Source organism: Kitasatospora sp. NPDC057595, from assembly GCF_042800875.1.
Classification (GTDB): domain Bacteria; phylum Actinomycetota; class Actinomycetes; order Streptomycetales; family Streptomycetaceae; genus Kitasatospora.
Genome location: NZ_JBHVGL010000012.1, coordinates 17,202 through 74,666 on the forward strand (window position 1 = coordinate 17,202; position 57,465 = coordinate 74,666).

Below are 57,465 nucleotides of genomic sequence, written 5' to 3' on the forward strand. Positions count from 1 at the left end.
GGACCCCGGAAGACGTTGATGCCGCTCGCCGGGAACTCGATCCCGCCGTCGGCCTCGCCCCGACCCCGCACCTGCCGCGACTTCACCGTGTCCGCGTCCACCGTGCCCAGGTCCCGGTTCGGGCCGTGGAACACCTCGATGCCGGTGTCCGGGAAGTCGATCCAGCCGGCGCTGTCGGTCCGCCCCTGCACCCACTTGGTCTTCACGCTGCTCACGTCGGCCTGGTTCGCGGTGACGTTGCCCGCCTCCTGCTGCGGACCCCGGAAGACGTTGATGCCGCTCGCCGGGAACTCGATCCCGCCGTCGGCCTCGCCCCGACCCCGCACCTGCCGCGACTTCACCGTGTCCGCATCGACCGTGCCCGGATCCCGACCGGGACCGTGGAACACCTCAACGCCCGTCTGCGGGAAGTCGATCCATCCGTCGGCCTCACCCCGGCCCCGCACCAGCACCGTCTTCACGCTCTGGACGTCGGTACTGTCGGCCACGACCCTGCCCGGGACGTGGTTCCCGCCCTGGACCTTCTGGACCTCCACGCCGTCCTCGGTGAAGCGGACGCGTCCCTTCTCCGTCACACCCTCGATCCACGGCGTGCGCGTGCCACTCCCGAACTCGGGGACCAGGGCGTGCACGGTGGTGGTGAGGAAGTAGCCCGCCTGCGGCCGCCCGGCGTCGGCCGCCGCGGCCACCAGGGTGTAGGTGGTGCCCCGCTTCGGGGCGTCGAGGAACGGGGAGTAGCTGTCCTGCGTCACCGGGCCCTGCCGGGACGCCGGAGCGTGGTGGACCTCGTTCCCCACGGCGTCGAGCACCCAGTAGTCGAGGTTGTTGGGTCCGTCCCACTGCAGAACGAGGGGGGCCGCGGCGTCCGTGTCCAGCAGCGAGGTCTCCGCGCGGAAGTTGCGCGGCGCCTTCGACGTCTGCTTGGTCACTCCCAGGGTCGTGGTGTAGTGGCCCGACCGTTCGGCCACCACGGCGTCCCCGCCGTAGGACCGCTCGTGGATGCTCAGCCTGACCAGGCCCTCCGCGCGGGAGACGGGGATGTTCTCCAGCTTCAGGATCAGGGCCTCGCCGCCGCGCAGGGCCACCCAGTCGTCGTAGGGGTCCTTCGCCCGGAACCGCGAGTCGCTCTCCCGCACGACGGACGGCGCCACCCGCCAGACCCGCCCGCCCGTCTGGCTGATGCTCGCGTTGATCGCGGCGGGATTCTCCGTCAGGTGCTCGGGGTCCTTGCCGGTGGGGATCTCGATCTCGATGTACTGCCAGTTCACCGAAGCCTGGTGACTGTTGGACGCGATCACGTACACCGTCCCGACCGACGGGACCCCGTCGGTGGAGACTTGGAGCGATGTCGGATCCGTGACGATCTCGTAGTGCAGCAGAGCGGGCACGAGAGGACTCCCAACCTCGGCGTTTCACACGATGCGGGCAGGACGCGCGGCGGAGGACCGGTACGGGGGGTACGGGGAAGCGATGCCGACTGGCCTTCCGACGGTACGCGTGGTCCGGCGGCCCACGAACCGCGACGCCGGGAGCTGACCCGAACCGGACCCATGCTGGCCTGAACCACCTTGAGGCGTCTTACAGATGACGGAACATCAGCCCCGAGGCGAACGCGCGGCCCACGGCCGGGCCCGAGGCCGCCCGCAGCGGACCGGCAGCGCCCTGGCCCACGCGGTCCGCACCCTCCGGCTCAAGATCGTGTCCAGCATTCGCGTCCGGCATACTGGTCGCGGCCAGGGCATTCACGCCCGCGCGGAGGCACGCCCCCGCCCGAACGGAGGGCGGCTCCGGAGCGACGGCGGCGCGGCAGACTCTGGAGAGGGGACAGCTGTGGACGACTGGCGCGCGTCCGGCGCACTCGGCACCGCGGAGCCGCTGATCGGCCGGGACGACGACCTGCGCCTGGTCCGCAACCGGCTGCGGATCGGGGCCGGCGGCGGTGCGCTGCTGCTGGCCGGGGAGGCCGGAGTCGGCAAGAGCGCCGTCCTGGACACGCTGGCCTCCTCCGCGCGGGCGAACGGCGTCCGGGTGCTCAGGGCGGCGGGTGTGGAGTTCGAGGCCGACTGCGGCTACTCCGGCCTGAACCAGATCCTCTTCCCGTTCCTGGGGGCCCTGGACCACCTCGACACCACGCTGCGCGACGCCCTGCGGGTGGCGCTCGGCTTCGACGGCGGCCGGGCGCCGGAGCAGCTGCTCGTCTCCAACGCCGTGCTGCGGCTGCTGCAGACGGTGGCCGGCGGGAAGCCGCTGCTGGTGGTCGTCGACGACCTCCCGTGGGTCGACCACGCCAGTACGGCGGTGCTCGGCTTCGTCGCCCGGCGGGTGGCCGGACTGGGCGTCAGCTTCGTGGCGGCGGCCCGCACCGGCGAGCCGCGCCCCAAGGGGGCCGACGCCCTCCCCGGCTACGACCTCCCGCCGCTCGACGACGAGTCGGCGGCGCGGCTGCTCGGCAACAGGTTCCCCGGCCTCGCCCGCGGCGCGCGCCGGCGGCTGCTGGCCGAGGCGGGCGGCAATCCGCTGGCGCTCCTGGAGCTGCCGGCCGCCCTGCGGCCCGCCGCCGCCGACTCCCCCGCCGTCCTGCCGCTCAGCAGCCGGCTGGAGACGCTGTTCGGCTCACGGGTCACCGGTCTGCCCGCCGCCGCCCGGCGGCTGCTCCTGCTGGCGGCCCTCGAAGGGACCGGTGACCTGGGCGTGCTGCAGGCGGCGGCCCGCCGCGCCGGGAGCGGGTCCGGCCTGGAGGACCTCGCGCCGGTCGAGCGCGAGCGGCTGGTGGAGATCGAGGAGGGCGGGCAGCGGCTGAGGTTCCGGCACCCGCTGATCCGCTCCGCCGTGGTGGCCCAGGCGCTGAGCAGCGAGCGGCGCGCCGCGCACACGGCGCTCGCCCACGCGCTCGCCGACCGGCCCGAGCGGCGCGCCTGGCACCTGGGCGAGGCCACGGTGGAGCCGGACGAGGAGGTCGCGGCGTTGCTGGAGCACGCCGCGGGCCTGACCCTGCGCCGCGGGGACGCCGCCGGAGCGATGCGCACACTGATCCGCTCGGCGTCCCTCTCCCCCGCGGGCCCGAACCGCAGCCGCCGCCTCGCCGAGGCCGCCTACCTGGGCGCCGAGTCCACCGGGGCCCTGTCCAGTGCCCGCAAGCTCCTGGACGACGCCCGCCGGGCCGCCCCCGAGGCGTCGCTGCACTCCGCCACCGCTTCCGCGATGCTCATGCTGAACGGCGACGGCGACGTGGCGGCCGCCCACCGGCTGCTGACCGGCGCCATCGAGTCCGCGGCCGGGGCGCACGGCTACCGGGCCGACGACAAGGCGCTGGTCGACGCGCTGCACGTGCTGGCGGTGGTCTGCTTCTTCGGTGCCCGGCACGACCTGTGGCAGTTCTACTACCGGGCCGTCGGACGCCTCACCCCGCAGCCGCCGGCCGTGCTGGCCGTACTGGGACTGACCTTCTCCGATCCGGCCCGCACCGGGGCGGCGGCGCACGGGCAGCTCGACGCGCTCATGGCGTCGCTGTCCGGCGAGCCCGACCCGGTGCGGATCACCCGGGTCGGCACCGGCGCCCTCTACCTCGACCGTCTCGGCGAGGTCCGCGACGCGGCCTGGCAGGTGGTGCGGGCGGGGCGCGACGGCGGCCCGGCGCGACGGTACATCTCCTCCCTCATCCACCTCTGCCTGGACGACTACCTCACGGGGCGCTGGGACGAGGCCGTCGAGCTCGCCGACGAGGGGCTGGGGGCCTGCGAGGACCACGAGTACAGTGCCTTCGCCTGGTACTTCCTCTACATCCGTGCCATCGTCCTCGGCGCCCGCGGGCACGCGGAGGAGAGCCTGGCGACGGCCGGGCGGATCATCGGCTGGGCCGCGTCGCACGGCGCGGCCCTGCGCCGCGCACTACGCCCACCACGCCGCGGCCGTCGCGGCCCTGGGCCGCGGGGACTACGCGATCGCCCACGAGCACGCCGGCGCCGTCAGCCCCGCAGGCACCCTCGCCTCGCACGCCCCGCACGCCCTGTGGGTGGCCGCCCACCTGGTCGAGGCGGCCGTCCGCGGCAACCGGCGCGAGGAGGCCGCCGCGCACGTGCGGGCGATGCGCGAGGCCGGCCTCGCCGCCGTCTCCTCCCGGTACGCCATGCTGACGGAGGCGTCCGCCGCGCTGTGCGCCGAGGACGACGAGGAGGCGCTGCGGCTGTTCGCGCTGGCGCTCGGCACCCCGGGCGGCCAGCGGTGGCGCTTCGACCACGCCCGCGTCCAACTCGCCTACGGCGAGCGGCTGCGCCGGGCCCGGGCGACCGCCGCGTCGCGGGCCCCGCTGCGCGCCGCGCTGGCGGCCTTCGAGGAACTGGGCGCCCGGCCCTGGGCCGAGCGGGCGGTGAAGGAGCTGCGGGCGACCGGCTGGGGCAGGCGCCGCCCGGACGCCGCGCACGGCAGCGTACTGAGCGCCCAGGAACGGGAGATCGCCGATCTCGCCGCCACCGGCCTGACCAACAAGCAGATCGCCGAACGCCTCTTCGTCTCCCACCGCACGGTCGGCGCCCACCTCTACCAGATCTACCCGAAGCTCGGCATCACCTCCCGCGCCATGCTGCGCGACGCCCTCAACGCGCTGCCCGAGGACCCCGCCGTTCCCTGACCGGCGGACGTCGCGCACGGTCGCCGGCGAGGGCGCCGAGGACGCCAGGTAAAAGTGGCAGTACTGCCAAATGGCAGAACTGCAAACACTGGGCGACGGAATGCCGAAGGCCCGCGCAAGGCCTTGAGAACGCCCGGGGAGCCGTGGTTCGGTTCCGGTCATGACGTGTCCGAGCGACCGTCATCGCAGGTGGGCGGCATCGCGTGCACGCTCCACGACTCCTCCGAAAGGCCCCCGATGAGCTCGTCCCGGCCCAACATCCTGTGGACCGTCAGCGAAGACTGCCCGCCCCGCTTCGGCTGCTACGGCGACCCGCTCGCCACCACCCCCCACCTCGACGCCCTCGCCGAGCGGGGCACGCTGTTCACCAACGCCAACAGCCCCGCCCCGGTGTGCGCGCCCTCGCGCTTCGCCCTGCTGACCGGCGTCGCCCCGGAGAGCCACGGCCCCGCCCACCACCAGCGCGCCCGGGCGACCGTCCCCGACTGGATGACCACGTACCCGGAACTCCTGCGCGACCTCGGCTACTACTGCACCAACAACGTCAAGACCGACTACAACAGCGACACCGACCCGCAGGCCGTCTGGGCCGAGTCCTCCCGCACCGCGCACTGGCGCAACCGGCCCGACGGCGCCCCGTTCCTCGCGGTGTTCAACTACGACCCGACGCACGAGAGCGCCGTCTTCGGCCGCGACGAGTTCACCGTCGACCCCGCCGCCGTCCGGCTGCCCGCCTACCTGCCCGACACCCCCGAGATCCGCGGCGACTTCGCGCACTACTACCGCCACATCGCCGGGATGGACGCGTTCGTCGGGCAGCTCCTCGCCGAACTGGAGGAGGACGGCGAACTCGACAACACCATCGTCATCCACACCTCCGACCACGGCGGCGTCAACCCCCGCTCGAAGCGCTGGTGTTACGACGAGGGCCTGCACGTCCCGCTGATCGTCGCCGCCCCCGCCCGCCACGCGCACCGCTTCCCGGCCCCCGGCTCCCGGGTCGACGCCGCCGTGTCCACGCTCGGCATCCCGCCCACCCTGGTCGAACTCGCCGGCGGCACGGTGCCCGCCCACATGCGGGGCGAGAGCCTCGCCCGCACCTCCTTCGACACCGCCGGCGCGCTCGCCTTCTCCATGCGCAACCGGATGGACGAGCGCCCGGACATGATCCGCAGCGTCCGCGACGCCCGCTACCGGTACATCCGCAACTACGCGCCCCACCGCCCCTACGGAACGCACCAGGCCTTCGCCTGGCTCGCCGCCGGCTACCAGTCCTGGGAGACCGAGCACCTCGCCGGACGCCTCAACGACGTCCAGGACGCCTTCTGGCACGAGAAGCCGGGCGTGGAACTGTACGACTGCGCCACCGACCCGGACCAGATCCACAACCTCGCCGGCGACCCGGCGCACGCCGAGGTCGAGCAGCGGCTCGACGAGGCGCTGCGCGCCCACCTGCTCGACGTCCACGACAACGGCTTCCTGGGCGAGGACTCCCCCGCCGAGGGCTACCAGGCCTCCCGCGAACCCGGCGCCTACCCCCTCGCCCGCATCCTCGACCTCGCCGACGCCGTGGGCCGGCGCGACCCCGCCCTGATCCCCCGGTTCACCACCGCGCTCTCCGACCCGGACGCCACCGTGCGCCGCTGGGGCGCCATCGGCCTGCTGGCCCTGACCGCCGGCATCCCGACCGCCGAGGCCACCGAGGCCCTGCGCGCGACGGCCGCCGACGACACCGATCCGTACGTGCGCATCGCGTGCGCGGAAGCACTCGGCAAGCACACCGGCGACCCGGCGGGCGCCGCCCTCCTGGCCTCCCTCGTCGCGCCCGGCCACCCGGAGAGCGTCAGGGTCGAAGCCCTCAACTCCCTCACCGCGCTCGGCCCGACGGCGGCGGCCCCGCACCGCGACGTGGTGGCCGCGGCGGCCGAGGAGCCCCTGGAGTACGTCGGCAACGCCGCCCGCTACCTGCGGCTGCGCATCGACGGCACCTACACGCCCCGAACCGTGGTGCTCGACATCGAAGGCCTGCTCGCCCGCGCCGCCGCGGCCGGACGCACCCGCCCCTGACGACCGGACGGGACGGCGGCGCACCGGGTGGTGACCCCGCCCGGCGCGCCGCCGCGGCCGTGGCCGCGAACGATGGAACCGACAATTCCCCTTCCACCGGGCCGCTGATTCCCACTATAAATGGAGGAGGGGAATCCAGATCTCGGGCCACTGTCGGGCAATTCCGCCGACCCGGGAGATTTCCGGCTCTTCGGCCTATGGGCGACAAGGGCGCCCGAGAGGCCAAATTCCCACAGCTGGTACGACAAGGGCCAAGATTTGACCGGAATATGAGTCGCATGCGATTCATCGTTATTCGATCGAAACCCTTAAAGATTCCTGAGAACTCCAAAGGCATGAAAGGTTCTCTGCCGAGCCAGAAGGCTTGCACCGTCTTGGCACTCTCTCGACGAGGATCTGATGTCACGACGTTCCACGGTCTCGCCCACTGCGGCGGGCGGGACCCTCTCCATGTCCATGCGCTGGAAACGCGCCATGTCGGCGGCGGTGACGCTGGGTCTGCTGGTCCAGACCGGTGTGGCCGTCGAGGCGTTGGCCGCCTCCTCCGCCTTCGCGGCACCGGCCCCGGAAACACCGCAGGCCAATGCGGTGGCCGGCACGACCGCCGAAGCGCCCGACGAGGCCTCGGCCCTGCTGTCGGCCCGCCTTCAGGGTCGCCGTGTCGAAGTGGTGAGCGCGCGAACCGAGTCGACCACCCTTTGGGCGAACCCGGAGGGCACGCTCACCTCCGATCGCTCCACCGGACCGGTCCGGATGAAGTCCGGCGGCTCCTGGGTCGCGGTGGACACCACCCTGGCCCCGACGCCGACGGGCAAGGTGGCGCCGAAGGCCCACCCCGGCGCCCTCGTGCTCGAAGGCGGCGATCCCGCCGTCACGGTGGGCGACAGCCTGCCGGGTACCGACGGCGCGCCGGCCCCCGGGGATTCCCCCGCCTCGACCACCACCACGCTCCAGGAGCGCGAACTCGCCAGCTACGGCTCCGGCGACCAGAAGGTGGGCTTCGGCTGGCTGGGCAGGCTGCCCAAGCCGAAGCTGGAGGGCAACAAGGCGACGTACGTCGACGCCCGGCCGGGCGTCGACCTCGTGGTCAAGGCGACGCGGACCGGCTTCGAGCAGTTCCTGATCGTCAAGAACCGCTCCGCCGTCGCCCAGGCCAGCACGATGACGATCCCGATCGACACCACCGGCCTCAACGTCGCGGCGCAGCAGGACGGTTCGATCCAGCTGCTGGACAAGACGAGCGGCAGGCTCGTCGTGAAGATCCCCTCGCCGGTGATGTGGGACGCAGCGGTGGACCCGGCCTCGCAGGAGCACCTGAACCGCGCGCCGGTGACGATGCAGCTGCGCGGCCAGGGCGCGGACACCGAGCTGGTGTTCACCCCGGACGCGGCGTTCCTGGCCAACACCAGCACCCAGTACCCGGTCACCATCGACCCGGTGGTGGGCACCGTCACCACCACGTACGACACCTACGTCCAGAACAACGAGAACTGGGACGCCTCCGGCTCCGAGGACCTCAAGCTGGGCAGCTACAACGGCAGTGTCAAGGCGCGCTCGTACCTCACGATCCCGGGCGGCCAGTTCAACGGCAAGCAGATCATCGACGCCAAGCTGCACCTGTTCAACTACCACTCCTCCTACTGCACCCCGAAGCAGTGGGAGGTCTGGAACGCGGGCGGCGCGGCCTGGTGGACCCGGTGGGGCAACGAGCCCCAGTGGGGCCAGATGTGGACCCGGACGTACGAGACCTACGACGTCGACGGCGGTGACAGCCACCAGTGCACCGCGCCGGACGGCTCCGCCTGGACGAACACCGACGTCACGGACATGATCCGGTACTTCGCGCAGCACAACTCCGCCGACTACGGCCTGCTGCTGAAGGCGACGGACGAGAACAGCAACCTCTCCTGGAAGCGGTTCGGCTCCGCCGAGAGCGACGTCCCGCCGTACATCTCGATCACCTACAACGCGGTGCCGTCGGCGCCGTCCGGCATCGAGGTGCTGCCCTCGCAGCCGGGTGAGCCGCGGTACACCAACTCCGCGACGCCGCGCTTCCAGGTCCGCGCGGACGACCCCGACGACGGCACGGTCGGCGTGAACGTCGACCTGTGGCGCAACGGCAGCTTCGTCAACAGCATCTACCGGCAGGTCCCGGCCAACACCTACCTCCAGGTGGGCCCGGCCGACCTCGGTGTGGCGAAGCTGGACGAGGGCGTCCCGTACTCGGTGTGGACCAAGGTCTCCGACGCCAACTCGTCCTCCGGCTGGTCCGGCACGAGCTTCGTCGTCGACACCACCGCCCCCGGCACGCCGACCGTCACCTCCGCCGACTACCCGTCCGACGGGACGTGGCACGGCGCGGCCAACCAGGCCGGTTCGTTCACCTTCACCCCGCCCGCGGGGACGAACGACCTGGCCGCGTACGTCTACACCCTGGACGGCACCACGCCGGTGACGGTCAACGCCACGGCGGGTCTGACCACCTCGATCACCCCGGCCACCGACGGCCGGCGGGTGCTCAAGGTGCAGGCCAAGGACCGTGCGGGCAACCTCTCGCAGGCGGCCGAGTACGTGTTCCAGGTGGGCCAGGCCGGCATCAGCTCGCCGGTGAACGGCACCCAGGCGGCCAAGCGCGTCAAGCTTTCCGTCGACGCCCAGGCCCAGTACAAGCGGGTGGTCTACGAGTACCGCCGCGGCCCCGGCGCCACCGAGTACACGGTGCCCCGCGTCAACCTGACCAAGGCGGACAACACCCCGGTCACCGAGGACAAGCCGCTGCTGGCGGACCTCGGCCCGCACGCCAACTGGAACGTCCTGGACACCCTCGGCAACGTCGGCGGTGTCGTGCAGGTGCGCGCCAAGCTGTTCCCGCAGGACGGCTCCGGCAACGGCTACACCACCGTCTGGAACACCCTGACCGTGGACCGCAACGCCGACGGCGCCGCGAGCGCCGACGCGGGCCCGGGATCCGTGAACCTGCTCACCGGTGACTACAGCACCAGCGCCACCGACACCAGCGCGTTCGGCATGTCCGTCACCCGTACCTCCTCTTCGCGGGGCACGGACCGCGGCTGGCAGCCGCAGGGTGAGCGCCTGACCACCAACCAGCGCCAGATCGGCACCGACACGGCCGGCTTCACCGCCGGCCCGGCGGACATCAGCCGCTCGACCGCCCGCGGTCACGACAGCTCCACCGACTCGCTGCTGGTCAAGCCCAACGGCAACCAGAGCTCCTACGTCGAGATCGGCACGGGATACAACCTCGGCCAGGGCATGAAGCCGGGCCGGACCTACCGCCTCACCGGCTGGATCTACGTGCCGGGCACCACCGGCCTGAACCCCGACCGCGCCGACATAGGCCTGCGTCTCGTCGGCGTCCACCGCACGCCGGCCGGCTACACGGACGTGCCGTCGCCGAAGGCCTCGTTCACCGACGGCTGGCAGCAGCTGACCGTCGACATGACCGTCCCCAAGGACGCCACCGAGGCCTGGTTCCGGCTGATCAACGGCTTCGCCGCACCGGACAAGGAGGTCTTCTTCGACGACCTGTCGCTGAAGGAGATCGTCGCGCCGTTCGGTCCGCAGTGGGCCGGCGGCCCCGACGCGGGCGCCGGCTCCGACTTCCGCTCGCTGTCGTTCCCGCAGTCCGACCTGGTCGAGATCAAGGGCAACGACGACGGCACGCTTACCTTCGCCAAGGGCACCGACGGCACCTTCTTCCCGGAGCCGGGCGCGGAGTCGCTGACGCTCAAGGCCGTCGCGGCCACCTCCGGCGCGCTGCTGCTGAACAGCAGCGGCCAGTGCCTGGAGGTCCCGAACGGCGCGGCGGGCAACGGCGCCCACCTCCAGGCCACCACCTGCACCGGTGGCGCCAACCAGCAGTGGACCCGCGGCGACGACCAGACGTTGCGGCTGCTCGGCTACTGCCTGGACAACCCCTGGGGCCAGGTCGACAACGGCACCCAGCTGGTGCTGTGGGGCTGCAACGGCGGGGACAACCAGAAATGGGACGTCCGCACCGACGGCCAGATCATCAGCCTCCACTCCGGCAAGTGCCTGGACACCGACCACGGCGCCTCGGTCTGGGTGTGCTGGGCCGGCCCCAACCAGGTCTGGGACGTGCAGACCAACGCCACCACCTACGAGCTGACCGAGCTGGACGGGACCAAGACCGTCTTCGCCCGCCAGGCCGGCTCGAACAGCTACCAGGTGGTGAGTGAGATCGGTCCGGGCGCCCCCTCGGCGACCCGCTACCTGTACGACACCACCGACGGCCGCTCGCTCGTCAAGCGCGTCATCCCGCCGGTCGAGGCCGGGGTGGACGACGCCAACAAGTGCTCGGTGGAGCCGCTGCCGCGCGGCTGCGAGGTCATGGAGTACGAATACGCCAAGTCGACCACCGCGAACGCGACTTCTCCCGGTGACTACCTGGACCGCGTCAAGGCGGTCAAGGTGTGGTCGTGGAACCCGGCGACGTCGAAGGAGGAGGCCGTCGAGGTCGCGCACTACGCGTACGACGACAAGGGCCGCCTGGCCGAGACCTGGGACCCGCGCCTGACCCAGCCGCTGAAGACCACGTACGGCTACGACGACGCGGGCCGGGTCACCCGGGCCACGCCGGCGGGTCAGCTGCCGTGGAACTTCGACTTCGGCAAGGCCGCCGCCGACCAGGATCCGGGGCGCCTGCTCAAGGTCCGCCGCCAGGCCCTGACCCAGGGCTCGAAGAACCAGGTCAACGGCGAGACCGCCGTCAATGTCGTCTACGACGTACCGCTGACCAGCGGCACGGCCGGCGGTCCGTACGACCTGTCCGGCGCGGAGGTGGCGAAGTGGGCCCAGCTGGACGCCCCGACCGACGCCACCGCCGTCTTCGGGCCGGAGGACGACCCGGGCACCAACACGGCGACCGCCGTGAAGCCGGGCAAGGACGGCTACAAGCCGGCCACCGTGCACTACCTCAACGCCAACGGCCAGGAGGTCAACACCGCCACCCCGTCCGTCACTCCGGGCGGTGACATCGACACCAAGGAGTACGACCGCTACGGTCATGTGGTGCGATCCCTGGAGGCCACCAACCGCGCGATCGCGCTCGGCACCCACCCGGACACCGGCCGGTACGCGGCCGAGCTGAACCTCCCGACGGACTCCGCCGCCCGGGCCCGGCTGCTGGACACGCGCACCGTCTACACCGCCGACGGCCAGGACGTCGCGGAGACGCTCGGCCCGGTCTACCGCGCCTCGCTGACCGAGCAGGTCAACGGCCAGAGCACCCCGGTCACCTCGACCTGGGAGGCCGAGAAGCTGCCACAGCTCGGCGCCACCGCCCCGGTGCGGGTGGTCAACGACAACGGCGCGCTGACCTGGTCCGGCGGAGCGCAGCTCAGCCTGGCCGGCACGCAGGCGGGCGCCTACGACGTCATGCGCGTCAGCGTGCCGGAGGAGGGCGAGTACGTGCTCTCCGGCCAGCTGACCCGCTTCAACGACCACGGCGTCATCCAGTTCGCGATCGACGGCCAGAACGTCGGCCAGCCGATCGACACCTTCGACGCCAACCCGGCCGGCTCGACGGCCCCCTACACGGCCGGCCAGTCCGTCCGGCTGACCCGTGGTGACCACGAGCTCAAGGTCACCGTCACCGGCACCAACGCGGGCACCCAGGGCGACCGCTACCACGCGGGCCTGGACACCATCACGCTGACCAAGAGCACCGTCAACCCGACGCTCGCCGCCGGGGCGCCGGTGGTGGTCCGCGACCACAACACCAACACCTACGACGAGCAGAAGCCCGACGGCCAGGCTTACCACCTGGTCACCACGGCCACCGACGGCGCCCGCATCGACGGCTACGCCGCGGACGCGGAGGTGCGGGTCACCCAGAACGGCTACGGTACGCCGCTCGGCGGGACGTCCGGCTGGACGTTGAAGAAGCCGACCACGGTGACCACCGACGCGCTGGGCGCCAAGCTCACCACCACGACCCGCTACGACGCGCAGGGCCGCACCGAGGAGGTCCGGGTCCCGGGCTCCGACACGGCGGACGCCTCCACCGTCAAGTCGGTCTACTACACGGCGGGCGCCAACGCCGCCAACGCGGCCTGCGCCAACCGCCCGGAGTGGGCCGGCCAGCCGTGCGTCACCGCACCGGGTGCCGCGATCACCGGCGGCGACGCGGCGCGGATGCCGACCACCCTGCCGGTCAAGCAGGTCACCCGCTACTCGCGCACCGGCCGTCCCGAGGAGGTCGTGGAGACCAACGCGGGCAAGACCCGCAAGACCAGCACCACCTACGACGCCGTCGACCGCACCGTCTCCACCGAGGTCACCGGCGACGAGGGCCAGGCCGTGCCGAAGGCCGTCACCGCCTACGACCCGGCGACGGGCGAGGCCGTGTCGACCACGGCGGGCGGCAAGTCGATCACCACCGTCAAGGACGTCCTCGGCCGCACGATCTCCTACACCGACGCGGACGGCGCGACCACCACGACCGAGTACGACAAGTTCGGCAAGCCGGTCAAGGTCACCGACCCTACCGGCGTCACCACCTACACCTACGACCGCGCCAAGGAGCCGCGCGGTCTGCTCACCTCGGTGAACGACAGCAAGGCCGGTGAGTTCACGGCCAAGTACAGCCCGGACGGCCAGCTCGTCGAGCAGACCTACCCCGGCGGCATCGTCCGCAAGGACACCCTGAACGCCTCCGGCAAGGCCGTCGCCCGCACCTACGCCCGCACCTCCGACGGCAAGGTCGTCTGGGCGCAGAACGAGGAGCTCTCCACCCAGGGGCAGGTGACCAAGGACAGCAGCACCAACGGCATCAAGTCCTACGCCTACGACCGCCTCGGCCGGCTGATCAAGGCGGAGCAGTCCACGGTCGCCGCCGGCTGCACCACCCGCACCTACACCTACGACGTCCACTACAACCGCACCGCGAAGAGCACCACCGGCCCGGCCGCCGACGGCACCTGCACCACCACCGGTGCCACCACGGTGAACTCCACCTACGACAGCGCGGACCGGATCACCACCGCGGGCTACACCTACGACGCGTTCGGCCGCACGCTCACCACGCCGAGCGGCACGGCCCTCGGCTACCGCGTCAACGACCTGGTCGCCAGCCAGGAGACCGCGACCACCAAGCAGACCTGGACCCTCGACCCCGCCGGCCGCCTCAACGGCAGCACCACCGCCACCAAGCAGGCCGACGGCACCTGGTCCACCACCGCCACCCGCCTGAACCACTACAGCGGAACCAGCGACAACCCGCAGTGGACCGTCGAAGACGCTGCCGGCGCCTGGACCCGCAACGTCCCCGGCACCGACGGCGACCTCGCCGCCACCGCCACCAACACGGGAGCGATCAAACTCCAACTCACCAACCTCTTCGGCTCGGTGGTGCTCGTCACGGACACCGCCCTCACCACCCCCGTCCTCCTCGACGCCGACGAGTACGGCACCCCGGCCACCGCCCAGGCAGCCACCCGCTACGGCTGGCTCGGCGCCAAGCAACGCTCCGCCGAAGCCCAGGACGGCATCGTCCTCATGGGCGTCCGCCTCTACAACCCCGCCACCGGCCGCTTCCTCTCCGTGGACCCCGTCCCCGGTGGCAGCGCCAACGCCTACGCGTACCCGTGCGACCCGATCGGGCAGTACGACCTCGACGGGCGGGCGTGGCGATGGAAGCCGATCATCAGGACGAAGGTGACGGTGAACCCGGTCAAGGCGGTGAAGCTGGTCGGGCGGAAGATCACGGAGGGTGCCAAGATCATGGGCAGCACCTTCGTCCGGACGGTCGCGGTGGCGCAGACGGCAGCTGTTGACGCCACGATGATCAACGTGGCGCCCGTCCTCGGGTACCAGTGCAGCGGCGGCTTGGCTTTCCGCGTCTGCCGGGGTGGAGTCGGACTGCACAGCCGAGGTGGTACGACGATCGGATCGAGCTACTTCACCAGCAACAACCCCGACATGGTTTCGCAGCAGCGGCTTGCCCACGAGCGGCAGCACGCCCAGCAATGGCGCACCTTCGGCCAGCTGTTCCCCTTCCTGTACTTTGGCTCAGGGGTGAACCCGTGTGGGAACATCTGGGAGCGCCAGGCCAATCTTCAGCTTGGGGGATACCGATGCCCTTGAGGCGTACCATCTCGGCCGGCCTCGGCACGATCGGCGCATTGGCATTGAGCGGCTGCTTCATGTCGGACCCGGAGCCGCCCTACCTCGGCTTCCGGGTATCCACGGGACAGGTCGAGATGTTCGTTCCGCTCTGCCAGGGTGAATCGATCACCGAGATAAGCGGCGCTGATGTGACCGGCAAGCGTCGGGAGCTGTTCACTGCCGCACGCCCGACGGTGCCCGAAGCGGGCGTTGGGAGGGTCGTGGTCCTGGGAGCGTCGGACTCCGGGCACTCGGCCTGGGTGCCGACAGGATTCGCCGAGCGGAAGGTCCATGAGGAGGTGCCGGCCCTTCCGAAGCTCCTGGAAGTCAGCTACCGATCCGCTCTCGCCGATTCGGCGGGAGTGGTCGACACGGAGAAGGCCGCAGACGTCCAGACGCCCGGTCAGTACTGGACCCGCAAGGGAGCCCGTACGGCCGAGCAGATCAGCCGCCAGCTCAAGTGCAACGCCACGCGGTAGTACTGAGCAGCGAACCGGTCGGGCTGGAGATCCGGTCCGCCCGACAGCGCCGTCGTCCGGAGGTCTCATGGTTGATCGCGAACTCTGCGGGTCGAACAGGCACCTCGTCGTCAAGGCCGAACCGTTGGACGGTCCGATCCATGCCGTTTCAGGGTGGAGTGCGCTGAAGTGCAGCCTTGCAGGCATAGGATTCATGGCCGCTTTCTCGGCCTTCCTGTTCGTGGTCGCCGGCGTGACTCCCGGAGTCTTCGTCATCACCCTTTCGCTGGCCCTGTTGGTCGTATGCTCAGCCTGCTTCTTGGTAGCGGGGCACAACTTCTCATGCGCGGTCAAGAAATCACTGGTGACGGTGTTCGACTGGTGGCAGTCCATCTGACGGCCTTGAGGCGAGCAAGCCACTGATCCGGCTGCGTGCGGAACTGAACTGAACGAGAACACTGCCCGGTAGCCGCCCACCGGTCGGCTGCCGGGCAACACCGCTTTCGGCAGAGGGGACGGCGGCATGGCGACGGCGTACAGTCCGGGAGAGGGCCGACCGGTCCCGTTCCCTTGCCAAGGGTCCTTCGTCGGGCTGGACTCGGAGCACCCACCTTCGCGGCGGCGCGAGATCCGGAGGTAGCACGGTGATCCACTCCCGCTCGGCAAGAGCACTCGCAGCGGCCCTGTGCTTCACCGTCCTGGTGGTGCTCAGCCTCTACTGGGTCGGCATGCTGCCCACCGACTCCCTCGTGGGAACCACGGCCCGGGCCGGAGTCGGAGGAATGCTCGCCACGGCGACGATGGCTCTCTTCCGCTATCTCGTGTCCCTCATCCGTACGGGACAGGACGGCGGCGGGGACCCTGAGCCTCCCAACACACCTGGCCTGCAGCCCGGCCTCGGCAGGCATCCGATCGGCCCGCCAGATCCTCCCGGCGAGCAGAACCGGCGACGTTCTGCGGCGAATCGGTTCTGGGCTTGGGACCGGGCCATGGGTGGGCAGCGGCGTCCGACGCGGATCCAGAAATGGGTGGCCCGACACCCGGTCGGCACCGGCCTCTGCACCGCTGTGTTCTTCACCCTGTTCTTCTTGTTGCTGTCACTCCAGGAGCCGAACGCCCTGGTCGCTGTGATCTTCGGGCTGCTCATGGGGCTTGTCTTCGGTCTCACGGCGATCTCGGAACGGCTCCGGCAGCGTCGCCTCAAGCGTCTGGGAATGTGGGACTGATCCTGAGGGGGCCCGGGACCGAAGGAATGATCTTGTCCCCGGCCCAGGCTGGTGACCGGCCGGCGGTCTGCGCCCGCATGGTGCAGGCCGTCGCCCTTCTGTCGGCAGTCGCGGAGGAGCTTCCGGGCCGTCGGCGCTTCTCCGGTGGGGCCGGCGGCGTGGTGTCACCGTGCTGAGGGCGGGACCGTAGCATCGGGGGATGGTTCGAGCGCGTCATGGATCGACGCCGACGGGCAGTTGATCAGTTGGGGGGCAGGAGCACGAGTTCCGGTCCCCCGGCCGCGCGTGATCGGGGAGACACCGTGGTGGACAAGGCGCTGTGCGGTGCGACCGAACACGTGGTCGTCGAGGCCGATTTGAGGAACGGGCGGACCGGCCCTGTTTCCTTGGCCAGAGTCCTCCGCGAGGCCGGACTCGCAATCGTGTGCGTCGCGGGGCTTGCGGCGGTGCTGTTTGTGTTCGTCGGCACCGCACCGGGAATCGGAGTACTCGCCTTCGCTCTGGTGGGGGTGTTGCTCACCTGGATCGTCCTCGTGATCACGGGGCACAGGCCGGGGTGTGCTGCCAAGAAAGCGTTGGTTCTCTTCTTCGGATGGATGGACTTCGCCTTCTGAGGGCTGTCGCGTTCGGCGGACGTCGCGGCCGGCTGGGCGAGCTCTCCGACACGTCTGGATCGATCGACGCAAGTCATCGGCACCGGCGACCACCTGTCCGTGGTGGGCGGCGTCGGCCACGACGGTCGCCCGGGCACGATCGACTCCCATCCCATCTGGCTGATCCGGCTCCACGACGGTTTGATGGTCGAGATGTGGACCTACCACCGGAGCGGGGGCGAACGGATCTCATGAGGTTCGAACGGCACGTCGGGGTTGGGGAATGGCGGTCGCCGGCCAGGGAGCGCAAGCGCTGTGCGAGTGCGCAGACGGCTCTGGGTGAGGCCGTGCTCCTCCGGGGGCGGGCGACACAGGGCGGCGTCGAGGCGCAGTGGAACGGGTGGGAGGAGTGGGTGATCACCCTCGCGGGAGCCGAGATCGTCGTCCTGCGGGACATCGCCGTGCCGGGCCCCGCGGCATGCCGGAGGGTCTCGAAGGCGGTCCACGGCACACTCCGGGGCGCCGAGCTGAAGGTCTCCGGTCGACGCCCGCTCAGGCCCAGCGGCCGGTACGTCGTCTTCGAGACCCCGGGCGGATCCATCAGCTTCAGGCCCCAAGGGCTCGGCGTGAGAGTGCTGGGCGGGCAGGAGAACCTCCTCGCACACCGGGTCTCGGGTCGGTGGCAGGAGATGGTGCCGTCCGGGGACGTCATCGCCGCCGTCTGCGTTTTCGAATGGGGAGGGCTGGACCACTTCATGGATTCGCCGCTCATGGCCCTGTTGTAGCGATGCGTGTCCGAGAGCATGGGATCGAAACACCCATTGGGCGAGCAGAGGGAGAAGGGGTCGGTCATGGACGATCCGGAGCACAGCGGCGAGCAGGACGAGGGTCCCGTCGGGCGACCGCGCTGGGATCCTCTCAGCGATCGACGGTTCCGGGTGGAAGCGCTCGTGATCATTGTCGCGGTCGGAGTCCTCAGCGTGTGGCTCCTCCCCGACGGCCAGAGCCTGACGTCCCTTCCGCTCCTCGGGCTCATCCTCGGATGGCGTGGCAACGTCCGGAGGAGGAGGAACCGAGAGCCCTGACCGTTCCCGCTCGCCTGCACGCGGCTGCCGAACGTCGGTTTCCGCACCGATCGCACCCACCATCGGACCAGGAGCCGGGCGAGGTCACGACCCACGGGTGCTGATCGGGACTCGGCTGCGGCCGATGCGGGGCCCGATCGGTGTCGCCCCAGGTCTTCCGGGTCATGACGTTGATGACGCACCGAGAGCTGTGAAGCCGATGTACCTCGACGGCATCGATCAGGTACCGTGCGGGCCATGTCGAGTCCTGAGTCAGACACGGTGGGGGCTTTCGGTCACGCCGTCAGCCCCCTGAACCACTGAGTTCGTAGTCCTGCCGTCTCGCCGCGTTCTGCGGCCGGACGAGTGCGCCCCTGGGTGCTGACCGCGGTGACGAGATGACCTTCTCGTGCTTCTCCTCACCTCGGAGCCATTCGATGCCCCTCCCGCTGTATCTGCTCGCCGTGGCGATCTTCGCCATGGGCACCTCGGAATTCATGCTCGCCGGCCTCCTGCCGGACATCGCCTCGGACCTCGACGTGACAGTCGGGACAGCAGGCATGCTCACCTCGGCATTCGCGATCGGAATGACCGTCGGGGCCCCGCTCATGGCCGGGCTCGCCCGCAACCGGCCCGGACGGTCCAGTCTTCTGGGGTTCGTCCTCGTGTTCCTGGCAGCCCACGTCGTGGGCGCTACCTCCTGGAGCTTCCCGGTCCTGGTCGCGACCCGGGTGACCGCAGCACTCGCGTACGCGGGGTTCCTCGCCATAGCTCTGACGACTGCCACCACGCTGGTCTCACCCGACAGGAAGGGACGCGCGCTCGCCGTACTGTTGTCGGGCACCACCGTGGCCACGATCGCCGGTGTCCCAGGGGGGTCGGTGCTCGGCTCACTGTTCGGCTGGCGGGCCGCTTTCTGGGCCATCGCCGCTCTCTGTCTGCCCGCGACCATCGGCATCGTCCGAGGGATCCCGGCGCGACGTGTGCAGAAGGCCGCTGCTGACGGGCCGGCCTTGCGATCGGAACTCGCGCAGCTCAAGAGGCCACGGTTGCTCCTGATCATGCTGCTCGGCGCCATGGTGAACGCGGCAACCTTCGCCGGCTTCACCTTCCTCGCCCCCGTCGTGACCGACACCGCCGGGCTGGGCGAGCTATGGATCTCCGTCGTCCTGGTGCTCTTCGGTGCCGGGTCCTTCGCCGGGGTCACCGTCGCCGGCCGATGGTCCGACCAGCGCCCCGGTCCCGTCGTTGCGGTCGGCGGTCCGCTGCTGCTCATCGGCTGGCCGGCCCTGGCCGTGCTGGCCGACAGGCCGGTTGCTCTGCTCGCCCTCGTGTTCGTCCTGGGCGCGCTGTCGTTCGCGCTGGGCAGCACGCTGATCACCCGGGTGCTCTACGAGGCGGCAGCAGCGCCCACCATGGCCGGCTCCTACGCGACCGCCGCGCTCAACGCGGGCGCTGTTGTTGGACCCCTCATCGCCGCGAGAACCCTCAGCACGGCGGCCGGGGACCTCGGCCCGCTCTGGGCGAGCGGACTCCTTGTCCTGGTCACGCTACTTGTCGCGTTCCCCCTGCGCGGTGTGATCGCGGCGGATCGAAGCACCGAGGTGCCCCGGTGACGCACGCGATCGCCCCGTTGAGCATCGAGGGACGACGAAGGCTCGTCGAACGCTGCCGCACCCTCGTCCCGTACGACGGGAAGGGGAACCCGGTGCGGGCCGAGCGCGCGGTGCGTGACGCGGACAGGTCGCGCCGGGCCGACCGGAACTGACGCCCCTTCGGCCCTATTGGCCGGCGTCGCAGTCCTGGCAGCGGCTCACCGCGGAGCGCTTGAGGTTTCCCGCGGTGGCGTGCAGCGGGCCGGAGTCGGAGAGTCGGCGCCAGGCGCCCGGGGCTGGGTCCAACACCCATCCGTAGACGGGGGGTTGCACGTCGGCCGGGACGATGTGGGGGCAGCCGGGCAGGTGGGCCTTCCGGCTGGCGTGGATGATGATCGCCGACGGCGGCCAGCCGTCCCACTCGGCACCGGGAGCACCCACGGCAGCGGCCCGCGCGGGCGGGGCGCAGTCCGCGCAGTTGCTCAACTCGTGGCGGCAGTAGTCCATCGGTCCTCACTCCGTACGGCTCGCGCCCGAGTCTACGCAGCCACCGGCCGGACCGGTTCGAGCCGCCCAGTGGCCGGATCCGGCACTCCTCGCGGGATCCGGGAGCGGTTGAGACCAGTAGTGGGGCTTACCCCTGCTGAGTGCGTTGTTCGGCTACCTGGTGGATACCCGTCGCGCGCCGCCCGCCCCCATATCCGATTCTTCCCTTATGAGACATTATCTTTCATTCGCGGGACGAGCGCTGGTCGCCGGGCTGACCACAGTGGCCGTGTTCCCGGCCACCGCTCTGGCGAGCCCGGACCCCGCTGCGCGGCAGGTTTCGCAGAGCTCCACCTTCACCTTCACCGGGGCGCCTGAACAGGTCACGGTCCCGGAGGGCGTGTGCGAGGTGAGTGTCGACGCGTTCGGGGCCGCCGGAGGGGACGGCCAGTACGGCGTCCCGGGTGGCCGGGGGGCGGAGGTGTCGGCCGTGTTCGACGTGACACCGGGAGAAGTCCTCACGGTGAACGTGGGCGGCGCCGGGCACCCCGGAGACTACAGCGATCCGGAGCACACCCAGGGCGGCTACAACGGGGGCGGCCGGGGCGGCGCCTACATCGCGGACGGTCAGATCGTCGGCATCGCCGCCGGCGGAGGCGGGGGCCGGACCACGGTCGGCACCGGTACGACACCTCTGGTCGTGGCAGGCGGAGGCGGCGGAGGCGGCGCGTCGTTCTTCTCCACCGCCATCGGCGGCGGGGACGCCGGCCAAGCGGGCGAGCCGGGCCAGGGGCTCCCAGGAGACGACGAAGGCAAGCCGGGCAGGCCCGGCGGCGAGGGTGGGCAGGGCGGCATCAACGCACCCCACATCGACCCCAACGGTCAGAATGGCAGCCCGGCCGTCGGACCGGTCGGAGGCGCCGGCGGGAACAGCATCCTCGACCCCCATGGTGGCGCGGGCGGCGGCGGAGGCGCGGGAGCCACCGGGGGCGGCGGCGGGGCCGCGTCCCCCACCTCCTCCAACAGCGGCGCAGGCGGCGGAGGAGGATCCAGCAGCGGCCCCGCGAACGCCGTGTTCGTCACCGGAGCCCGTCAGGGCAACGGCGAGGCCACCCTCACCTGGGTGCCCTGCGCCGTCGTGACCGGCGACGTGACGGTCCTCAAGCAGGACGCCGACACCCAGACCCCCCTCGCGGGTGCCACCTTCCAGCTCTGGGAGGAGACCAACGGCACTCCCGGACTCCAGACCACCGGCACCAATCCCGACACCAGCATCGGCGAGCCCTGCGTGACCGGCACGGACGGTACCTGCGCCCGCAACGTTCCCGTCGGCACCTACTACTGGGAAGAGACCCAAGCCCCGGCCGGCTACCTGCTCCCCGACGACCGTGTCTTCGGCCCACTCGTCCTGACCGTCGACAACGCCGCCGGCGGCGTCAGCATCACCGCCGACGACACCGCGAAGCCGCACTGCCACGGTCACCACGGCGACCACGGCGACCACGGCGACCACGGCGACCACGGCGACCACGATGACTACGATGACTACGACACACCCGAGCCCCCCGGCCACGGCGACAACGACAACTGACCGCGACCCACACCACACATCCACTCGCGGAGCGCCAGGCCACAGCAAGACACCACCGGTCCTCGCGCTCCGCGCATTCGCGCGCGGTCGCAACCCATGGCCAACGGGCGTCGGCCCTACTCACTCGTCCTGTCCCAGCCCTGTCGGGCCGCGTAGCGGAAGCTCGCGCGTCGCATCAAGTGGACGACGCAGGCCTGCGTGATGGCCTGCGACCAGGCCGTCCCGATCGCGTCGGGCAGCCGGCCAGGGGCGGGACATGGTGACACCATCCCAAGTATCAGGCGCGACATATCACATGACTTCACAGCCCCTACTGCCGCTCCCCAAAGATAGAGAACCTCGCTGGTCGCCGCTGACCGCCACGGTCACGGCGCCGGTCACCTGTTGAGTGCGCGTCGGGTAGGCCGGGGACGTCCGGCCGGGCCGGCCGTCGGAGACTGACCGGCCCTCCTCCCGTCCGGCTCGCGCCCGGGCCCACGGGCGCGAGCCGGTCCGGCGGAGCCGGACGGCGTTCGGGCACCCGCCGCACCGCGGGTCGGTCGGCGCGGCGCGCTCAAGGACGCACGCCGGGCGGGTTCACGGAACCTCCTGCGGGCTCGCCGTGGCCGCCGAGCGTTCGATGGCGGCGAGCAGCCGGTGGTACCGCAGGCCGTCCGCGAAGTCGGGGTCCGGTCGGCGCCCCTCGGCGATGGCGGCGGCGACGTCCCGGTAGAGGGCCGCGATGTGGGCGGGCGTGCCCGCCGGGACGCTCGCCGGTACGGTCCGGTAGGAGTCGGGCACCGCCAGGAGTTCGCCGTCGACCCGGATCTCCCACTCGCCCCAGTGGATGTACGCCGCCCCGTCCGCGGGGGTGGCGGTGAGGGTGCCGGTGCTGCCCGCGAGCTTGAGCAGGAACCCGTCCGCGGCACGCGCGTGGCCGCCGTGGATGGTCGCCGACGCGGTGGCGCCGCCCTCCAGCAGTCCGTGCAGCAGCACCTGGTCGGGCGTCCCGTTGGCCTCGGTGCGCTCCGCGCCGTCGACCCGGACGCGTTCGTGCAGGCGCGGGAGTCGGGCCGAGACCTCGGTGAACCGGCCCGCGACCCGCTCCAGGGTCGCCAGGAAGTGGCCCGCCATGATCGTGAGGATGGAGTTCCCGGCGGCGGCGTCGAGGCTCCAGGCCAGGTCGGCCGGGATACTGGTGCCGCCGAACGGGTCGCCCGCGGCGATGAGCGCCGCCGATTCGAGCGTGCCGATCCGGCCCGCGGCGACCAGGTCGGCGACGAACCTGACACTCGGGGAATGGTGGCCCTGGAGGACGACCGCGTGGCTCACGCCCGCGGCCTCGGCGGCGGCGGTGAGTTCGCCCGCCTCCTGTTCGCTGACGGCCAGCGGCCACTCGGACACGACGTGCTTGCCCGCCTCCAGCGCGGCGCGGATCACCGCCGCGTGCCGGGTCACCCGCACCGAGACGACGACCAGGTCGACGTCCGGGTGGGCGGCGAGCGTGGCGGCGTCGGCGAAGGCGTGCGGGACGCCGTGTGCCTTGGCCACGCGGTCCGCGCTGGCCTGGTTGGTCGTCGCGACCGCGGTCACCTCGTACTCGGGGAGTCCCGTGAGCGCGGGCAGATGCGAGCCGTCCGCCCATCCGCTCGCCCCGACCACTCCGACTCGGATCATGTTGTACCCCCTAGTTGTGTACCTATCGGTAAGAAACTAGGACGGGGTCGGGCGCGGGCGCAAGGGGTAATGTACCGATAGGTAAAAAACTTTCCGGGGAGCACGGAGGACACCATGCCCGGCGGACGCCCACGCTCGTTCGACGCCGACACCGCCCTCGACCGGGCCCTTGAGGTCTTCTGGCGGCAGGGCTACGAGGGCACCTCGCTGACCGACCTCACCACCGCCATGGGCATCAACAAGCCCAGCCTCTACGCGGCCTTCGGCAACAAGGAGGAACTCTTCGGCAAGGTCCTCGCCCGCTACCTCGAAGGCCCCGGCGGCTACACCGCCGCCGCACTGGAGGCGCCCACCGCCCGCGAGGTCGTCCGGCTGCTGGTCCACGGCGCCGTCGACCTCACCACCGGCCAGGAGACGGCGCACGGCTGCCTGTGCGTCAAGAGCGTCCAGGCCGGGGGGCCCGACGGCGCACCGGTGCGGCGCGACGCGGTCGCGGCGCGCAAGGCCGGGGAGGCGGCGCTGCGCCGCCGGCTGGAACAGGCGGACGACCTGCCGCCCGGCCACGAGCCGGCCGACCTCGCCGTACTCGTCCACACCGTCTCCGACGGCATCGCCGTCCAGGCCGCCGCCGGGCGCACCCGCGAGGAGCTGACCCGGGTCGCCGAGTCGGCCCTGCGTGCCCTGTTCGACTGAACGGGCCGCGGCGAGGCGGTGTCCCGGGCTGCGGAGGTCGCGCGGCGAAACCCGCTTGGCAGACCGCCGCGATCACTGCTAGCTTTCCGGAGGCCGTGCGAGAGAAAGAGGAGGTGGGACCCGTGAACGCAGTATCGACATGGGCGCTCCCCTCCGGGGCCACGGTCGGGCGATAGGTCGTCCGGGAGCGCCGTTCCAGAGCACTCCCGAAAGGCACGACCGTGCACTTCACTTCCGAGAACCTCCTCGACGACGGCGTCCTCGAACGCGAATTCACCCTCGGCGAGATCCCCGGCATCCTGTGGACGCCCGGATCCGCCTCCGCGTCCGCGCCGGTCCCGCTGATCCTGATCGGCCTTCCTCCGCTCGGACTGCGCACGATGTACCCCCGGGTGGCCGGGCGGGCCCGGTACTACGCGGCGGAGTACGGCTTCGCCGCGGCCACCATCGAACTCCCCGGCAGCGGCGACCGGCCCCGTTGGGACGCCGCCGAGCAGGCTCGCGCCGACCTGCGCCGGGTGATGCAGGCGGGCGAGCCGGTCACCGACGAGATCGTGGACGCGCTCGTCCTCCCGCTCGTCGACAGGGCGGTCCCGGAATGGCGGGCCGCCCTGGACGCCCTGCTGTCGCTGCCGGAGACCGGCGGCCCGGTGGGGTACGAGGGAGGCGTGATCTCCATCGGCGTCCGACTGGCGGTGGTCGAGCCGCGCATCGCGGCCGCCAACCTGTTCGCCGGGAGCTTCGTGCCCACCGCGATCGTCGAGGACGCCCGCCGGGTCACCGTCCCGTTGCAGGTCCTCCTGCAGTGGGACGACGAGGGGAACGACCGGCAGGCGGCACTGGACCTGTTCGACGCGTTCGGCTCCGAGCAGAAGACGCTGCACGCCAATACGGGTGGGCACACCGGCGTCCCGCACTTCGAACTCGACGCGGGCGCCCGCTTCTTCGCCCGGCACCTGAAGTGATGCCGGGCCGTCGGGCCGCCGGCGCCGGACGATAGACGCCGCCGGCCCTACCGCGTGGGGCCCATGCCGCTTCGGCATGGGCCCCACGCGGTGAGATGACGTCGGGCGGTGGCGAAGGCCGACCTGGATCGGGCGCGCACGGGTGCGTCGGCCCAAGGTGGGTAGAGGCTCTGAAGGCTCCCGGCGCGGGTGGGCCATGGGGAGGGAACGGGTGTGGAACTCCGGCCTGTTGAGAGCCGCAGGGCATGGCGAAATCCGGTGAAGTCGCGGCGGGCGGCCGCGGAACTGGACTCGCCGCTGGGAAGGATCACCGTCTTCAGAGGGCCGGCCGGTCCCCCGGTGTCGCTCGGGGGCGCCGTCGAGCGCTGGGAGTTCGTGCTGGACGGCACCGAGATCCTCTCGGTGGACGGCATGGGCCCGCCGGGCTACGCGGCCCGGCGCCATGTGAAGGGCGGGGTCGAGGTCTCCCTGCTCGGCGTGAAGGGACGCCTCACCCGCCGGCGCACCCTCGGGCCGCGAGGCCGGTTCGTCAGGCTGGAGGCCGGTGACACCGTGTTCGTCGCCAGGGCGCGATTCCCGCGGAACCGTGTCGTGGACTCCTCGGGTGCCGAGCTCGCGGACTTCACCGGACCCGTATGGCACTTCCTCGCGCCCGAGCGCGGTGTCGTCGCGTTCGCGGCCCTCGTTGTCGCGGCGGACCTTGAGGTGACGCTGACCTCGCCGTTGTTGGAGATCTTCTGAGCCGAGCCCCGACCGGGAAGCCGGTCGGGGCACGCGCGGTGAGCCTGCGTCGGACGGAGTCGAATGGCCGCCGGCCCGGGTCAGAGAGGGCTGAGAAGGCAGAACTCGTTGCCCTCCGGGTCGGCCAGCACCGTCCAGGAGACCGCGGACCGGTCGAAGTCGCCGGGGTCGGTGGCACCCAGGGCGCGCAGTCGGGCCGCTTCCGCCTCCGGGTCGTCACCGGGGTAGGGGCGGACGTCGAGGTGGACGCGGTTCCACCCGCTCTTGGTGTCGGGGGTGCGGACGAACTCCAGGTAGGGGCCGACGCCCGCAGCGGACCGCATGGTCGCGGTGTCGTCAGTGACCTCGTGCACCGTCCAGTCCATCGCCTGGCCCCAGAACCGGGCCATCTCCCGCGGGTCGGCGCAGTCGACCACCACCGCGGCGATCGGCCCGGTGCCCCGGTAGACCGGGCGGGGCTCCAGGACGCAGAACTCATTGCCTTCAGGGTCGGCCATGACCGTCCAGGGGACGTCGCCCTGACCCACGTCGGCGAGCCTCGCGCCGAGAGCCTTCAGACGTGCGACCAGCTCCGCCTGATGGGCGGTCGAGGTGGTGGCCAGATCGATGTGCACCCGGTTCTTCACCGTCTTGGGCTCCGGGCGGGCGACGATGTCGATGCAGACGGCCACGGGGTCGGGGTAGGCGAAACCCACGGGTTCGAGGTTGGTCACGCCGGGTCCCTCGCTGTCGACACCCCAGCCGAGGGCCTCCGCCCAGAACCGGCCGAGGGCGGCGTCGTCCTGGGCCTTCATGTTGATCTGCACGAGTCTTGTTGCCATACCGAGGATCCTAGGAGCCGTCATCGGCCCAGGCCAACGCGATTTGGATGCGCCCAGACCGCCGTGGCCCGACCGTTGGAGGCCGATTCGGCAGAGGCACTCACGCGGCGCGCACGTCCCTGTCGGCGCGCTGTCCGTAACACGCCGCCCGGGGTCGTGAACATCCCAACCCCCTGGGATGGGCATGTCATTCGTAGGCGAGGAATAATCCGGTGACGTGCCGGGCACGCACTGTCATTGGCCTGGCAGCCCGACCACCTGGAGGTTCCCTGTGGAAGCTGTCCCGCGGCACCACCTTCGCCGACGTCTGGCCGCATTGGCCACCCTGACCGTCACCCTCGCCGGAGTCAGCGGCCTCGCCGCGGGCGCGGCACATGCCGACCCGCTGCCCCGGCCGCCGTCCGACACCTGCAACCCGAACCTGGAGACGATCTGGCAGGACGTCGTCAACGTCCGGGTCACCCCCACGGTCACGCACTGGGCCGTCATCTCCATCGCGCCCGGCACCACCGGCACCTTCACGGAGACGCTCTCCGAGGTCGAGAGCGTCAGCACCACCTACAACAACTCGGTGGAGATCAACGCGTCGGCGGGCATCCTGTTCGCCAAGGTCTCGGCCAAGATCGGCTGGTCGGTGCAGAGGACCACGGCCAGCACCCACAGTTGGTCGCAGACGCTCACCGTGAACATCAACCGGCCCGGTGACTACGGGATGTTCAAGGGCACCAACAAGGTCGAAGGCGATTTCGTCCGCTACCAGTGCGCCCGGACCGGCCCGAGCACAGGTGTCTGGGTGAACACCCTGCCCGGCGGCACGAGCACCTATCTGACGTTCGACGCCGAGGTCAAGGGCTCCATCGCCTGCGACAGCTCCGTCACCCCCGGCAGCATCCAGGATCTGGCCCGGCGCATGCTGAAGTGCCCGTGAGCACCGTCACCCGCCCCGCCCGCGCCCTCGCCGCGCTGGTACTCGCCTTCGCCAGCGCCCTGCTGTTGTTCGCCGCCCCGCAGGCATCCGCGGCCGGCTCCCTGCCGGGCCCGTACGGCACGCTGTGCGACCCGGGCTTCGTCCGGTTCCAGAGCCCCTACACCGACTGGGGCAAGCCGCCGGACCCCCGGGGCACCTTCCCGCCGCCCATCAGGAAGTACGGTCAGACCTTTCTCTCCACCCACCCCTACAAGAGCTCCGACCCGGATCGGCCGTTCCGGCGCTACCAGGCCGAGCTGCTGACCGAAGACTGGGAAGGACGCACCTACTGGAACATCTGCCGGGGCGAAGGACCGTCTGTCTACCTCACCACCTGGCCCAGCTTCGAGTGTCTCACTGTCGGCGATCCAGTGAGATACCCCAACGCCGAAGTCACCGTCGGCGGGTGTGTCCAGAGCCCGAACCAGGGACTCAAGTTCCGCATCCACACCAACGAGGCGGGCTGGTCGGTGATCCAGGACGAGCGCTGGGGCTACTACCTCGACGCCGTCCAGACCACCTACCGGGACGAGGTCTACGGGACGGTGTGGATCTACACCCTCAAGCTGTCCGCCGACAACGCCCTGGCGTTCCGGATGGTCTGAGCCGCCCTGCGGGCGTGTCCACGGTGGTGCCCCGGTTCACGGTGGCGCGGCACACCCCGAGCAGCGGGCCCCGACCGGGAAGCCGGCTGCTGTTGGTCGATTGCGAATGATCGGTGGGTGACGCCGGTCTCCGAGACTCGTCCCGGAGACCGGCGTCGGTCGTGCCCACCTCACCGCCACCCCCGTCCTGACCAGGTAATCAACACCTCCCGCTCAGGGGGAAGCTCAGTTCGCAGGCCCGGACCAGCCTCAACCCTGACGGCGGGTGGACGGTCGTCCAACGCGGTCCCGTCCGCCTGTGGGACCGGGTGGAACGAGCCGTACAGCGCTGGCAGGCCGCCGACGAACCCCATCAGGACCGGTTCGGGATCACGGTCTCGGCTGCCGGCCAGCGCGTCCGGCTCGGCGCCGAGGACGGCCCCGGGTGGGACCTGCCGATCTGACGCACGCGGGCCCTTGGGTCAACATCGTGCACCGCCCTGGCGGGTGGCCGGACAGCAAGACGCCCCGTTCGGCCGAGCACCCGGCGGGGCGCTGTCGTTGGTGCTGACCTGCGGCTGTTCTGGGGTGACCCCGCAGGGACGCCAATTGGGTGGCGTGCGGCTGCCGGTGCCCGTCATGCTGGCCGCGTGGCCGATCGAGCGAACTTTGTCGTTGTCCGCGAGAGCGGCGAGTACGAGCTGTACCTCGACCGCTGGGGTGCGGTGGGCCTTGATCTCGACCTGCTGGCGGGGCCTGCCGAGACGCTCTCGGCGGTCCGGAGTCTGGGGGCGGACGGCTGGTGGCTGGACGACGTGTATTGCCAGGGAGCCGCGCTGATCGACCTCGGCCGGAAGGTGCTGCTGCTGTTCGCCTGGGAGGGGCCGAGCACCGTGATGCGGTACCGGGCCGCGACCCTGGAACTGCTGCGGGACGCGTGGCCGGGGTGGGATGTGCGGTGGATGTACGACGGCCCCGCCGAGCTGCGGACCCATCTGGGACTGGACCCGGAGCCTGTGCGTGATCGCGGGCGGGACACTTTTCGAGGAGCGGTGCTGGAACCGGGGCACGAGGAGCTGTTGGACCCCGAGCCGACGGTCATCGTGGTGACCGTCGGCTCGGAGCACTGCTACGTGGTGGCGAACGTCTCCGACCACCCGGTCCGGGAGGGCGCCGCACTGCTCGACCGGCTGCGGGGCGGCCCCGAACACGGGCTGTGCACGGTGCCCGCCGATGCCGGCCTCCACATCGATCCGCTGCGGCGCCGGGTCGGGTGGTGGGCGCTCGGGGCGACGGCCGAAGCGTACGAGATGGCGGAGCGCTGGCCCGGCTGGACCGTGGAGTTCTGGCAGGACTCCTGGCAGGAGCACGTCCGGCTGGCCCCGGACCGGTTCCGGCCTCCGCTGGTCGACCGTGAACGCGCCCTGGCGGAAGTTCGGGCAACTGCCGCACGACGCCGGTAGCGCGGCACTCCGATGAGCCGGCCCCGACCGGGAATCCGGTCGGGGCCCGTGCGGTGCGCTTGCGTCAGACGGTGCCGAACTCGCCCGCCTGCACACCGGCGACGAACGCGCGCCAGGCGGAGGCCGGGAAGACGAGGGACGGGCCCTCGGGGTCCTTGGAGTCACGGACGGGGACGAGGCCGGGGAGGCTCGCGGAGACCTCCACGCACTCACCGCCATTGGTGGAGAACGACGACTTGAACCAGGTGAGATCGGGGCTCATGAGGCTGCATCCCTTCGATCGTCAGAGGATGTCGAACTCGCCTGCCCGAACGGCCGTGAGGAAGGGGTGCCAGGCGGGGGCGGGAAAGAGAAGAGCGGGACCGTCGGGGTCCTTGGAGTCGCGGACGTGAACGGTGGTGAGGTGCGGGGTTGCGACCTCGACACACTGGCCACCGTTGCTGCTGTAGGAGCTCTTGCGCCAGTGCACAGGGGTGGAGGCGTTCGGCTTCATGTCGAACACGGTAGCGCGACGCCACAAGCACCGAGCCCCGACCGGGAATCCGGTCGGGGCGCGCTGTGAGACTGAGTCAGACCGTACCGAACTCGCCCGCCTGCACACCGGCGACGAACGCGCGCCAGGCGGAGGCCGGGAAGACGAGGGCCGGGCCCTCCGGGTCCTTCGAGTCGCGGACGGGAACGGCGCCCGGGAAGCTCGCGGAGACCTCCACGCACTGACCGCCGTTCGTGGAGTGCGACGACTTAACCCAGGATGCGCCAGACAGGTCGAGGTTCATGGGGCTAGCTCCTTTCGAGCCTTGTGGACCAGCGCCAGGGAGGCAGCCTTGGGCAGCGCCTCCACCACCAACTGATCGTACTGCCTCTCCCACGCCCTGACCGTCTCACGGACCCGTTCAAGGTAGCCACGAGCGTGCGACTCGGCGTATCCCACGACCGAACCATCCGGCAGGTCAAGCAAGGTCACCGGCAAGGCAAACGGCAGGTGCTCGCCCAGGGAGAACGGCGCCACCTGAACGGTGATGTTCGGGCGAGAGGCCAAGTCAGCAATGCGGTCGAGCTGCTTCACCATGACAGGCCGTCCGCCGATCGGTCGAGCCAGACAGGTCTCGTCCATCACCAGGTGGATCAGTGGCGGGTTCTTCCGCTCAAAGAGTCGTTGACGGGCCAACACGAACTCGACGCGCTGCTCGGCCTCGGACTGGGTGATCGCCCCGCGCTGTACAGCCGCATACGCCAGCGCCTCCGCATACTCCGGCACCTGAAACAGCCCAGTGACGATCATCATCGAGAATTCGCGGATCCGACGACACTTCGCCTCGCCGTCACCGCCGACGTGACGTGAGGCTGCTCGCCGCCGTCCTCGGCGTCGCCACCCTCTCCACCCTCGCCGCCACGGCCGCCTGCTGGCCCATCCACGACGGACCGCTCGCACCGCAGTTGCTGATATCCGGGCTGATCCTCACCACCGGCATCTGCGCCGGACTGCCCGCCTGCTTCACCCGGCTCTCGCCCAACAGGAGCACCACATGCTTCACCACCTCCCCGCCATCCTCACCACCCCGCCCCGCCGACGCCTCGGCCACCAGGCCCTCATCCTCAACCGCGACGGCGCCGTCCTCCTGATCGGCACCACCTACAAGTCCGGCCTCATCCTCCCCGGCGGCAGCGCCGAAGCCAACGAACTCCCCCACCTCGCCGCCCGCCGCCACACCGAAACCGAAACCGGACTCGTCCTCCCCCTGCGCCGAATCCTCGCCACCGACTACGTCGACGCCCAACTCCTCCCCGAAGGCATCAACTTCGTCTACTGGGGCGGCCACCTCACCCCCGCCCAGGAAACGATCGTCGCCCGCCACCGACCCCCCGCCACCATCACCGCCGTCCACTGGCTCCACCCCCACCAACTCCCCGACGCCATGGCCCCCGACCAGCACCGCCGCACCACCCAAGCCCTCACCGCCCTCACCAACGGCACCCACCTCCCCTTCCTCCTCCGCGGCACCCCCGCCGAATAGCTCCGTCCCGAAGCACGCCCGGGGCCCGGAACCGTGTGGTTCCGGGCCCCGGGAACGCTGTGAACACCGTGAAGGCTGCCGAGCGGCCGAGCACCTGCGTGAGCCGATGATCAGCGAGTGGCAGCACTCCGCGGACCTGGGCGGCACGGCCGCCCGTGGTGGTTCAGCGGGTCTCGCGGGCCGCGCGGAGGATGAGGTCGGCGACCGCGGCCGGGTGGGAGACGGCGACCGCGTGAGAAGCGTTGGCGATGGTGACGGTGCGGGCGTGGGCGCGCTCGGCCATCCACTGTTCCGCCTTCGGCGGGATGTTGTAGTCCTGGCCGGCGGTCAGCGCGTAGGAGGGGATGTCCTTCCAGGCCGCCTTCGAAGCCTTCTCCTCCAGGGCGAGGGTGGAGACCGGCCGCTGGGTGGCTGCCATGATCGCGGCCGTGGGAGCGGGGACGTCGGCGGCGAACTGGTGGTGGAACAGGTCCTGCTTGATGGTCAGTTCGGTACCGGTGCCGCCGCCGGGCAGGGGGTAGGAGCTGCTGTTGAGGGTCTCGCCCAGGGTGCTGCCGGGGAACTTGGCGGCCAGCTCACCCGCGCTCTCGCCGACGTTCGGGATGAACGCGGCGATGTAGACCAGCGCCTTCACGTCGGGGTCACCGGCGGCGGCCTGGGTGATCACCGAGCCGCCGTAGGAGTGGCCGACCAGGACCACGGGTCCGTGCACGCCGTCCAGGACGCTGCGCAGGTAGGCGGCGTCGCTGCTCACACCGCGCAGCGGGTTGGCCGCGGCGACGACCGGGTAGCCGTCGCGCTGCAGTCGCTTGATGACGCCGGACCAGCTGGAAGCGTCGGCGAAGGCGCCGTGGACGAGCACGACGGTCGGCTTGGTGCGGCTCGCCCCGGCGTTCTGCGAGGCGGAGGCGCTGCTGCTCGCCGCCGTGGCTGCCAGCAGAGAGCCGGCCGCGGCAGCGGCGAGGGCCACGGTGGTGGCGGACCGAAGCTTTGAACGGGTGTGTGAGGAACGGGACATGACGTTCTCCTTGAAGGCGGTCGCCGGTGACACGGTCCGGCAGGAAGGCGCGGATGTGCCGCGTTTCGAACCGTGCTGATCAGCGACGGCGGTTGAACGGCCACACCGATGACGGCGGGCCGCCGGTCGAGCTGGGCCGGTCGGCCGGGAGGTGCAACGCGGTGCGCGGCGTCCGGCCATGGGAAGTACGGGGCGTCCGAGGGCGGCCCGGGGGGAAGCCGCACTACCCTGACGTGGCGTCAGGAACCGGTGCGCAGACCGGTGTAGAGGAAACGGTTGGCCTGGTCGACGGCCGCCTCTGCGGCGTTGGTGCCGGCGAGGGCGTCGAGCATGGCGAAGTCGTGGATGATGCCGGGGTAGCGGACGGTGGTGGTGTCGGTGCCGGCGGCGCGGAGCTTCGCGGCGTAGGCCTCGCCCTCGTCCCGCAGGACGTCGGCCTCGTCGGTGATGACCAGGGCCTTGGGCAGGTCCTTCAGCTGGTCGAGGCTCGCGCGCAGCGGGGAGGCGAGGATCTGCCCGCGATCCTTGGCGTTCGGGGCGTAGGCGTCCCAGAACCACTTCATGGCCTTGCGGGTCAGCCAGGGGCCGTCGGCGAACTCCCGGTAGGAGGGGGTTTCGAAGTTGGCGTCGGTGACGGGGTAGAAGAGCACCTGCTCACGAAGGGCGGGGCCGCCGCGCTGCTTGGCCATGAGCGTGACGGCGGCCGTCATGTTGCCGCCGACGCTGTCGCCGACGACAGCGATCCGGGAGCCGTCGACGTTGATCTCGTCACCGTGCTCGGCGACCCACTTGGTGGCCGCGTACGCCTGCTCGATGGCGATGGGATAGCGGGCCTCGGGCGAGGGCGTGTAGTCGACGAAGACGACCGCGGCCTGGGCGCCGTTGGCGATCTGGCGCACCAGCCGGTCGTGGGTGTTCTCGTTGCCGAGGACCCAGCCGCCGCCGTGGAAGTACATGACGGCCGGGAGCTTGTCGCTCGCACCGGCGGGGCGGACGATCCGGACGGTCACCTCACCGGTGGGCCCGACCTTGAGCGTCCGGTGAGACACGTCGGCCGGCAGCTTGTCGACAGGCCCGCTCTGCGCGCTGTCGAGCGCCTTGCGGGCGTCGGCGTAGGACAGCGTGTAGATCGGCGGATTCTTCGCGGCCGCGGTGGCGAACGCCTGGGCGTCCTTCTCCAGCACCGGGGCGGTCGACCTGGCCGACGGAGGGGCGGGTGAGGCCGAGGCGTTGGCGGCGATCGTGGCCCCGGCGACGAGGGCGGCGGCCGCGGCAACGGCGATCTTGCGGTTGAGACGGAAGGGGACGGTGCGCATGGGGAACTCCTGGCCCGGTGGCCACCGGTGGGCGCCACCGGATTTCGAGGTGACGTCAGACCGGAGGGAACTCGCGGCCATTGCTTGTGGGTTGGGCGTGGGCCCCAGATTAGGAACCCTCGTCCGCCCCGCTTGTACACGCGGTGCACTCGTTCCGGCCGGTCCGCGTACTCGTCGCCGGCACCCGTCGGGGCGCTCGTCCGCCCGCCGCCGCCACCTACAATGCGGCCATGACTGGCTTACTACGTCTACGGATCGCGCGCGGAGCCTCCTCGCCCGGTGACCTGCCTCGACGGCTGGGAACGATGACAGCCGTGGCACTCGCGGTGCTGGCGTCGGATCTCGTCACCAAGCAGATAGCGGTGACGAACTTCTCGGGGCTCGATCCGACCGAGACACTCGGCGGGCTTCTGAAATTCACGCTGGCCTTCAATTCGGGCGGAGCATTCTCCATCGGTGAGGGGGAGACCTGGTTCTTCACCGCGGTGAAGATGACGGTCATCGTCCTCATGCTGGTGATATCGCCCCGGATCCGCACGCCCGTCTGGGCGGTCTCCTTCGGGCTGGTGATCGCCGGGGCGGCCGGAAATCTCGCCGACCGGCTGTTCCGGGCCCCCTCCCCGGGGCAGGGGCTCGTCGTGGACTGGATCCAACTGCCGCACTGGCCGGTCTTCAACCTCGCCGACTGCGGCGTGGTCTGCGGGAGCGCCCTGGTGATGTGGACCTTGATGCGCGGCATCCGCCTGGACGGCACGCGCGAGTCCGAGGCGCCGGCCGAGTCGGGCGGGACGGAGCCCACAACGCCCGGGGCCCGGAACCGCGTGGTTCCGGGCCCCGGGAACGACTGAGGACCAGTCGTTCCGGTTTCGCACAGCAGGATCAGCCGCGCGAGCGGCTGATCGGCGACTCTCAACCGGCGGTGTCGGTCGCGGGATCCGGCACCGCCGTGGCCCAGGTCCCCATGGTTTCGAGGACGTCGCGAAGCCCCTCGCCGAGCGGGGTGAGCTCGTACTCGACGCGCGGCGGGATCTCCGCATAGGTCGTGCGGGTGACGATGCCGTGTCGCTCGAACTGGCGCAGCCGGCTGGTCAGGGTGTGCGGGCTGATCCCGGGCAGGGCCTCGCGCAGCTGGTTGAAGCGATGGGGGCCGTGCAACAGTTCCCGCACGATCAGGGTGGCCCACGGGCCGTTGAGCAGGGTGAGGAACCGGGCGACACCGCACTCCGGCAGACGGGAATCGGTCACGTTGTTGACCGTACCCCGTTAGTGCAGTTGATGTAACTGATGCATCGCATGCACTAATTGCGCCATGACCTACGTGATTCACGGCGCCACCGGCGCCCAGGGTGCCCCCGTCGTCGCCGCTCTCGCCGCCGCGGGCAAGTCCGTGATCGCCCCGACCCGCAAGGCCGACGCCATCGTGGACGGCGCGCGCGTGGTGGCCGCCGGATACGACTCCGTCGCGGAGCTGACCCACCTCTACCGCGGCGCCGAAGGCGTGTTCGTCCACCTGCCGATGGGCTCCGAGGAGGACCGCCGGACCTATGCGCGCAACGTCCTCGCCGCCCTTCGCGAGGCCCGCCCGGCCCGCGTGGTGTTCTCCACCAGCGGCGCCCCGATCGACCCGGGCACCGGCGGCGCGGCCTCGGAGCTGGTCCGCGGCCTGGCGGACAGCGGGCTGTCGCACGCGGTGATCGAGCCCACGCTGTACCTGGAGAACCTGCTCCTGCCGTTCGTCATCGGCACGGTGCGCGAGCGGGGCGCGCTGCCCTACCCGATCCGCGCCGACTTCCCCGTCTCGTGGGCGTCGCACCTGGACATCGCCGACGCCGTCGTCGCGCTGTTCGACCGCCCGGACGTCACCGGCGTCGTCTCCATAGGCCAGTACCCGGCGGTCACCGGACCGGACCTCGCCGCGGCGTTCGGCACCCACTTCGACAAGGACGTGGTCTTCGAGCCGATCACCCCCGAGCAGTTCCGCGCCTCGGTCGCCCCCTTCATCGGCGAAGGCCCCGCCGCCGGCGTCGCCACCGTCTACGAAGCGCTGAGCGCGCTCCCCGAGCTCTCGATCACGCCCGAGAACTCCGCTCAGAAGCTGCTCGGCGTCACCGCCCGCACCCCCGGCCGGTGGCTGACGGACATCGGCCTCTGACCGGCTGACCACGGCACACTCGGACGGCCGGGCACCTCGCCGGAGGGCCCGGCCGTCCCGCTCCCGTGCGGGACCGCCGGCGCAGCCGCGCCGGGCCGGTGCAGAGGGGGGAACGGGCCGGTGGGCGCGGCGGCTTCGCCGGCCCGGTCGGCGCCTGGGCGGTCGGGGGGCCGCGCGGCGTGCTCGGTAGGCCGCGGAGGTGCCGAGCGTCACATTGGGGGGCGTTGGGGGGCTCCGGGGGCGGGTACGGCCCGGGGTTGCAGGGCGGGGGCGCTTTCGGCACGGGCCGAGGGCCCGTCCGTTTCGGGACGTTCGCCCTGATTTCCGCTGACCTTCGCCCCCGGGGGACACCCTTCCGGTCCGGGCAACTGTGGACGGTCGCCCGGTGGACACCGGGCGAGTGGCCCGCCCTTCCGGGTGGGCCTCCCACGATCGTCTACGCGGCGCACGGGTGCGACAGCACGCGGTGCGGCCCGGAGGACCCGAACGAATGTCCCGCACTATCGACAACGCCCCGTATACTGCCTTCCACCGCAGGCTCGCCCTCGCCTGCTCCGGTGGACCGCTGCTCGACGGGTACATCCTGAGCATCGTGGGCGTCGCCCTCATCGGCATGCGCCCCGAACTGGGCCTTTCCACCGCCGACGTCAGCCTGATCGGCGCCGCCGCGCTGGTCGGCATGTTCGTCGGCGGCGCGCTCTTCGGCGTGCTGACCGACAAGATCGGGCGGGAGGTGATGTACACCGCCGACCTGCTCGTGATGATCGTCTGTTCCGTGCTGTCCTTCTGGGTCGACGCCGTCTGGGCGATCGCCCTGCTGCGTTTCGTGCTCGGCATGGCGGTGGCCGCCGACTACCCGATCGCCACCTCCCTGCTCGCCGAGTGGCTGCCCGCCAAGCACCGCGGGCGGCTGCTCGGTCAGCAGATCGTCGCCTGGTACGCCGGCGCCGTGCTCGCCTACCTGACCGGCTACCTCTTCCTGGAGATCGGCGGCCCCGGCAGCTGGCGCTGGATGCTCGGCAGCTCCGCCGTGCTGTGCGTGGTCTTCCTGGTGATCCGCCGCGGCTCGCCGGAATCGCCGCGCTGGCTGGCCGCCAACGGCCGGGTCGGCGAGGCCGTCCGCCTGGTCGAGCGGCACCTCGGCGTCAAGGTCGACGGCCGCGAGCTGATGCCCGAGCGCACCGCTCCCGGCACGCCGACCGGCCTGCGCCTGCTGATGACCCCGCCCTACCGGCGACGGACACTGTTCTGCGGACTGTTCTTCCTCTGCCAGGTCGCCCCGCTGTTCGCGATGCTCACCTTCGGCCCGCAGCTGCTGGAGGCCTTCGGCATGCCGGGCGGGACCATGGTCGAGACCCTCGGCACCGGCCTGATCAGCCTGGTCTTCCTGCTCGGCTGCTACCCCGCGCTGCGGCTGATCGACACCTGGGGCCGCCGCCCGGTGATCATCCGCTCGTTCGCGCTGATGATCGTGCCGCTGGCCGTCCTGGGCATCTGGCCGGACGCGCCGGCCGCCGTCGTGGTCGTCGCGCTCTGCGCCTACGCCTTCCTGTGCGGCGGGCCGAACGTGCTCGACTGGACTTACCCCAACGAGCTGTTCCCGACCGAGATCCGGGCGACCGCCGTCGGCGTGGCCACCTCGGTCAGCCGGATCGGCGCGGCCGTCGGCACCTTCCTGCTGCCGCTGTCGCTGTCCGGGATCGGCACCGGGCCGACCATGCTGATCGCCGCCGGAGTCACCGCGGCGGGCCTGCTGGTCTCGGTGCTCTGGGCCGAGGAGACCCGGGGCACGGCGCTGGGGGCGGCGGCCTCGCCCGGCACGGCGAAGGCCCCGACGGCGCGCGCGGCCCGGCCGGCGCCGCAGCCGGTGCGCTGACGGCCTGTCAGCCGCGTACGAGCCGGGGCCGCGTCCGATGCGTTCGGACGCGGCCCCGGCGGCGTGGACGGAACCCATGCGGATCACTGCAGGAGACCTCGCCGGCCGGACCCCGGCCGGCCAGCGTCATCGGCGCCTGGATCGGCGGGCGGGCCTGCCGTACTTGCACGGGCTGTGCGTTCCTCGCACGCGTCGTGCGTCCCCGTCCGACGCGCCTTGTCCCGCCGGAACGCGGTCCCTAGCGTCGGTCTCACGGTCGGCGGGGCGCCCGGATCCCCCCGGTAGCCCGCTCCGACCGCGCCCGACCCCCTTCCGGCGATTCGGGCGGGGTTCGCACCACTCGACACCATCGAGAGGAGTACCACGTGACCGTCATGCTCACCGAGCCGGCGCAGCGCAGCGGGGCCGTCGCGCCGCGGGATCCCCGGGCGTTCGTGAAGCCCGAGGTGTGGGACCGCGAGATCGCGCTGCTGATGCGCGACCACCCCTTCGACGAGGTGATGGCGACGCGGCTGTTCGGCGCGGCCGTCTCCTACCTGATCACGGCCATGGAGACGTGGGGCCGGCAGCTGGAGCTGTGCTGCGGGCGGATCGTCGACATCGCCGTCCACGTCTTCATCCTCGACACCGTGAACTACCGGGAGTTCTGCGCCGAGCACTTCGACGGCCGGTTCCTGGAGCACATCCCGGCGATCGACTTCAAGTACGACGGTTCGGTGGAGCGCACGGCTCAGGTCATCGCGGACCACGGGTTCGCGGTGGACTGGCCGCTGTGGGAGGCGGACTACGCCAAGTGCGGGCCGTGCCGGCCGGGGGAGAACTGCCACTGAACGGCCTGAGCATCGGAGGGCCCGGCTTGTGCGCGCAAGCGCGCGGGCCGGGCCCTTCCCGTTCGGCTGAATCCCTTCCGTGCGTCCGTGTCCCGTCGGGGGCCGGGGGGTAGGTTGTGGCCCACTTCGACACGGTCACCCCCGCCGCCCCTGGAGGGCCCTCATGTCCAGCGCCGCCCCGCCTCTGTCGCCTGCCGAGTACTGGGACAAGTACCGGCCGCACCGGGGCGAGACGCCGCAGGTCCGTCCGGCCGCCGGCCGCTTCGACTGGACCGGAATTCCGGACAACGGCCCGGGTGCCGAGGTCCTGGGTGCTCCGGCGGCGGCGCTGGATCTCGGCCCGGCCGAGGGGGAGAACGCCGCGTTCCTCGCCCGGGGCGGGGTGGAGGTCGTCGCGGTTGACTTCTCGCCTGTTCAGGTGGCCCGGGCCCGCGGCTTCTGGGCGGACCTGACGAACCTGCGGTTCGTGGTCGCGGAGGCCTGCGTGTTCCTCGACCAGGAGGTGCGCACGTTCGACGCCGTCTACTCGACGTGGGGCGCGGTCTGGTTCACCGATCCCGAGGAGCTGTTCCCCCGGGTGCGTCGGCGCCTGGCCCCCGGCGGTGTCTTCGCCTTCTCCCACCGCGAACCGGCCGTCGGCACGTACGGGGCGCAGCCGCTGGGCGGGCGGTGGCTGGAGGGCCGCGAGAAGGAGCTCACTGTGCTGCGGTGGCAGCACACGGCCGAGCAGTGGGCCGATCTGTTGAAGCGGTACGGCTTCGACGATGTCGAGGCGCGGGTGGTGGCGAACCCGAAGGTCGGTGCGCTCGGCACGCTGCTGGTCCGCGGCCGGGGCTGAACCGGCCCCTGGGGGCGCGGGGTACTTGGCGCGTGCGCCCTGTCACACGCCTCATACGCAGCGCTACCGTGGTGGCTCCGCCGGGCTCGGGGAGGGGTCGTGTCGCGGACCACGGAGGTCGACGTCCCGGCGGTCCTGCGCGCCGCTCGGGCGGTGAAGCAGGCGACGCTGGCCGAGGTGGGCGCCCACGCCGGGTACTCGCCTTCCGCGATGTCCCGCATCCTCAACGGCCGGATGACGGTCGGCGACGTCGCGCTGCGGCGCATCGCCGAGTTCCTGGAGATCCCGCCGCAGCAGCTTGGTCTGGGCGTCGACACCGCTCCAACTTCGCCTTCGCGGCCGGTGGTTGCCGCTAGGGTGACGGCAAGTCGAGAGTGGGAGGACGAAGTGCGACGCAGAAGCTTCCTGGCGCTGGGCGCCGCTGGCATCAGCACCGTCGCCGCAGGCACCGGGCCGGCCGAAGCCGCACCCGTCCCCACGGCACCGGGCGGCGATCCGCTGGAACAGGCGCTCTTCAGCCCCACCCAGCGCGTGCGCCTGCCCGACCTCGCGTCGGCCCTGGCCCGGGCCCGGGCCGACTTCCGCGCCGCCCGCTACGACCGACTGCGCACCACCATGCCCGCTCTTCTGGCCGGTGCCGAAGCGGAACGGGACGCGACGAGCGGGCTGCGCCGGGAGCGGGCGAACGCCGCCCTGGCCCGCGCCCACGTCATCGCCACCGAGGTGGCCGTCAAGGGCGACGCGGAGTACGCCTGGGTCACCGCCGACCGCGCGCTCACCGCCGCCCGCGCCTGCGGCTCCCCCGTCGCGGTCGGGGAGGCAGCCCGGGTGCTGGCGATCACCATGCGCCGCTCCGGCCGGATCGCCTCCGCCGTCCACCTGCTCACCGCCACCGCCGCCGACCTCGGCGACCGATCCGCCGACGCCCTGGCGGTGCGCACCTCCCTGCTGCTGACGGCCGCCTACACCGCCGCCACCGGCGGCACCGCGAGCGCGGCCTACTCCCTCATCGAGGAGGCACAGGAGACTGCGGGCCGCGTCCCGCCCGGCCTGGCCGGGGAACTGTTCACCGTCGAGGCGACGGCGGAGCAGTGCGCGCTCTACCGCATCGGCATCGCCACAGCCCTGGGCGATCCCGACGCCGGTGTCCGGCACGCCTTCGGCCTCGACCCGGCGCGGCTGCCGACCACGGAGCGCCGGGCCCGCTACTACACCGACACCGCCCGCATGTGGGACGCCCTCGGTGAGGGCCGGCGGACCTACGAGTCGCTCCTGGCGATGGAACGGGTCGCGCCCGAGGAAGTACGCCGTCCGTCCGTACGGGCGATCACCGCCCGTCTCGTTCACTCCCCGACCCGCCTGTCCGGCCTGCGTCCCTTCGCCGCCCGCACCGGAGCGTTCGCCGGCTGAATCCTGGCGCCCGCCCCGGACGGGCGGGGTCAGGCCGCCTCGGGGGCTTTTGCATGCTCATGCAAAAGCCTGGTCGACGCGCTTCCGGCAGTCGATCGTTGAGCCACGGCTTCGATCACGGCCCGGCCGCACCGGCGGCGGGGCGAGCACTCGAGGTGCCATCGGTGCAGGCTCACAAGGGGAGAACGATCATGGAGACTCGCAGGAAGCTCGCCGCGGCGGCCCTGACCGCCGGCGTCCTGGCCGGAGGGCTCGCGACGGCGGTGCCGGCCAGTGCCATCGACCAGGTGTCGTGTCCCACCAGGGGGATCACGATCTACTACAGCAACGGCAACAAGTCCTACTGCTACGCCGGCACCCCGGGCTACGGGTACGCCAACATCCAGGGCGTCACCAAGGTCACGTCCGGCGTGAACAACGGGCAGGTCAGGATCGAGAACGCCAACGGGTCCACCACCTACCTGGGCTTCGGGGCCGGCGCCAACATCCCGCTGGGCAACGTCTGGGTGACCGGGGTCTGGATCATCTGACCCGACCCGCGCCAAGAACAGGGGGCGGGCGCCGCACGTCGCGGCGTCCGCCCCCTCCGGCTGTCCCGGCCCGTCCTCCTGCTACTGGCCGACGCGGCCGTCGACGCACTCGCGCAGCAGGTCGGCGTGGCCGCAGTGGCGGGCGTACTCGTCGACGATGTGCACCATCAACTCGCGGACGGCGATCCGCTCCCGGCCCAGGCGCGCGCCGAGGTCGGCGGAGTGCCGGGCCAGGGTGGCGTCCAGGGCGGTCTGCTCGCGCTCCAGGTCCGCGAACGCGGCGTCCACCACGGCCTGCTCGGCGACGGCGCCGTCGAAGTCGGCGTCGCGCGGGCCGTACAGCTTGGGCAGCGGCTCGCCGTCGGTGATCCAGTTGTGCCAGTCGCGCTCCACCTCGGCGAGGTGGCGGACCAGGCCGAGCAGCGACATCGTCGACGGCGGCACCGAGCGGCGCGCCAGCTGTTCGGCGTCCAGGCCCTGGCACTTGAGGCGCAGGGTGAGGCGGTAGTTCTTGATGCAGTCGAGCAGGACGGCCAGTTCGCCGTCCGGGCCGGGGCCTTCCAGGGAACGCGGGTCGTCGTCCGGGTCCATCCACATGTCGGGGTAGACGGTTGCCTCGGTCCATCGCGCGGGTTGGTCGTTCATGCCGGACATGGTCGTCCGTGGCGGGCGGGGCCGCCACCGGGTTTCCCGGCGGCAGGGGCGGGGCAGCGGGCGGCAGCAGCAGGCCGGGGCTCAGAAAGGGGCGGTCCCGGTGTCGTCGAAGGACCAGACGAGCACCTCCCGCGCCCCCGACTGCGCGATGCCCCCCGCGCAGCGGTACACCGAGCGGGTGGCCGGGTTGTCGGCGTCCGCGACCACCCACATGCCGTGGCAGCCCAGGTCGCGCGCCAGGTCCGCGAGGGCCGTGGTCAGCGCCGGGCCGATGCCGCGCCCGATGAACCGCGCGTCCACGCCCAGCTCGTGCAGGAACATCTCGGTGCCCCGGTCCGGGCGGGTGGTCTCCACCCCGGTGACCAGCGCGGCCGGCGCGTCGTCGACGTAGGCCACGAGCAGGTGGTGGCGGTCGTCCGCGAGGAACCGCGCGGTGGCCTCGGGGAGCGGTGGCGAGTCGAAGAGGTGCCCGGCGGCCTGGACGTCCTCGGCGCGGGTGACGCGGCGGATTTCCATGAGGAAATGCTGACAGAATCCTTGCGCGGGATACAGCGTTCCTTCACATTGCCTGGTCAAGTCCGGCCGCGTTCGTTCCCGTCCGTTCCGGCTCGGCGAAATGCGGGTGCGCCCGTCCGGTTGGAAGCGGTACCGTCCGCGCGTGAACGAAGGAGAGGGCCACGACGAGGAGCGGCTGACCGGCGGGAACGCCACCGCGGCCGTCGTCCGGGTCGGGAACACCGTGCGCCGCCCCGTCGGCCCGTGGACGCCCGCCGTGCACGCGCTGCTGACGCACCTGCACGAGGCCGGCTTCCGGGCCGCGCCGCGACCGCTGGGCATCGACGAACAGGGCCGGGAGGTCCTGGAGTTCATGCCGGGCCGGGTGGTCTGGCCGGACCGCTTCGCCCTGCTGGACCCGGTGGCACGGCTGACCCGGGTGGCCCGGCTGATCAGGGAGTTCCACGACGCCGTAGCCGGCTTCGCACCGCCGGCCGACGCCCGGTGGCAGGTGCTGATGCGGGACGACTCCGCCGCGGCCGGCGAGATCATCGCCCATCAGGACCTCGCGCCGTGGAACCTGGTGGTCGACGAGGGGCCCGACCGGTGGGCGTTCATCGACTGGGACACGGCCGCGCCCGGTTCCCGGCTCTGGGACCTCGCCTACGCCGCGCACGGGTTCCTGCCGCTGGCCGCGGACCCCGCCTTCCGGCGCGCCGACGCCGCCGGCCGGCTGCGCGCCTTCGTCGACGCCTACGGGCTCGACGAGGGCGAACGGCGGCTGCTGGTCCCGCTGCTGGGGCGGCGCACCCGGGCCATGCACGACTTCCTGCGCGCGCAGGCGGGCCTCGGCGTCCAGCCGTGGACCCGGCTGTGGCAGGAGGGACACGGAGACACCTGGCTGGCGAACACCGGGTACATCGAGCAGCGCGAGGAGCGGTGGCAACGCGCGCTGCTCGACGGGTGAGGAGTGGGACCGGTCACTCCCCCGGCAGGCCGTCCAGGCCCGGCAGGCCGGGGGTGAACCCGTCGAGGGCGTTCCGGCACGGGCAGTCGCGCACGGCCGGCAGGGCCTCCAGCGCCTTGAACAGCACACCGCGCAGCCGGTCGACGTTGCGGCCGAACACCTCCAGCACCTCCGCGTGGGTGACGCCCGCGCCGGTCTCCACGCCCGCGTCCAGATCGGTGACCAGGTTCAACGAGGTGTAGCAGATGGCGAGTTCACGGGCCAGCACGGCCTCCGGGTGACCGGTCATGCCGACCGTCGACCAGCCGTTCGCCGTGAACCAGCGCGACTCGGCCCGGGTGGAGAAGCGCGGGCCCTCGATCACCACCAGCGTGCCGCCGTCCACCGGCTCCCAGTCGGCCCCGCGTGCCGCGTCCAGCACCGCGGCGCGCCCCGCCGGGCAGTACGGGTCCGCCATCGGCGCGTGCACCACGCCCGGCACCGAGCCGTCCGGCAGCGGCACACCGTCGTAGAAGGTCTGCGCCCGGGCGGCGGTGCGGTCCACGAACTGGTCCGGCACCAGCAGCGTCCCCGGCCCGTACTCCGGCCGCAGCCCGCCCACCGCGCACGGCCCCAGCACCTGCCGCACCCCGAGCGCGCGCAGCGCCCAGAGGTTGGCCCGGTAGTCGATCCGGTGCGGCGGGATGGTGTGCGCCCGCCCGTGCCTCGGCAGGAACGCCACCCGCCGGCCGCCCACCTCGCCGAGGAACAGCGAGTCGCTCGGCGGCCCGTACGGCGTCTCGACGGCCACCTCGGTCACGTCGTCGAGCAGCGCGTAAAGCCCCGACCCGCCGATCACCCCGAGTTCCGCCCGGTGGTCCGCCATGCCGCCCGCCTCTCGTCGAAGAAGATCCGGTGCGGGACCCGTCGCAGCAAACGGCTGTGGCGCACCACCGCACTGCCCTACCGTAACGATCCATGGAGCGCGCCGAGGAGGGCCCCGTGGCCGAGCCGGAAGGCACCGGCCCCGCCGGTGGGGACGGGGGACGGCCGACGGGGTCGTCGCGGGTGTTGCGGTACCTGGAGAGCAGCACGAACCTGGCCGGGTCGCTCGGCGGAATGGTGGGTCTCGGTCTCCACTTCGCCGGCGTGGTGTCCGGCGCCCTCTTTCCACTGGTGGTCCTCGCCGGCTACGCGTGGCTGGCGCTCACGTGGAGGTCCTTCCTGAGCCTTCGGGACCGCACGTCCGACGCCTTGGAGAACGAGGTGAACGCCGCCCTGGGCCTGCCGCCGGTCGGCGATGCCGGTCGAGCGCCGCGCGACGCGGGCCCCGTCGCCGAGTACCGCCGTACCGGTCTCGGTCCGGCCAGCGGTCCGGTGGTGGATTCCACGGTCCTTCCCGACAACGTCGTGATCACGAGGGATCCCGAACCACGGCAGAACCCCTCGACGCAGCCGGTCGGCCCCACCAAGGACGCCGAACGGTCCGAACCTCCCGTCAGTCCCCCGGTCCGGCGGGATCCGATCGCCGAGCTGGAGCAGCTGCGGAGCGACAACTCGGCCGTCCTCATCACCAAGTACTACACGCAGGGCTACCTGCAGTCCCAACGGGCCTTCGCGCTGAGCATGAGCAGCGCGGTCGTCGGGTTCGGACTGATGGCCGTCGGTGTCGTGCTCTTCTACCGGGACCCCGACCACCTCGCGCCCGGTACGGTCAGCGCCGTCGCCGGCGTGGTGAGCAACACCGTCAGCGTCCTGTTCTTCCGCCAGGCCGACCGGGCCCGCGACATGATGATCAGCATGATCGACAAGCTGCGGCTGGACCGGGAGCAGGACGCCCGGATGCGGTCCGGCCTGGCCAGCGTCGAGCTGATCGAGTCCGCGGACCTCAAGGACACGCTGCGCTCCTGGGTCGCCCTGGGTCTGCTCGCTCCCCCGTCGTCCGCCGGGCAGGTGCCGGGCCTGCCCGTCCCCGGTGCGAGCGGGATTCCGCCGCTCCCCCTCCCGGGCACCCCCGGGACGCCGACGACCGTCCCGCCGCCGCGGCGGCGCACCGGCGCCCGGCGGGAGCGCCCCGCCGACCCCACGCCGTCGTAGTCGTACCCCGGTTGTAGCTTGGCGGGATGACGATGCAGGGCGTGGGACCGCTGGTGCATGTGTGTGACGGGCCGGGTGGGCTCGTGGTGTGGGGGTTGACGGAGCCCGAACGGTGGGGGGTGGGCGTGCAGGTGATGGTGGAGGCGGGTGAGGACGTCGGGGCGGTGGATCTCGACGGGCTCGGGGAGGTGCTGGAGCACCTGGACGAGGTGGTGGCGGAGGCGCGGCGGTTCGTCTGCGCCGAGTGGGCGGTGACCGAGGAGGAGGCGGCGCTGGACGGACCGGAGGTGGACGTCTACACCGACGGGTGGATGCTGCGGTTCGCGGAGGGGGCGCTGCCGGCCTGCGAGCCCTTCGGGGTGGGCGTGTGGTTCGAGGGGTTGCGGCCGGTGCGGGTGGAGGATCTGAGCGAGGCGGAGGAGATCGCGGACTGACGCGCCGTCACTGCTCCTCGTCCCACTGCTGGAGGGCCGCCAGCGCGGTGGTGCGGTCGGCCGGGCCGAGGAGGTAGTCGGCGACGGGGGTCAGCAGCAGGGTGGCGTGGTCGGGGGCGGGGAGGAGGCGGGCCTCGTCCCAGGTGTGGCGGATGACGGTGCGGCGCAGCAGGGTGCCGTGGCGGGCGGTCAGCCGGGGGGTGGCGGCGGCGTCGCTGCGGCGGCGGTGCTCGGGGGCGAGTTCGGGGGTGAGGGCGGCGCGGACGGCGGCGAGGGTGCCGAGCGGGAGGCGCGGGGCGGCGAGGTCGAGCAGCGCGGCGGCCTCGGGGGCCAGCCGGTAGGCGGCCAGGACGGCGGCGGTCTCGGCGGGTTCGAAGGGCTGGTGGGTGAGACAGGAGAGGTCGAGGAGGGTCAGCGGGTCGGGTCCGGCCCCGGCGGGCGCGTGCAGCCGGGCCTCGGCGAGGGCGATCAGGCACTCGACGTGGTCGTCCGCGACGAGGTAGGGGCGGACCGGCACGGTGGCCTGGTCGCCGGGGAGGGCGGCCGTGGTGAGGTGGACGCGGTACCAGGGGTCGAGCAGCGGGTCCTCGGCGGGCCAGCGGACGGTGACGGCGGTGTGGTGCGGGCGGTCGCCGAGCAGGGTGACGTCGATGGTCTCCACGGGGTGGTCGGTGACCAGCCGCACGACGGCCTGCCAGAGGGCGGCCTCGCCCGGGGCGACCAGGTCCAGGGAGGCCTGGGGCCGGAGCAGGTCGGCCGGGTAGTAGCCGGCCAGCGGGATGCCGTGGATCGCGCGCACGCCGGTGGAGCGGGCGAGGTCGTGGGCGAGGCGGGCGTAGTGGTCGGCGCGGGTGCGGGCGCGGCGCAGCTCGGCGCGGGCGGGCTCGCCCATCCGGACGGCGTCGCGGGCCAGTGCGGAGAGCACCAGGTGGGGCAGGTGGCGGCTGCCGCGGGCGCGGTGGAGCAGTTCGGCCGGCCCGTCGGCCGGGTCGACGTCGAGCAAGTTGTACAGCAAAGCGGTGTTCACGGACGTCCGCCTCCGAAGGTATCGTCATGGCGCCCGACGCCGCCGACGGCCGAGGGCGGGGGCGATCACGACCGGTTACCAGGGGTACCCGGTCGCGGAGGTGAAGGAGGGGCGGACCGGACCGTCTCCGGCGGGCCCCGGCACGGTGATTCTGGCCGGTCGGGTTCAACGTGCGGTCACCACAGGCTCAACGGAGCCTCGACACCGTGCGCGAGCTGGTGGTTAATAACGTCACAGACATCACTGACATGTGCACGAGCGGGGCGGGCACTGTCCTGGGCAGCAGGGGGCAGGATGGGCGATCTCCGTTTTTCCGTACTGGGTCTGATGCGGGCTCACCGCGGCGCGACGGCGCTCAAGGTGGGCAGCCCGCAGCAGCAGGCGATGCTTGCGGTACTGCTCCTGCGACCAGGTCATTCGGCGAGTGCCACGGATCTGATCGCGGCGCTGTGGGGCGAGGAGCCGCCGAGCGCGGCGATGACCACGGTGCGCACGTACGCGTGGCGCTGGCGCAAGGTGCTGGACGCCGTGGAGCCCGCCGGGAGCGGCGGGACCGGTGGGGCCGGGGAGCCGGGCGAGAAGGCGGCGGGCAGCGTCCTGGTCTCGATGGGCGACGGCTACCGGCTGGTGCTGCCCAAGCTGGCGGTGGACGCGGCGCAGGCGGAGGCGCTGGCCGCCGAGGCGGAGCGGACCGCCCGGGCCGAGCCGCTGCGCGCCCGCGACCTGCTCAACCAGGCACTGGAGCTGTGGCAGGGCGAGCCGCTGGCCGGGATTCCCGGACCGTTCGCGGAACGGCACCGGCAGCGGCTGGAGGAGTTGCGGCTGACCCTGCTGGAGGAGCGGATCGGCCTGGACCTGGCGCTGGGCCGCTACTCGCGGTGCATCCCGGAGCTGACCGCGCTCACCACCGAGCACCCGCTGCACGAGCGGGCGTACGGGCTGCTGATGCGGGCGCTGTACCAGGCCGGGCGGCAGGCGGACGCGCTGGCGGTGTTCCGGGGCGTGCGGCAGCTGTTCCTGGCGGAGCTGGGGGTGGCTCCGGGGGCGGAGCTGGAGCAGTTGCACCGGCGGATCCTGGAGGGGGATCCGGCGCTGGCGGCGCCGCAGGCCCCGGGCGCCGGCGCGGCGGCCGGGGCGGCGCCGGTCCCGGCGGCCCCGGCGGCGGCGGAGGGTGTGACCGGTGACCGTGCGGAGGCGGCAGAGGGCGAGGGCGGAACGGCGGCGCCGGGCAGCGGCGCCGACGGGGTCCCGGCGCCCGGCCGGACCGGCCGTCCGTCGGGCGCGCCGCCGAGGCCGGCCCAGCTGCCGCCGGACGCCGCCGACTTCACCGGGCGCACGGCGCCGGTGCGGGTGCTGTGCGAGGCGCTGGCCGCTCCCCCGCAGGACGGCGCCGGCGGCGCGGGCGGGGCGGACGGCGCGGCGGAGCCGTCGCAGGCGCTGGTGGTGGCGACCGTGGTCGGGATGGGCGGGGTCGGCAAGACGGCGCTGGCGCTGCACGTCGCGCACCGCGTCCGGGAGGCCTACCCGGACGGCCAGCTGTACGTGGACCTGCGCGGCTCGGACCCGGTGCCGGCCGATCCGGAGGCGGTGCTCAGCGGCTTCCTGGTGGCGCTCGGGGTCGCGGCGGACGCGGTGCCGGACGGGCTGGAGGCACGCTCGGGGCTGTTCCGCTCGGTGGTGGACGGCCGCCGTCTGCTGCTGGTGCTCGACAACGCCAAGGACGCGGCGCAGATCCGGCCGCTGCTGCCGGGGGCGGTGGGCTGCGCGGTGCTCACCACCGGCCGGACCAGACCGGCCGGACTGCCCGCGACCGTGCAGGTCGACCTGGACGTGTTCCAGCCGCAGGAGGCGCTGGACCTGCTCGGCCGCACGATCGGCGCGCAGCGGCTGGCCGCCGAGCCGGACGCCGCCCGGGAGCTGGTGGTGGCCTGCGGGCACCTGCCGCTGGCGGTGCGGATCGTGGCCGCCCGGCTGGCGGCGCGGCCGGGCTGGACGGTGGAGACGCTCAGCCGCCGGCTGCAGGTGGAGCGGCGGCGGATCGACGAGCTGCGGATCGGCGATCTCGCGGTGGCAGCGGCCTTCGAACTGAGCTACCGCCAGCTGGCGGAGGACCAGGCCAGGGCGTTCCGGCTGGTGGCCTCGGTGGACGGGCCGGACATCGGGCTGCCGGCGGCGGCGGCGCTGCTGGACCTCGACGAGTACGACGCCGAGGACCTGCTGGAGGCGCTGGTGGACGTGGCGATGGTGGAGTCGCCGTTCCCCGGGCGCTACCGGTACCACGACCTGCTGCGGGCGTTCGCGCGCCGACGACCGGCGCGGGACCCGGGGAGCCCCGGTGGGGCGGACGGGCCGAGCGGGGCCGGCGGGGCGAACGGGGAGGCGGACGGCGGGGAGGCGGTGGCGGCCCGGGACCGGCTGCTGGACCACCTGCTGGCCACCGCCTGCACCGCCTTCCAGCACGCCGTGCCGGGCGACCCGGCGGCCGGCGCGCTCGGCCCGGCGCGCTCCCCCGGCGTCCCGCTGCCCGGCCGGGACGCCGCCCGCGAGTGGGCGGCGGTCGAGCGGGCGGGCGCGGTGGCGCTGGCGGCGCAGGTGGCCGCCGACACCGCTGCCGGGCGGGGTCCGGCGCTGCGGGCGGCGATCGACCTGCTGATCGCGCTCACCCCGTTCGTGCTCACCCCGCCGAGCCGTCAGCTCGCCGCGACGGCCGACGCGCTGGCCGAGGCGGCCGCCCGGGACGGCGACGTCCGCGCGGAGGGGCGGGCGCACTTCCTGCGCGGCAACGTCGCCCTGGCCGCGACCCGGCTGGAGGCGGCCGAGGAGGCGTCCCGGCGGGCGGTGGAGGCGGCGCGGGCCGCCGAGGACTCGGTGGTGCTGCGGCAGGCGCTCAACGACCTGGGGCTGATCTGCCAGTTCCTGAGCCGCTACGACGAGGCGGTGGACCACTACGACGAGGCGCTGCTGCTGGCCAACCGGCTGGGGCACCGCTCCGGCGCGCTGGTGACGACGGTGAACGCGGCGCTGGCGCGGGTGCGCAGCGGCCGGGCGGACGAGGCGGTGACGATCTGCCACGAGGTGCTGGCCGAGCTGCGGACCCGGCAGGACGACCCGGGCCGGGCGTACACGCTGTACGTGCTCGGGCTGGCGCTGCACGCGCTGGGGCGGCACGAGGAGGCGGTGACCTGGTTCGGCGAGTGCCTGGCGGTGTCGGTGGCGGCCGGGCTGCGGGACCGGGCCGCGCACGCGCGCTACCGGCTGGCGGACAGTCTGCGCGAGCTGGGCCGGGCGGACGAGGCGCTGGACCACGCGGAGCAGGCGTTGGCGCTCTGCGTGGAGCTGGGGGCGGAGCGGGACCAGGCGCAGGCGCTGGTGGTGCTCGGCTGTGCGCTGGCGGACCTCGGGCGCGGGGCCGAGGCGGGGGCGCGGCTGCGGGAGGCCCACGCGATCTTCCGGCGGCTGGGGCTTCCGGAGGCCGCCGAGGTGGCGGGGCTGCTCGCGGAGCCGGCGTTCGCGCTGGTCGATCCGTGAGCGGGGGTGGATCCGTGAGCGCTGGTCGATCCGTGAGCGGGGGTGGATCCGTGAGCGCTGGTGGTTCGGGTGCGGGCAGAAACGGTTCTGCGCGCGGTTGTTCGGACTGCCGGGGCTCAGGAACCGGTGCTGTTCCAGTCCCCGTGACCGTTGCCGTCGGTCGGGGTCGGGGTGGGGGTCGGCGTGGCGGTGGGGGCGGTGGTGCCGGTGCCGGTCGCGCCGTCCGCCGCCGCGGTGCCGGCCGCGCCGCCGAGGGCGAGCAGGGCGCCGAGGCCGAGGCCCGCGACGGCCAGGCTGATCCGGGCGGTACCGATCGTCGAACGCTTCGCCATGACAGCTCCTCGGGTGTTCTTCCCTGCCGGGAAGGGCTTCCGCCGGGCTCTCCCCGGCTGACGTGAAGAGCATCGCAAGGAGCGTTCAACGGCCGATCGACGCGCGAGCAGCGCGCGTCGATCGGCCGCGTTGATCGGCGTGTTGATCGCCGTCGGCCCAGGTCAGACGGCCTCCCGGATCTCCAGCGTGCAGCACTTCACGCTGCCGCCGCCCTTGAACAGCTCGGACAGGTCCATCCCGATCGGCCGGAAGCCGTGCGCGCGCAGCCGGGCCGCGACCCCGGTGGCCGGCTCCGGGACCACCACGTTCAGCCCGTCGCTGGCCACGTTGAGGCCGAACGCCTCCGCGTCCTCCTCCCCCACCAGCACCGCGTCCGGGAAGAGCCGGCGCAGCACCGCCCGGCTGCCGGCCGAGAACGCGCCCGGGTAGTACATGATCTGATCGCCGTCGAGCACGCTGAGCGCGGTGTCGAGGTGGTAGAAGCGCGGGTCCACCAGGTCCAGCCCGACCACCGGGCGGCCGAGGAACTCCTGCGCCTCGGCGTGCCCGGCGGAGACGCTGCGGAAGCCGCGCCCGGCCAGCAGGTAGCGGTCGGTCAGCAGCAGGTCGCCCTCGCCCTCGTTGACGTGCACCGGGTCGAGCGTGGTGAAGCCGTGCGCCCGGAACCACTCCAGGTACGCCGGGCCCTCGGCGGCCCGCTCGGCGTTGCGGAACCGGGCGCCGAGCACCCGGCCGTCGACGACGGTGGCGCCGTTCGCCGCGTAGACCATGTCGGGCAGGCCGGGCAGCGGGTCGATCAGGTCGACGCGGTGGCCGAGGTCGACGTACAGCTCGTACAGGCGCTCCCACTGGGCCAGCGCGAGGGCGGTGTCGACCGGCTTGGCCGGGTCCATCCACGGGTTGATCGCGTAGCTGACCTCGAAGTGGGTCGGACGGCACATCAGGTAGCGGCGGGGGCGGGCGGTGCGGGTCATGGCGGGCTCCGGGAGGGTGAGAGGGTGGGTGGAGCTGCGGGGCTCGGGAGGCAACGGGGCTCAGGCGTGGGCCGGGCGCTCGGGGAAGTCCCGCATGGCGCGCAGCGGGCTGCTCAGCAGCACGGCGCCGGCGGAGAGCAGCACGCTCGCCATGATCCAGATGGTGGTCCGGGCGCCGAGCACCTCGCCCAGCCAGCCGCCGAGCAGGGCGCCGACCGGGATGGCGCTGAAGTTGACGGTGGAGGCGCTGGCCCGGATCCGGCCGATCATCGCGGGCGGGCAGTAGGCCTGGTAGAAGCTGCCGGCGATGACGTTGCCGGCGATCACCCCGCAGACCGCGACCGACCAGGCGACCGCGCTCACCGCGAGCGGCAGCCGCGCGCCGGCCATCGGCAGCAGCAGGATGAACGGGGCGGCGACCAGCTCGCAGAGCAGCAGCCCGCGGGCGGTACCGAAGCGGCGGGCGATCCGCCCGGCCAGGGCCGCGCCGGCCAGGCCGCCGACCGAGACCACCGCGAAGACGGCGCCGACACCGCCGGGCGACACCCCGACGCTGCGGACCAGGAAGACCGTCTGCACCGCCTGGATGCCGTTGAGGCCGAGGTTGCCGACGGCCGCGAAGGAGGCGAGGGTGCGCAGGTAGGGGTCGTGGACCAGGAAGCGCACGCCCTCGCCGATCTCGCGCAGGATGCCGCGCCGCTCGGACTTGGCCGGCGGGGTCTCCTCGGCCCGGATGGTGCCCAGGCAGAACGCCGACACCAGGTAGGTGACCGCGTCGGCGAGCAGTCCGCTGGCCGCGCCGAACACCTGGGAGAGCAGGCCCGCCAGACCGGGCCCGGCGATCTCCGCCGCGGAGTCCCCGGAGCGCAGCTTGACGTTGGCCTCCAACAGGTCCGGCTTGGCGACCAGGGACGGCAGCACGGCGCTGTACGCGGTGGAGAAGAACACCTTCACCGCGCCGGCCAGCAGCGCGACCACGATCAGCTGGGCCATCGTCAGGGCGTCGAACCAGCCCGCCACCGGCACGCTGCCGAACAGCAGGAGCAGCAGCAGGTCGCAGACCAGCATGACCTTCAGCCGGGGCCAGCGGTCCACCCAGGCTCCGGCCAGCAGGCCGAGGAACAGCCACGGCACCCAGGCGGAGGCGGTGAGCACGCCGACCATGAACGGCGAGGCGTCCAGGGTGACCACCGCCACCAGGGCGAGGGCGACGTTGCCGACGGCGGTGCCGAGACCGCTGGTGGTCTCACCGATCCAGAGCTTGCGGAAGTTCCCCTGGGCCCACAGGCCCCAGCGGCCGCGGGGCGGCCGGTCGGCCACCGCGGGCGGCTGGACCGCGGTCTCGGTCGTGGTGCTCGTGGTCATCGCGGGTCACACTCCAAGCGTGTCGGCCAGCACGGCGGCGATCCGTGCGAGGGGCTCGGGCTGGGTCAGGGCGCCGTGTGCGCAGTCGATCCGATGGGCGGTGACGGGGCCGGTGACGTACGGGGCCCAGGCGGCCTCGTAGGGCCAGTCGGCGGGCTTGTCGGCGGTGGCGCCGACAAAGACGGCCCCGCCCCGGTAGTGGCCCGGCACGTGCTCCGCCATCAGCTTGCGGTGCAGGTCGAAGACGTCGGGCAGGACGTCGGCGGCCTCGCCGAGCAGGGCGGTCAGCTCGGCCCGGCCGCGCCCGTCGGCCGGGTCGTAGCCGAGCGAGGCGAGCAGTTCGGCCAGCGTCTCGACCGGGTCGTCGGACGCCGGGGCGGTCCGCCGGGTGCCGGCGTGGTCGGCCGGGAGGCCGTCGAGCAGGGCTAGCAGGGCGACCTCCTGGCCGTCCGCCTGGAGCTGGACGGCCATCTCCTGGGCGACCACCGCGCCGAAGGACCAGCCGAGCAGGTGGTACGGGCCCTGCGGACGGACGGCGCGGATCTCCCGCAGGTAGTCCTCGGCGATCTCGGTGACCGAGGCCGGGGAGCCGCCGCGCAGGCCGCGGGCCTGGAGGCCGAACACCGGGCGCTCGGGGTCGAGGTGGCGCAGCAGGCCCGAGTAGACCCAGCTGATGCCGGCGGCGGGGTGGACGCAGAACAGCGGGGCGCCGCTGCCCTCGGCGCGCAGCGGGAGCAGCACGTCCAGGGCGTCGGAGCGCTCGCCCCCGGCGGTGTCCAGGCGGCGGGCGAGGCCGGCCACGGTGGGGGCCTCGAACAGCGCCCGCATGCCGAGGTCGGCGCCGAAGGCGGCGCGGATCCGGCCGAGCAGCTTCATGGCGAGCAGCGAGTGGCCGCCGAGGTCGAAGAAGCCGTCGTCGACGGTGACGCCGGTGACGCCGAGCACGTCGGCGAAGAGGCCGCAGAGCTGTTCCTCGCGCGGGGTGCGCGGGGCGCGGCCGGTGGGCGAGGCGGTGAGGTCGGGGGCGGGCAGGGCGCGCCGGTCGACCTTGCCGCTGCCGGTCAGCGGGAAGGCGTCGAGCCGGACGACCGCCGTCGGGACCATGTAGCCGGGCAGCGACTCGGCGACGAAGGCGCGCAGCTCGGCCGGGTCGGGCGGGGTCGTGGTGGAGCCGGGGACCACGTAGGCGACCAGGCGGGGGCCGGTGGCGCCGTTCTCGCGGGCCGTCACGGTGGCGGCCCGGACACCGGGGTGGCGGGTGAGCACGTGCTCGATCTCGCCGAGTTCGATCCGGAAGCCGCGGATCTTGACCTGGTGGTCGGTGCGGCCGAGGTAGTCGATGCCGCCGTCGCGGGTGCGCCGGACCAGGTCGCCGGTGCGGTACATGCGCTCGCCGGGCGTGAAGGGGTCGGCGACAAAGCGCTCGGCGGTCAGGGCCGCGCGGCCGAGGTAGCCGCGGGCCAGGCCCGCGCCGGCGAGGTACAGCTCGCCGGGGACGCCGGGCGGCACGGGGGCGAGGTGCTCGTCGAGCACGTAGCCGCGGGTGCCGAGCACGGTGCGGCCGAGCGAGGGGCGGTCGGTGGCGGTGAAGGGCTGGGTGAGGGCGTCAACGGTGGATTCGGTCGGGCCGTAGAGGTTGCGGGCGACGGTGCGCGGGGCTGCCTCGCGCAGCCTGGTCCACAGCGCCTGGCCGACCGCCTCGCCGCCGAGGAGCAGCAGGCGCGGGGCGGCCTCGCCGTCCAGCAGGCCCTCGGTGAGCAGCAGTTCGGTGTAACTGGGGGTGATGCCGAGAGCGTCGACGCCGGTGGTGTGCAGGTGCCGGACGAGCGCGCCGGCGTCGCGGCGCAGTTCGTCGCCGATCAGGTGCAGCTCATGGCCGGCGATCATCCAGAGCAGGCTGTCCCAGGAGGCGTCGAAGCAGAGCGAGGCGGTCAGCGCGACCCGCAGGCGGCCGTGCGGGCGCCCGGGACGGGGCTCGTCGAAGGTCTCGGCCCGGTGGTGGGCCAGCAGCGCGGCGATCGAACCGTGGGTCACCACCACGCCCTTGGGACGGCCGGTGGAGCCGGAGGTGTAGATCACGTAGGCGGCGTGAGCCGGGTCGGGAGCGGCGACGGGTGCCGAGGCCGGGCTCGGACTCGGGTTCGGGACGAGGGGCTCGTCGAAGTGCACCGGCACGGTGGTCAGACCGGCGAGCAGGTCCGGCAGCGGCCAGCCGGCGTCGGTGACGACGAGGGCGGGCGCGGCGTCGGCGAGCATGGCCGCCGTCCGGTCGGCCGGGTACTCGGCGTCCAGCGGGAGCGAGGCAGCACCGGACTTGAGGACCGCGAGCAGGGCGACCACCGTCGCGGCCGAGCGCGGCAGGGCCAGGGCGACCACCGTGTCCGCTCCGGCGCCGGCCGCGCGCAGCCGGGCGGCGAGGTGCTCGGCGCGGGCGTCCAGTTCGGCGTAGGTCAGCCGGGTGGCGCCGAAGACCAGCGCGGTCGCCTCCGGGGTGCGGGCCGTCTGCGCGGCGAAGGCGGCCGGCAGCAGTGGCATCTCGGCGGGCAACGGGTCGGCCGGGGCCAGGAGTTCGGCGCGCTCGGGCTCGGTCAGCAGCTCGGCCCGGCCGATAGGCCGACCGGGCTGCGCCGCGACGGCGGCCAGCAGCCGGCCGAAGCGGGCGGCGATCGCCTCGACGGTCTCGCGGTCGAACAGGTCGGTGGCGTAGTCGATCGCGCACTCCAGACCGGCGGGGGCGCCGTCGGCGTCGAAGGACTCCCCCATGGCGATGGAGAGGTCGAACTTGGCCGCGTACCCGCCGACCGGCTCGACGGTGGCCGGCAGCCCGGCCAGGTCGAGCGGTGCGTCGCCGGGCGCGGCCCCCGGGGTGCCGCCCTGGAGCAGCAGCATCACCTGGAAGAGCGGGTGGCGGGCCAGTGAGCGGGCCGGGTTGAGCTCCTCGACCAGGCGCTCGAACGGCACGTCCTGGTGGGCGTGGGCGTCCAGCTGGGTCTCCCGGACCCGGCCGAGGAGTTCGGCGAAGGACGGGTCGACGGGAGGGGCACCCCCGGTGGAGCGAGGGGAAGTGTCGGTGCGCAGCACCAGGGTGTTGACGAAGAAGCCGACCAGGTCGTCCAGCGCCTCGTCCGAGCGGCCGGCGACCACCGAACCGATCGGCACGTCGGTACCGGCGCCGAGCCGGGTGAGCAGCGCGGCCAGCCCGGCCTGCAGGGCCATGAACATCGTCACCCGGTGCTCGCGGGCCAACGCGACGAGGTCGCGGTGCAGTTCGGCGCCGAGCGGCAGCACGACGCGGTCGCCGCGGTGGCCGGTGTCGGCACGCCGGGGGCGGTCGACGGGCAGCGACAGCTCCTCCGGCAGGCCGTCCAGGGTCTTCCGCCAGAAGGCGAGTTGACGGGCGGCCGGGCTCTGCGGATCGGCCTCGTCGCCGAGCAGCTCGCGCTGCCAGAGCGCGTAGTCGGCGTACTGGACGGGCAGTTCGCGCCACTCGGGGGCGGTGCCGTCGCGGCGGGCGGCGTAGGCGGCGGCGAGGTCGCGCAGCAGCGGCTCCATCGACCAGCCGTCGCCGGCGATGTGGTGCAGGACGAGGACCAGCAGCTGCTCCCCAGTGCCCTCACCCGCCGGGAGGAGGTGGGCGCGGATCGGCAGGTCGGCGGCGAGGTCGAAGGGGACGGCCGCGCAGGCGGCGACCGCGGCGGCGGGGTCGGCCGGGGCCGTCGTGCGGTGGTCGAGCGGGACGCGGGCCTGCTCGGCCGGGACGATCCGCTGGTGGGGCTCGCCGTCCTGCCCGGTGATCACGGTGCGCAGGCTCTCGTGCCGGGCGACCAGGTCGCCGAGGGCGGCCTCCAGCACGGCGGGGTCGAGCGGGCCGCCGAGACGCAG

51 protein-coding genes and 2 pseudogenes (1 of these 53 cut by a window edge) are annotated in these 57,465 nt (G+C 72.6%); 32 read left to right on the forward strand and 21 right to left on the reverse strand.

The genetic code is table 11. From position 1 onward, the window contains the following. The coding region (locus ACFU9E_RS19170; protein ID WP_380715180.1) for a hypothetical protein at positions 1–1,388 on the reverse strand (1,388 nt) is incomplete at its 3' end. A gap of 196 nt (positions 1,389–1,584) precedes the next feature. Here ACFU9E_RS19170 and ACFU9E_RS19175 point away from each other — a divergent pair. Further along, positions 1,585–2,265, forward strand: a pseudogene (locus ACFU9E_RS19175) (AAA family ATPase); the annotation flags it as partial. Positions 2,266–2,613: 348 nt separating this feature from the next. Here ACFU9E_RS19175 and ACFU9E_RS19180 read toward each other — a convergent pair. Continuing rightward, entirely contained in the window at positions 2,614–2,976 is a 363-nt protein-coding gene (locus ACFU9E_RS19180) for a hypothetical protein (protein WP_380715182.1), read from the reverse strand. Between the two features lie 808 nt (positions 2,977–3,784). On the opposite strand from ACFU9E_RS19180, the gene ACFU9E_RS19185 reads away from it, so the two are divergent. The 11 genes from ACFU9E_RS19185 to ACFU9E_RS19235 all read left to right on the forward strand — a co-directional run bounded on the left by ACFU9E_RS19185 (position 3,785) and on the right by ACFU9E_RS19235 (position 19,951). Next, positions 3,785–4,627 carry a LuxR C-terminal-related transcriptional regulator gene (locus ACFU9E_RS19185; protein ID WP_380715184.1) on the forward strand — a complete coding sequence of 281 codons (843 nt, stop codon included), beginning with the start codon at positions 3,785–3,787 and terminating at the stop codon, positions 4,625–4,627. 237 nt (positions 4,628–4,864) lie between these two features. Continuing rightward, the gene (locus tag ACFU9E_RS19190; RefSeq protein ID WP_380681378.1) at positions 4,865–6,694 is read left to right on the forward strand and encodes a sulfatase-like hydrolase/transferase; all 1,830 of its coding nucleotides are present in this window, start codon (positions 4,865–4,867) and stop codon (positions 6,692–6,694) included. A 456-nt stretch (positions 6,695–7,150) separates the two neighbouring features. Further along, the gene (locus ACFU9E_RS19195) at positions 7,151–14,821 is read left to right on the forward strand and encodes a ricin-type beta-trefoil lectin domain protein (protein WP_380681380.1); all 7,671 of its coding nucleotides are present in this window, start codon (positions 7,151–7,153) and stop codon (positions 14,819–14,821) included. Further along, positions 14,818–15,321 (forward strand): hypothetical protein, encoded by a 504-nt coding sequence (locus tag ACFU9E_RS19200; RefSeq protein WP_380681382.1) that lies wholly within the window; start codon positions 14,818–14,820, stop codon positions 15,319–15,321. The genes ACFU9E_RS19195 and ACFU9E_RS19200 overlap by 4 nt, the downstream gene beginning before the upstream one ends. A 67-nt stretch (positions 15,322–15,388) precedes the next feature. Beyond that, positions 15,389–15,697, forward strand: a complete 309-nt coding sequence (locus ACFU9E_RS19205) for a hypothetical protein (protein WP_380681384.1) — start codon at positions 15,389–15,391, stop codon at positions 15,695–15,697. Between the two features lie 307 nt (positions 15,698–16,004). Then, a complete protein-coding gene (locus tag ACFU9E_RS19210; protein WP_380681386.1) occupies positions 16,005–16,526 on the forward strand; it encodes a hypothetical protein in 522 nt (173 codons plus the stop codon). Positions 16,527–16,831: 305 nt separating this feature from the next. Next, positions 16,832–17,140, forward strand: coding sequence for a hypothetical protein (locus ACFU9E_RS19215; protein WP_380681388.1), 309 nt, complete (start codon positions 16,832–16,834; stop codon positions 17,138–17,140). A gap of 230 nt (positions 17,141–17,370) precedes the next feature. Continuing rightward, positions 17,371–17,904, forward strand: coding sequence for a hypothetical protein (locus ACFU9E_RS19220; RefSeq protein ID WP_380681390.1), 534 nt, complete (start codon positions 17,371–17,373; stop codon positions 17,902–17,904). 66 nt (positions 17,905–17,970) lie between these two features. Further along, entirely contained in the window at positions 17,971–18,204 is a 234-nt protein-coding gene (locus tag ACFU9E_RS19225; protein ID WP_380681392.1) for a hypothetical protein, read from the forward strand. Positions 18,205–18,620: 416 nt separating this feature from the next. Next, positions 18,621–19,799, forward strand: coding sequence for a Cmx/CmrA family chloramphenicol efflux MFS transporter (locus ACFU9E_RS19230; RefSeq protein WP_380681394.1), 1,179 nt, complete (start codon positions 18,621–18,623; stop codon positions 19,797–19,799). After that, the gene (locus tag ACFU9E_RS19235; RefSeq protein ID WP_380681396.1) at positions 19,796–19,951 is read left to right on the forward strand and encodes a hypothetical protein; all 156 of its coding nucleotides are present in this window, start codon (positions 19,796–19,798) and stop codon (positions 19,949–19,951) included. Before ACFU9E_RS19230 ends, ACFU9E_RS19235 begins: the two co-directional genes overlap by 4 nt. A gap of 13 nt (positions 19,952–19,964) precedes the next feature. Here the strand turns inward: ACFU9E_RS19235 and ACFU9E_RS19240 are convergent, their stop codons facing one another. Next, a complete protein-coding gene (locus ACFU9E_RS19240) occupies positions 19,965–20,285 on the reverse strand; it encodes a hypothetical protein (protein ID WP_380681398.1) in 321 nt (106 codons plus the stop codon). Positions 20,286–20,493: 208 nt separating this feature from the next. Here ACFU9E_RS19240 and ACFU9E_RS19245 point away from each other — a divergent pair, with 208 nt between their 5' ends. Further along, positions 20,494–21,855, forward strand: coding sequence for a prealbumin-like fold domain-containing protein (locus tag ACFU9E_RS19245; RefSeq protein ID WP_380681404.1), 1,362 nt, complete (start codon positions 20,494–20,496; stop codon positions 21,853–21,855). 576 nt (positions 21,856–22,431) lie between these two features. Here ACFU9E_RS19245 and ACFU9E_RS19250 read toward each other — a convergent pair. After that, a complete protein-coding gene (locus ACFU9E_RS19250; protein WP_380689725.1) occupies positions 22,432–23,511 on the reverse strand; it encodes a Gfo/Idh/MocA family protein in 1,080 nt (359 codons plus the stop codon). 114 nt (positions 23,512–23,625) lie between these two features. Here ACFU9E_RS19250 and ACFU9E_RS19255 point away from each other — a divergent pair, with 114 nt between their 5' ends. From ACFU9E_RS19255 to ACFU9E_RS19265, 3 genes are all read left to right on the forward strand, one after another. After that, entirely contained in the window at positions 23,626–24,204 is a 579-nt protein-coding gene (locus tag ACFU9E_RS19255) for a TetR/AcrR family transcriptional regulator (protein WP_380689723.1), read from the forward strand. Between the two features lie 221 nt (positions 24,205–24,425). Further along, complete coding sequence (locus ACFU9E_RS19260) at positions 24,426–25,169, forward strand: alpha/beta hydrolase (protein WP_380689721.1); 744 nt, start codon at positions 24,426–24,428, stop codon at positions 25,167–25,169. 339 nt (positions 25,170–25,508) lie between these two features. Beyond that, the gene (locus tag ACFU9E_RS19265; RefSeq protein ID WP_380687906.1) at positions 25,509–25,910 is read left to right on the forward strand and encodes a hypothetical protein; all 402 of its coding nucleotides are present in this window, start codon (positions 25,509–25,511) and stop codon (positions 25,908–25,910) included. 80 nt (positions 25,911–25,990) lie between these two features. Here ACFU9E_RS19265 and ACFU9E_RS19270 read toward each other — a convergent pair whose 3' ends face one another. Beyond that, complete coding sequence (locus ACFU9E_RS19270; RefSeq protein WP_380687908.1) at positions 25,991–26,731, reverse strand: VOC family protein; 741 nt, start codon at positions 26,729–26,731, stop codon at positions 25,991–25,993. Between the two features lie 316 nt (positions 26,732–27,047). On the opposite strand from ACFU9E_RS19270, the gene ACFU9E_RS19275 reads away from it, so the two are divergent. From ACFU9E_RS19275 to ACFU9E_RS19290, 4 genes are all read left to right on the forward strand, one after another. Continuing rightward, on the forward strand, positions 27,048–27,659 hold the full coding sequence (locus tag ACFU9E_RS19275; protein WP_380687910.1) for a hypothetical protein: 612 nt from the start codon (positions 27,048–27,050) through the stop codon (positions 27,657–27,659). Continuing rightward, entirely contained in the window at positions 27,656–28,303 is a 648-nt protein-coding gene (locus tag ACFU9E_RS19280) for a hypothetical protein (protein ID WP_380687912.1), read from the forward strand. Before ACFU9E_RS19275 ends, ACFU9E_RS19280 begins: the two co-directional genes overlap by 4 nt. 308 nt (positions 28,304–28,611) lie before the next feature. Then, entirely contained in the window at positions 28,612–28,746 is a 135-nt protein-coding gene (locus ACFU9E_RS19285; protein WP_380687914.1) for a hypothetical protein, read from the forward strand. Between the two features lie 186 nt (positions 28,747–28,932). Continuing rightward, positions 28,933–29,745: a hypothetical protein gene (locus ACFU9E_RS19290; RefSeq protein WP_380687916.1), complete on the forward strand. Its 813-nt coding sequence runs from the start codon at positions 28,933–28,935 to the stop codon at positions 29,743–29,745. Between the two features lie 64 nt (positions 29,746–29,809). Here the strand turns inward: ACFU9E_RS19290 and ACFU9E_RS19295 are convergent, their stop codons facing one another. From ACFU9E_RS19295 to ACFU9E_RS19315, 5 genes and pseudogenes are all read right to left on the reverse strand, one after another. Further along, complete coding sequence (locus tag ACFU9E_RS19295; protein WP_380687918.1) at positions 29,810–30,007, reverse strand: DUF397 domain-containing protein; 198 nt, start codon at positions 30,005–30,007, stop codon at positions 29,810–29,812. Between the two features lie 21 nt (positions 30,008–30,028). Next, on the reverse strand, positions 30,029–30,238 hold the full coding sequence (locus ACFU9E_RS19300) for a DUF397 domain-containing protein (protein ID WP_380687920.1): 210 nt from the start codon (positions 30,236–30,238) through the stop codon (positions 30,029–30,031). Between the two features lie 76 nt (positions 30,239–30,314). Next, a complete protein-coding gene (locus ACFU9E_RS19305) occupies positions 30,315–30,521 on the reverse strand; it encodes a DUF397 domain-containing protein (RefSeq protein WP_380687921.1) in 207 nt (68 codons plus the stop codon). Then, a pseudogene (locus ACFU9E_RS19310) lies at positions 30,518–31,051 on the reverse strand (DUF5753 domain-containing protein); the annotation flags it as partial. The pseudogene ACFU9E_RS19310 and the gene ACFU9E_RS19305, both read right to left, overlap by 4 nt. 16 nt (positions 31,052–31,067) lie before the next feature. Continuing rightward, entirely contained in the window at positions 31,068–31,283 is a 216-nt protein-coding gene (locus ACFU9E_RS19315) for a hypothetical protein (RefSeq protein ID WP_380715220.1), read from the reverse strand. Here ACFU9E_RS19315 and ACFU9E_RS19320 point away from each other — a divergent pair. After that, entirely contained in the window at positions 31,272–31,760 is a 489-nt protein-coding gene (locus ACFU9E_RS19320) for an NUDIX domain-containing protein (protein WP_380715186.1), read from the forward strand. The genes ACFU9E_RS19315 and ACFU9E_RS19320 overlap by 12 nt on opposite strands. A gap of 163 nt (positions 31,761–31,923) precedes the next feature. Here ACFU9E_RS19320 and ACFU9E_RS19325 read toward each other — a convergent pair whose 3' ends face one another. Together ACFU9E_RS19325 and ACFU9E_RS19330 are read right to left on the reverse strand one after the other, a co-directional pair. Beyond that, a complete protein-coding gene (locus tag ACFU9E_RS19325) occupies positions 31,924–32,778 on the reverse strand; it encodes an alpha/beta fold hydrolase (RefSeq protein ID WP_380689687.1) in 855 nt (284 codons plus the stop codon). A 239-nt stretch (positions 32,779–33,017) separates the two neighbouring features. Beyond that, the gene (locus ACFU9E_RS19330; RefSeq protein ID WP_380689685.1) at positions 33,018–34,094 is read right to left on the reverse strand and encodes an alpha/beta hydrolase; all 1,077 of its coding nucleotides are present in this window, start codon (positions 34,092–34,094) and stop codon (positions 33,018–33,020) included. 314 nt (positions 34,095–34,408) lie between these two features. On the opposite strand from ACFU9E_RS19330, the gene lspA reads away from it, so the two are divergent. Continuing rightward, positions 34,409–34,942, forward strand: coding sequence for a signal peptidase II (lspA, locus tag ACFU9E_RS19335; protein WP_380715188.1), 534 nt, complete (start codon positions 34,409–34,411; stop codon positions 34,940–34,942). Between the two features lie 61 nt (positions 34,943–35,003). Here lspA and ACFU9E_RS19340 read toward each other — a convergent pair whose 3' ends face one another. Beyond that, entirely contained in the window at positions 35,004–35,339 is a 336-nt protein-coding gene (locus ACFU9E_RS19340) for a winged helix-turn-helix transcriptional regulator (protein ID WP_380689689.1), read from the reverse strand. A gap of 64 nt (positions 35,340–35,403) precedes the next feature. Here ACFU9E_RS19340 and ACFU9E_RS19345 point away from each other — a divergent pair, with 64 nt between their 5' ends. From ACFU9E_RS19345 to ACFU9E_RS19370, 6 genes are all read left to right on the forward strand, one after another. Next, positions 35,404–36,246, forward strand: coding sequence for an SDR family oxidoreductase (locus tag ACFU9E_RS19345; protein WP_380689691.1), 843 nt, complete (start codon positions 35,404–35,406; stop codon positions 36,244–36,246). A 490-nt stretch (positions 36,247–36,736) separates the two neighbouring features. Then, positions 36,737–38,122 (forward strand): MFS transporter, encoded by a 1,386-nt coding sequence (locus tag ACFU9E_RS19350; protein WP_380715190.1) that lies wholly within the window; start codon positions 36,737–36,739, stop codon positions 38,120–38,122. Positions 38,123–38,496: 374 nt separating this feature from the next. Continuing rightward, the gene (locus ACFU9E_RS19355; protein WP_380689506.1) at positions 38,497–38,952 is read left to right on the forward strand and encodes a hypothetical protein; all 456 of its coding nucleotides are present in this window, start codon (positions 38,497–38,499) and stop codon (positions 38,950–38,952) included. Positions 38,953–39,115: 163 nt separating this feature from the next. Beyond that, entirely contained in the window at positions 39,116–39,790 is a 675-nt protein-coding gene (locus tag ACFU9E_RS19360; protein WP_380689504.1) for a class I SAM-dependent methyltransferase, read from the forward strand. Positions 39,791–39,889: 99 nt separating this feature from the next. Next, entirely contained in the window at positions 39,890–41,200 is a 1,311-nt protein-coding gene (locus ACFU9E_RS19365) for a helix-turn-helix domain-containing protein (RefSeq protein WP_380689502.1), read from the forward strand. A 191-nt stretch (positions 41,201–41,391) separates the two neighbouring features. After that, positions 41,392–41,730, forward strand: a complete 339-nt coding sequence (locus ACFU9E_RS19370; protein WP_380689500.1) for a hypothetical protein — start codon at positions 41,392–41,394, stop codon at positions 41,728–41,730. 81 nt (positions 41,731–41,811) lie between these two features. On the opposite strand, the gene ACFU9E_RS19375 is transcribed toward ACFU9E_RS19370, so the two are convergent. Both ACFU9E_RS19375 and ACFU9E_RS19380 read right to left on the reverse strand, forming a co-directional pair. Continuing rightward, positions 41,812–42,384: a DinB family protein gene (locus ACFU9E_RS19375; RefSeq protein WP_380687447.1), complete on the reverse strand. Its 573-nt coding sequence runs from the start codon at positions 42,382–42,384 to the stop codon at positions 41,812–41,814. A gap of 81 nt (positions 42,385–42,465) precedes the next feature. Continuing rightward, positions 42,466–42,900 carry a GNAT family N-acetyltransferase gene (locus ACFU9E_RS19380; protein ID WP_380687449.1) on the reverse strand — a complete coding sequence of 145 codons (435 nt, stop codon included), beginning with the start codon at positions 42,898–42,900 and terminating at the stop codon, positions 42,466–42,468. Between the two features lie 142 nt (positions 42,901–43,042). Between ACFU9E_RS19380 and ACFU9E_RS19385 the strand changes: the two genes are divergently transcribed. Next, positions 43,043–43,846, forward strand: a complete 804-nt coding sequence (locus ACFU9E_RS19385; RefSeq protein WP_380687451.1) for a phosphotransferase enzyme family protein — start codon at positions 43,043–43,045, stop codon at positions 43,844–43,846. 13 nt (positions 43,847–43,859) lie between these two features. Here the strand turns inward: ACFU9E_RS19385 and ACFU9E_RS19390 are convergent, their stop codons facing one another. Then, a complete protein-coding gene (locus ACFU9E_RS19390; RefSeq protein ID WP_380687453.1) occupies positions 43,860–44,711 on the reverse strand; it encodes an S-methyl-5'-thioadenosine phosphorylase in 852 nt (283 codons plus the stop codon). A gap of 116 nt (positions 44,712–44,827) precedes the next feature. Here ACFU9E_RS19390 and ACFU9E_RS19395 point away from each other — a divergent pair, with 116 nt between their 5' ends. Then, complete coding sequence (locus ACFU9E_RS19395) at positions 44,828–45,922, forward strand: hypothetical protein (protein ID WP_380687455.1); 1,095 nt, start codon at positions 44,828–44,830, stop codon at positions 45,920–45,922. Positions 45,923–46,017: 95 nt separating this feature from the next. Then, complete coding sequence (locus ACFU9E_RS19400) at positions 46,018–46,356, forward strand: hypothetical protein (RefSeq protein WP_380687457.1); 339 nt, start codon at positions 46,018–46,020, stop codon at positions 46,354–46,356. A gap of 7 nt (positions 46,357–46,363) precedes the next feature. Here ACFU9E_RS19400 and ACFU9E_RS19405 read toward each other — a convergent pair whose 3' ends face one another. Continuing rightward, a complete protein-coding gene (locus ACFU9E_RS19405; protein ID WP_380687458.1) occupies positions 46,364–47,383 on the reverse strand; it encodes a hypothetical protein in 1,020 nt (339 codons plus the stop codon). A 327-nt stretch (positions 47,384–47,710) separates the two neighbouring features. Between ACFU9E_RS19405 and ACFU9E_RS19410 the strand changes: the two genes are divergently transcribed. Next, positions 47,711–50,911 (forward strand): BTAD domain-containing putative transcriptional regulator, encoded by a 3,201-nt coding sequence (locus ACFU9E_RS19410; protein WP_380715193.1) that lies wholly within the window; start codon positions 47,711–47,713, stop codon positions 50,909–50,911. 116 nt (positions 50,912–51,027) lie between these two features. On the opposite strand, the gene ACFU9E_RS19415 is transcribed toward ACFU9E_RS19410, so the two are convergent. The 4 genes from ACFU9E_RS19415 to ACFU9E_RS19430 form a co-directional block, all read right to left on the reverse strand. Continuing rightward, entirely contained in the window at positions 51,028–51,243 is a 216-nt protein-coding gene (locus ACFU9E_RS19415) for a hypothetical protein (RefSeq protein ID WP_380689884.1), read from the reverse strand. A gap of 162 nt (positions 51,244–51,405) precedes the next feature. Further along, positions 51,406–52,218 (reverse strand): dimethylargininase, encoded by an 813-nt coding sequence (gene ddaH / locus ACFU9E_RS19420; protein ID WP_380688327.1) that lies wholly within the window; start codon positions 52,216–52,218, stop codon positions 51,406–51,408. A gap of 60 nt (positions 52,219–52,278) precedes the next feature. After that, positions 52,279–53,583 (reverse strand): MFS transporter, encoded by a 1,305-nt coding sequence (locus ACFU9E_RS19425; protein ID WP_380688329.1) that lies wholly within the window; start codon positions 53,581–53,583, stop codon positions 52,279–52,281. A 6-nt stretch (positions 53,584–53,589) separates the two neighbouring features. After that, positions 53,590–57,465: the final stretch of an amino acid adenylation domain-containing protein gene (locus tag ACFU9E_RS19430; RefSeq protein ID WP_380715195.1), read on the reverse strand. 9,606 nt of this gene lie beyond the right edge of the window; 3,876 of the gene's 13,482 nt are visible here — the last part of the coding sequence; its start codon lies beyond the right edge, outside the window — the gene reads right to left on this strand; it ends in the stop codon at positions 53,590–53,592.

Coding starts and splice junctions, on each gene's coding strand:
- ACFU9E_RS19190 (WP_380681378.1), top strand. CDS start 4,865: ATGAGCTCGTCCCGGCCCAACATCCTGTGGACCGTCAGCGAAGACTGC.
- ACFU9E_RS19195 (WP_380681380.1), top strand. CDS start 7,151: ATGCGCTGGAAACGCGCCATGTCGGCGGCGGTGACGCTGGGTCTGCTG.
- ACFU9E_RS19205 (WP_380681384.1), top strand. CDS start 15,389: ATGGTTGATCGCGAACTCTGCGGGTCGAACAGGCACCTCGTCGTCAAG.
- ACFU9E_RS19220 (WP_380681390.1), top strand. CDS start 17,371: ATGAGGTTCGAACGGCACGTCGGGGTTGGGGAATGGCGGTCGCCGGCC.
- ACFU9E_RS19225 (WP_380681392.1), top strand. CDS start 17,971: ATGGACGATCCGGAGCACAGCGGCGAGCAGGACGAGGGTCCCGTCGGG.
- ACFU9E_RS19230 (WP_380681394.1), top strand. CDS start 18,621: ATGCCCCTCCCGCTGTATCTGCTCGCCGTGGCGATCTTCGCCATGGGC.
- ACFU9E_RS19240 (WP_380681398.1), bottom strand. CDS start 20,285: ATGGACTACTGCCGCCACGAGTTGAGCAACTGCGCGGACTGCGCCCCG.
- ACFU9E_RS19245 (WP_380681404.1), top strand. CDS start 20,494: ATGAGACATTATCTTTCATTCGCGGGACGAGCGCTGGTCGCCGGGCTG.
- ACFU9E_RS19250 (WP_380689725.1), bottom strand. CDS start 23,511: ATGATCCGAGTCGGAGTGGTCGGGGCGAGCGGATGGGCGGACGGCTCG.
- ACFU9E_RS19255 (WP_380689723.1), top strand. CDS start 23,626: ATGCCCGGCGGACGCCCACGCTCGTTCGACGCCGACACCGCCCTCGAC.
- ACFU9E_RS19270 (WP_380687908.1), bottom strand. CDS start 26,731: ATGGCAACAAGACTCGTGCAGATCAACATGAAGGCCCAGGACGACGCC.
- ACFU9E_RS19295 (WP_380687918.1), bottom strand. CDS start 30,007: ATGAGCCCCGATCTCACCTGGTTCAAGTCGTCGTTCTCCACCAATGGC.
- ACFU9E_RS19300 (WP_380687920.1), bottom strand. CDS start 30,238: ATGAAGCCGAACGCCTCCACCCCTGTGCACTGGCGCAAGAGCTCCTAC.
- ACFU9E_RS19305 (WP_380687921.1), bottom strand. CDS start 30,521: ATGAACCTCGACCTGTCTGGCGCATCCTGGGTTAAGTCGTCGCACTCC.
- ACFU9E_RS19320 (WP_380715186.1), top strand. CDS start 31,272: ATGCTTCACCACCTCCCCGCCATCCTCACCACCCCGCCCCGCCGACGC.
- ACFU9E_RS19325 (WP_380689687.1), bottom strand. CDS start 32,778: ATGTCCCGTTCCTCACACACCCGTTCAAAGCTTCGGTCCGCCACCACC.
- ACFU9E_RS19330 (WP_380689685.1), bottom strand. CDS start 34,094: ATGCGCACCGTCCCCTTCCGTCTCAACCGCAAGATCGCCGTTGCCGCG.
- ACFU9E_RS19345 (WP_380689691.1), top strand. CDS start 35,404: ATGACCTACGTGATTCACGGCGCCACCGGCGCCCAGGGTGCCCCCGTC.
- ACFU9E_RS19350 (WP_380715190.1), top strand. CDS start 36,737: ATGTCCCGCACTATCGACAACGCCCCGTATACTGCCTTCCACCGCAGG.
- ACFU9E_RS19355 (WP_380689506.1), top strand. CDS start 38,497: ATGCTCACCGAGCCGGCGCAGCGCAGCGGGGCCGTCGCGCCGCGGGAT.
- ACFU9E_RS19360 (WP_380689504.1), top strand. CDS start 39,116: ATGTCCAGCGCCGCCCCGCCTCTGTCGCCTGCCGAGTACTGGGACAAG.
- ACFU9E_RS19370 (WP_380689500.1), top strand. CDS start 41,392: ATGGAGACTCGCAGGAAGCTCGCCGCGGCGGCCCTGACCGCCGGCGTC.
- ACFU9E_RS19375 (WP_380687447.1), bottom strand. CDS start 42,384: ATGTCCGGCATGAACGACCAACCCGCGCGATGGACCGAGGCAACCGTC.
- ACFU9E_RS19380 (WP_380687449.1), bottom strand. CDS start 42,900: ATGGAAATCCGCCGCGTCACCCGCGCCGAGGACGTCCAGGCCGCCGGG.
- ACFU9E_RS19390 (WP_380687453.1), bottom strand. CDS start 44,711: ATGGCGGACCACCGGGCGGAACTCGGGGTGATCGGCGGGTCGGGGCTT.
- ACFU9E_RS19410 (WP_380715193.1), top strand. CDS start 47,711: ATGCGGGCTCACCGCGGCGCGACGGCGCTCAAGGTGGGCAGCCCGCAG.
- ACFU9E_RS19415 (WP_380689884.1), bottom strand. CDS start 51,243: ATGGCGAAGCGTTCGACGATCGGTACCGCCCGGATCAGCCTGGCCGTC.
- ddaH (WP_380688327.1), bottom strand. CDS start 52,218: ATGACCCGCACCGCCCGCCCCCGCCGCTACCTGATGTGCCGTCCGACC.
- ACFU9E_RS19425 (WP_380688329.1), bottom strand. CDS start 53,583: ATGACCACGAGCACCACGACCGAGACCGCGGTCCAGCCGCCCGCGGTG.